The sequence below is a fragment of the Brasilonema octagenarum UFV-OR1 genome (genome assembly GCF_963888615.1).
In the GTDB taxonomy this organism is placed as follows: domain Bacteria; phylum Cyanobacteriota; class Cyanobacteriia; order Cyanobacteriales; family Nostocaceae; genus Brasilonema; species Brasilonema sennae.
The window spans coordinates 1-44,606 of sequence record NZ_CAWPKW010000269.1; the positions used below are offsets into that span (position 1 = coordinate 1).

The window sequence follows — 44,606 nt, forward strand, 5'->3', positions numbered from 1 at the left end:
CGTCCGCCAAGAAATAAATTTCTTGGCTCAAAGTCCAAGTCCGTTAAAACGGACTAAAATAACTTACGCAGTCCGTTTTAACGGACGCGTGTTTATGAGCCACGAACTTGAGTTATGGGCGTACTCAGTCCGAGGTGCAAGATCTGAGTTAAGGGAGAAAGGGAAAGGAAAAATATAAAACCTTTAACCTTTAACCTTTGACCTTTACCCGACTTTTACAAGAAGTTTATTAAAGTTACTTTCATCATATTGGTGAATTGGTTGATTGCGATTTCTTAAAAAACCACCATTATGATTTTTGAGTACTGCTTGAATTTCTGCAATGATAGCGATCGCGATTTCTGCTGGTGTTTCTGCACCGATATCAATTCCTACAGGACTGTGCAATCTTTCTAATTGTTCAGTGGTACAAACTATTCCTTGTCCTTCTAAATCTTGCAGCAATTTTTCTGTACGATGCTTTGGCCCTAAAACGCCAATGTAGCGTGCAGGAGATGGTAGCAATGTTTTCATAATTTCCAAATCATCAAGGTAATTATGTGTCATGACCACAGTCACTGTCCCAGTATCTATAAATACCTGTTTTTCTAGAATCTCTCGGCGGCTAAGAATCACCTCACAAGTCATTGGAAATCGCGCTCTAGTTGCCTCGTTAGCCCGACAATCAACTACAGTAACTTGCCAACCCAATGCTTCCGCAAACTGTGCTACGGGTACAGCGTCATAACCTGCACCAAATATCACTAAGGGTGTAGGTGGTTGGATGACTTCAATAAAAACTTCTGCACTGCCAAAAGGTAACTGATAGTTGTTCACGCTGGACTTTTGATTGACAAGCGCTGCTTGGGCATCTGCAATTAAAGATTGAGTTAAATTTGCATCTTCAATGTCGGTGATAATTTTACTGTTTGGATACAGCAGTAAGCGTGAGCCTAGTTTTAGATCAACTGCACCTTCTGAAGCAAAGACTGTCGCTATAATACCGAGATGTTTGTTATTTAGACACTCTTTTATAAAAGCGATCGCATTCGGTGTGCTTTCGTTTTCCAGACGTTCGATCAGAACTTGCACTACACCGTTGCATCCCAAACCAAAGCCCCAGAGAATATCCTCAGAGGCGGTGTTATCGTAAGTAACAACAATCGGTTTGCCGTCTGCCATGCGTTGGCGGGTATACTCGAACACATCGTTTTCCAAACAACCAGCGCTAATTGTTCCCACTATCTGACCTGTACCTGTCATTAACATTTTGGCACCAGGTCGGCGGTAGGTTGAACCTTGAGTTTTAACTACAGTCGCCAGGAAACTAATATCACCACTTTTTTGACTAGACTCGAAGGCTGTTAAAATTGCTTGTAATTCGTTCATTTGTATTGCTTATTCTTTTAATACAGTAGGGTTAAGTAGATAATGTCTACCTACCTGCGCTTTTACCAATCGCTATAAGAACACTATTTCTGCGCTTTTTATCAAGGCATTAATTTGTCAAGGTAACATTCTTTCAGGTACTTGCTCGACCAGGGTTGAGCTACTTGGGGATTGATATCGGCGTGCTTAATCAAGCACAGAGTAAGTGGATCGATATTCAAGGCGATCGCTAATTCCTCCATTGCTGATTCTAGCGCGAACATTCCACAAGCTTCGCCAGGGGCACGCATAAAAGTTGGCGTGTTGTATCGGACGCTATCGCCCAATTCCTTAAAGCTCAACGGCAGCAATTAATCTCTGATGCAGTTATCCTTGCATTTGCTGATTGCTCGCACGCTCCAACTCCTGATCTTCCCAGGAAACTCGATCTTCTAAAGGTTCCAAGTGAGTTGTAATGTGGGTTAAAGGCAACACCCGAAGAATAGCAAGCTCAATAGCCTCGCACAAATCATGTCCTTGTTGCACTGTCCAAGATCCAGGCACAAGAACATGGAAGGAGACAAAGCTGCGGTTTCCAGCGGTGCGGGTTCGCAAGGCATGGAACTGGATGTGCTGGCGTTTGTACTCGTTAAGGATGCTTTCAATTGCGTCAATTTCTTCTTTAGGTAAAGCTGCATCCAGTAATGCGCTACTGGTTTCGCGTAGCAAACGAAATCCTGTCCACGTAATATTTGCTGCTACTATCAGTGCGACGATTGAATCAAGCACGAAAGCGCCTGTTACCTTGACGAGGAAGATTCCAACTACCACACCACCTGAAGTCACCACATCGGTAAATAAATGGTGAGCATCAGCTCTGAGTGTAATGGAACGCAAGCGTCGCCCTGCCCGTAGCAAGACAAAGGCAACAACGCCGTTGATTGCGGTTGCAAATAAAGAGAGTGCCAACCCCAAGCCTAGCTGTGTTAATGGTTCTGGATGCAACAAGCGTCCCCAAGCTTCAACAGCAATGCTGATGGCAGCTACTACAATCAACGCACCTTCAGCACCACTGGAGAAGTATTCGGCTTTAGAATGCCCAAAGGCGTGTTCGGCATCGGCTGGTTTAGCAGCATAGGTCAATGCCCACAGTGCTATCAATGCTGCCACGAGATTTACAATAGACTCAATAGCATCTGAAAGCAGCCCCACTGACCCCGTTAGCAGGTAAGCGCCAAACTTCAGGGCAATGGTGACGATCGCCGCTGCAATCGACAGGAAAGCGTAGGAGCGGGCTGTTCGACTACTCATCTCGGTCACGAATGTAACTACAGTGATTCCGAGCTAACAGTACCAAATTCTACTTCAGTCGTCATCAGCCCTGAGACTTCTACTGATTCTCAAAAGAAACTAAAGTATATCATTGCCGCGTATGAACTTTTTGCTCATACTGGTCATGTAGCGATCGCCGATGGTGTGATTGACCTTTCATCGTTTGTGCGATCATCGCATTTTCTATCTACAAAAGCTTGTCTAGTGTAATTGGCAAATCCCGGATGCGCTTGCCTGTTGCATGATAAACAGCATTGGCGATCGCCGCCGCAACTCCAGTTATCCCTATTTCACCAACTCCTTTGACTCCAAGCGGGTTGATATGAGGATCGTTTTCATCAACGAACAACACCTCAATAGGCGGAACGTCTGCATTCACTGGTACATGATACTCTGCTAAATCTGGATTTACAACACGTCCCCGATTAGGATCTGTGAGTGTGTGTTCCATCAGCGCCATCCCGATCCCATAAACAATCCCACCGATGAGCTGACTGTCGGCTGTTTTGGCATTGAGTATACGTCCAACGCCAAAGGCACCAACCCAGCGCGTCACCCTAATTTCACCTGAATCAGGGTTAACTCGCACTTCGGCAAACTGTGCCCCGAAAGAATGCATGGAATACTTCTGTTTTTCCTCTCCAGGTTTGGCATCTGCACGCGCTTCAATCATTTTCATCTTATGTCGTGCCAAAATTCCTGCATAAGTTTCACTTTTGGACGATTTATTTTTTAAAAACAAACTGCCATTTTCAGCAATAACATCCTCAGCATTTGCACCATACAGCGGTGATGCTTGATCGGCTAGTGCTAGTTGCAAAAGCTTACTGCGAGCTTCATTTCCCGCCAAATGCACCGCCGTTCCTACACTAGCAGCTGTTTGTGAGCCACCAGAAACGGGAGTTTCTGGCATATTCGTATCGCCCAGTTCAAAGCGGATTTTCTCAACTGGTAAACCAAGTGCTTGCGCCGCCACTTGAGTCATGACGGTATAGGTTCCCGTGCCAATATCCTGTGAACCACTGCGGACAAGGGCTGTACCGTCTGCCATAATTTGGGTGATCGCCGATGCTGGAGAACGATTCGTGGGATATGTCGCCGTTGCCATTCCCCAACCAATCAAATAATTACCGTCTCGCATCGAACGGGGCTTGGGATTACGCTTTTGCCAACCAAACCGTTGTGCACCTACTTTATAACATTCTCTCAGTGATTTGCTTGACCAAGGTAATTTATTGCTAGGATCAACCTCAGCATAGTTACGCAAACGCAATTCTATTGGATCAATGTTAAGTTTGTAAGCCAGTTCGTCTATTGCCGATTCTAAGGCGAACGAGCCTGAAGCTTCGCCAGGGGCACGCATGTAGGTTGGTGTTCCCTGATCAAGCTGAACTAGACGGTGGCTGGTTTCGATATTTGGGCAAGCATAGAGCATGCCTGCGCTTTTACCAACCGGTTCGATAAATTCATCGAAGGTTGAAGTTTGCGACGTTCCACTATGTCGCAGTGCGGTTAATTTTCCGTCACGGGTTGCGCCCAAAGAAACCTGTTGAATTGTCTCTGGTCGAAAGCCAACAGGACCATACATCTGTATCCGTCCCAGCACCAGCTTAACTGGGCGAGTCACCTGCCGTGCCGCCATTGCTGCTAGAGGTACGTGCGACCAAGCCGATCCTTTGCAACCGAAACCACCGCCGACATAGTAAGACATCAGGCGGATATTTCCTGGCTCAATTCCCGATGCTCCGGCAATTTTTTGTTGAGCCGAAAAGATTCCCTGAGTTGCATCATATACTAACAATTGATTGCCTTGCCAAACTGCTGTTGTGGCATGAGGTTCCATCGGATTGTGATTTTCCACCGGGGTGGTATAAGTTTCCTCAACGCGGACAGCCGCTGTCGTTAATGCTTGGGCAACATCGCCGTGAGATTTGTCGGGTGGCTCGTTTCTAGGAATTTTCCCTCCAGGTACATATGCCTTGTCAAGGTTATCCTTCATATGTATGGTCGGTTTTTCTTCCTGATAGCGGACTTTTACGAGCGAAGCGGCGTGCATTGCTCGTTCAAAAGTATCTGCAACCACGATACCAATATGCTGACCACTATAAAGCACAATGTTATCTTGCAGCAGTTGCAACTTGCGACCACCGCCTTTTTCGCCTGAAGCTTTCGGCGCGTTGAGGTGGGTAATCACTGCTAGCACACCTGGTACTTGCTCCGCAGCCTTTGTATCAATTTGGGTAATTTTACCTTTGGCGATCGTGCTTTGAATTGTCACCCCATAAGTCATTTTTGCTACCGGAAACTCAGCCGCATAGCGTGCGCCGCCAGTCACCTTGAGATGTCCATCGACTCGGTTAACCGGTTTGCCGATAACTCCATTTTTATCCCCAGTATTCACGCCATCCCTCCCACCGTGAAGAGCGCCCGAACAATTGTACGTTTAGTCAGTTCTACTTTAAAGCCGTTGTATTTTTGCGGTTTAGATCCAGCGACAGCTGCATTCGCCGCCGCTTGAAACGTTGCCTCGTTTGCTGGCTTGTTGACGAGCAATTTTTCTGCAGCGTAGGCACGCCAGGGCTTTGTTCCTACCCCACCGAGGGCAATGCGTGCTGAACGAATGATCCCATTTTGAATATCTAATGCAGTTGCAACCGATGCCATTGCAAAGGCGTAGGAAGCGCGATCGCGGACTTTCAAATAGTGCGATCGCCTCGCAAACGGTGAACCAGGCAAATCAACGGCAACAATTAACTCTCCGTGTTGCAGAACTGTCTCCCGTTCTGGTGTCTCGCCCGGTAAGAGGTGAAAATCAACCAGCGGAACACTGCGCTCTCCCTTTGAACCTCGTATCTGTACAACGGCATCAAGTGCTACCATTGCTACAGCCATATCAGAAGGATGAGTGGCAATACAGCGATCGCTGCCGCCGAGAATCGCGTGAATCCGATTATGGCCCTCAATTGCCGGACATCCAGAACCGGGAACGCGCTTATTACAGGGAAACGCAGTATCGCGGAAGTAGTAGCAGCGAGTACGTTGTAGCAAATTCCCGCCCACACTTGCCATGTTCCGCAGTTGCGGTGAAGCCCCAGACAGCAACGCTTCTGACAGCACAGGGTAACGCTCGCGAATCATCGCATCATAAGCAACATCGCTATTACGTGCCATTGCTCCAATCCGTACACCGTTGTTGTGCATTTCTATCTTGCTTAGGGGGAGTGGGTTAATGTCAACCAAGTGTTGTGGTGTCTGGACATTCAGCTTCATCAAATCGATTAGGCTAGTTCCCCCTGCCAGGTATGCGGCTTGCTCCTGTGGACTAACCAATGCTACAGCATTGTCCGCTCCTCCTGCTTTCTTATAGCTAAACGGCTGCATCTTTTTTTCCCTCTAAGACATCGCGCACAGCATTCACGATATTTGGATAAGCACCGCAACGGCAGATATTGCCACTCATCAGTTCCCGAATATCAGCATCAGATTTAGCGTGTTTTTCGTTCACCAAACCCACCGCCGAACAAATCTGTCCCGGTGTGCAGTAGCCGCACTGAAACGCATCGCGAGCAATAAACGCAGCTTGCATGGGATGTAGATTTTCTCCTTGTGCCAGTCCTTCGATAGTTGTGATTTTCGCGTCAGTGTGCATGATGGCAAAAGTCAGGCACGAGTTAACGCGCCGCCCATCAACTAATACCGTACAAGCACCGCACTGACCGTGATCGCAGCCCTTTTTCGACCCAGTCAGATTCAGACGTTCACGCAGCACATCAAGTAGTGTTACACGAGGTTCAATTTTTAGCGCGTGTTCTGTTCCATTTACACGCAGTTTGATGTCAACAAAACTACTCGGATCAGGGGATATCGCTGATGGAGGACGAGACTGAGGCTTTGATTGAGCCAGGGTCTTCGCTTTGAGACTCTCCACCATAGTTCCAAATGTGGTTGCGATCGCAAACTGACCAAACAATCGGCGTTTTAACCTCAGCCTCATATCTACATCTTTAAAGTTGTAAGTGTAGCTCGAATGGTAGAAAAAATGTACTAACACTCATATCTGTCTACAGGATGAAGTTCTTGCTAGCACGAAATCGGAGGTCTGTTGATTTGGCTCACTAGAAGGATTCTAAAATCGCTTCTAACTCGTTCTTTACGTACGCTTATCGTGTTGGATCATCACTGACCTTGACAATCAGCTTGCCAAAATTTTTTCCTTGTAATAAACCGATGAAGGCGTGGGGGGCTTTTTCTAGACCCTCTACAATGTCTTCTTTATACTTGAGCTTACCTTCGCGCAACCACTGAGAAACATCGTTTAAGAACTCTGCTTGACGGTCTTGGTAATCACCAACAAGAAAACCTTTGATTAAAGCACGTTTAATCAACAAGGGCATCAAATTAGGACCAGGGGGAGGATTTTCCGCGTTATATTGTGAAATTAAGCCAACTAATGGTATTCTTGCTCTAAGATTAATGTGTTGCAACACAGCTTCTAAAATTGCACCAGCCGTATTATCAAAGTAAACATCGATTCCGTTAGGACAAGCATCTTTGAGTGCTGAACTCAGTTCTTGAGTTTTGCGGTTTATGCAGGCATCAAAACCCAATTCTTTCACCGCGTAATCGCATTTTTCATCACTTCCGATTACCCCTACAGCCCGACAGCCTTTTATTTTGGCAATTTGACCAACTACAGAACCGACTGCACCAGAAGCAGCAGAAACAACAACCGTTTCACCAGCCTTAGGTTGCCCAACATCAAGCAGAGCAAAATATGCAGTCATTCCGGGCATCCCCGTTATGCCCAACGCATAAGAGATAGACGCTTGATGTGGGTCAAGCTTACGCAAAGTTTCCCCTTTCGATACGGCATAGGCTTGCCAGCCGTCATAACCCAGCACAAAATCTCCAGTTGAGAATTGGGGATGGTTAGATTTGATCACTTGGCTAACTGTGCCACCGACCATCACGGATGCCAACTCCACCGGGGCAACATAAGATTCGCGATCGCTCATTCGACCGCGCATATAGGGATCGAGGGACAGGTAGATCGTACGGTTAAGAACTTCGCCTTCCCCTGGTTCTGGTATTGGGGTTTCCACTAGGGCGAAATCACTCTCTTTTGGTTCTCCAACTGGGCGGGTTTTAAGTAAAATTTGTTGGTTAGTTGAACTAGTCATTCATTCTTCCTGCCTGTTTGCTTGATTTTCTTCTCTTGATAGCACAAGCTGCCGCCACTTCTTCTTCAATCTTTGCATCAATTGTTGATTTGCAAATAGCCTGGGGCGATAAGCGGGAGGACTTCGGCCTGAGCGCTCAGTCGTTAGCGCAGCGTGCGCTTTGCCCATACGCTTGACGCTACGCGTATCGACATTATTGCTACCTAATATCTGGACTTTAAAGGTACTGATCTGGGTGATAATCAAGAAGCAAGCATGAAAATTTTTACTGCTACTTTTCCTTTTTAAAGTTCAAGCAAGCAGAAGTATTGTAGACTTATTACTCCAACTTGCCCTCTCTGTCATAAATAATATAAGAGAACGCTTCACACTTCTTAAATATTTATTTTTTGGAACAATGGCAAGAGATTTACGGGGATTTATCAAACTTCTGGAAGAAAGAGGACAATTACGGCGAATTTCCGCCCTGGTTGACTCAGATTTAGAAATTGCTGAAATTTCTAACCGAATGCTGCAAAAAGGTGGCCCCGGACTCGTATTTGAAAATGTCAAAGGCGCTTCTTTCCCTGTGGCGGTAAATTTGCTGGGTACAGTGGAACGGATATGCTGGGCAATGAATATGCAGCATCCACAGGAGTTGGAAGAATTAGGGAAAAAGTTGGCAATGCTGCAACAACCAAAACCACCCAAGAAGATTTCTCAGGCGGTGGAGTTTGGTAAAGTGCTGTTCGATGTGCTGAAGGCGAAACCGGGACGAGATTTTTTCCCTGCTTGTCAGCAAGTGGTGATTCAAGGTGATGAGTTGGATTTTGAAAAGTTGCCTTTGATACGCCCTTATCCTGGTGATGCAGGCAAGATTATTACGCTGGGACTTGTAATTACCAGGGACTGTGAAACAGGGACACCAAATGTAGGTGTGTATCGCCTGCAACTACAATCAAAAAATACAATGACTGTTCATTGGTTATCGGTGCGGGGTGGGGCAAGACATTTACGCAAAGCGGCAGAACGTGGGAAAAAATTAGAGGTGGCGATCGCCCTCGGTGTAGATCCCCTGATTATCATGGCAGCTGCTACACCCATACCTGTAGACTTATCAGAATGGTTATTTGCTGGGCTTTATGGTGGTTCTGGCGTACAATTGGCAAAGTGTAAAACGGTAGATTTAGAAGTTCCAGCAGATTCTGAATTTGTGCTCGAAGGAACAATAACACCAGGGGAGATTTTGCCAGATGGTCCTTTTGGGGACCACATGGGTTATTATGGCGGCGTGGAAGATTCCCCTCTGATTCGCTTCCAATGTATGACGCATCGCAAAGACCCGATTTATTTAACCACATTTAGCGGACGTCCACCGAAAGAAGAAGCGATGATGGCGATCGCACTCAACCGCATCTACACCCCGATTTTGCGACAACAAGTTTCAGAAATTGTCGATTTCTTCTTACCAATGGAAGCTTTGAGTTACAAAGCGGCGATTATATCTATAGATAAATCATATCCAGGACAAGCGCGACGCGCAGCTCTTGCTTTTTGGAGTGCTTTGCCACAGTTCACCTACACTAAGTTTGTGATTGTCGTAGATAAAGATATTAATATCAGAGATCCGCGTCAGGTGGTGTGGGCAATTAGTTCCAAAGTTGACCCCACACGAGATGTGTTTATTTTGCCCAACACCCCATTTGATAGTTTGGATTTTGCCAGCGAGAAGATTGGTTTAGGAGGAAGAATGGGAATTGATGCAACAACCAAGATTCCCCCGGAAATCGAACATGAATGGGGTGCGCCTTTAGAGTCAGATCCAGAAGTGGCAGCAATGGTTGAGAGGCGTTGGGCGGAGTATGGTTTAGGTGATTTGCAGTTGGGAGAAGTCGATCCGAATTTGTTTGGTTACGACGTCAGGTAGTGCCTGCCTTACATCCCCACCCTGTGGAAGGATGGGGAATTACCGCAAAAGGTTAAAGCTTTGGTTTTCTACTGCAAACTAAGCCTTTATTAGCAGTTGTCGGACTCAAAAAAAGGCGTTGTTTCCTTGTAAACAGTGTGCCAGATATCACAAAACAATTCATGGTTCATCAATTGCAAGTCTTACTGAAAGCCCTGATGCAGAGAAGAAATTTCTACTTAGCACTGATGAAATAAAGTTTCCAGATAAACCCGTGCAGCACGGCGATCGCTATCTCCATTTTGAAGTAAAAACAAGGACAGTGCTGCTGTCAACACACGGTTTTGATCCCAGTCTGGATGTGTTTCCAAGTAGTTTTTCAGCGATTCATCAAGTGTTTCAGGGATTTCTGTAAAGATGCTAACTCTTGGATTCATAAGATTCGTCTCCTTTAAAGTTCTCTAATAGAGGTAACTTGCTTCTAGTAAGCCATAGTGCATTTTCTTGACAAAACGGGGGACTTCCTTGACAGTTTGGCGGGTTCTAATACGAAGATTATTGCGATTATTCTCAATCAATCGCCAAACTGGGCAAAGTTTACTCGTTAGACAAGTAGATTTTTTAATGGTTGTCCAGTTTTGTCGAGACTTTGCCCAACCCTGACCTTGTCCCATAATCTTTAGCAAAAGTTTAGGTAGATTTACACAGCAGTTTAACGGACTAAAAAAGCAAGTCGCATCATTTTGCGTTAAAAGGGGGTGGGTTTGTCAATGCTGCCAAATGTTACGCAGAAATTTTTCAGAAATAAATCTTTACGAAAAAACCAGGTTTGCCACTACTTTTCTTTACAGAATTTAATATTAACTCAGTAGTATTAGATGCTCACTTGCAACACAAAGAAATCCACAGTAAAAAACTAAAAGCTTGTTACATAACTAATCAACTGTGGAAAAGTCCGCAAGTAGCTGTGGAAAGTCTGTGGAATCAGTGAGGAAAATTCTACTCAATGATAAGAATTACAAAAAATCTGAATTTGAACTGTAATACAGAGGATGAAACGAAAAATCAATTTTAAAGATGTCAAATTAGTACATTTCTAGCGATTTTATGGCTAAGCGACAGGCTTTGTGTTACCAAAAGCTCAAGGTTTTTGGCAATTACTCATGATGTATTTTCTGCTCAACTAACTGTACTAGAGAGCGCGCCTTGAGTAAAACCTAGTTTTTTGCCCCTGCAACAGACCGCCAACCCCCTTGCTATCGGTTTTGTTTCAAGCTTAAAGTTAAGCGTGTTAGAGGGGTTGTAGAAATCATTTCCGGCGCTGTTGCAACTTCTGATAAACTGCCTTCAAATCAACTTTATGATGAGCTAATGCCACAAGAGTGTGGTACAGTAAATCAGCAACTTCAGAAGCAATACCATCTGGCTCATCATCCTTAAAAGCCATGACCACCTCAGCAGATTCCTCACCAATTTTCTTCAAAATCTTGTTATCGCCGCCTGCAAGTAACTTACAGGTGTAAGAGTCTTGTTGTGGATTATCGCGGCGCTCGCAAATCACAGCAAACAATTGCGACAATGTATCTCCGGGTGCCGGCACAATACTTCCATCCACTTTGTGAAAACAACTGCGCTCACCCGTGTGGCAGGCTATATCTCCTATCTGCTCTACCCCCACCAAAATCGCATCACTATCGCAGTCGTAACGCATAGTTTTCACTTTCTGGATATGGCCTGAAGTTGCTCCCTTGTGCCATAACTCCTGCCGGGAACGACTCCAAAACCAAGTTTCACCTGTTTCCAAAGTCTTTTGTAGCGACTGTTGATTCATCCAGGCCATCATCAAGATAGTGCCATCCAGATAATCTTGGACAATTGCTGGCACTAAACCCTTTTCATCGTAACGAATTCTTTCAACCGGGATGGTGTCGTGTGTTAAATGCAAATCGGAAGAAAACATACCAGTCGCTTCGTTTTTTCAGAAATAGTTCATGGGTTCACGATACCATTCTAGAGATTGGATCTGGTATGTATTTTCTAACTCATTACCGAACTTCCAGCTTTTAAACAAAGTTTTTATACATCGCCGATTGCATTTTAACTGCACTCAACGCTACTTGGTGAGCTTTTGGTGCCTCACCGTACCAATGAATAGCCGAGTTAAAAGCAGCTCGGTACAAATCTTGGTATGCTTCCGAAAAACGAGTGCGGATGTCTAAAGGCAAGTCTTGGTTGGACTTGTATAACATATTGTTACTTTCTAGGTTCAGCTATTTAACTAGGTATTTTACTAGGATATGAATTTCAGACGACATTTACTCCTATCCTAGGATAGAGCTTTTTATTAACCACTCTAGGAGATTATCTTGGTAAATACAACTATTAAAACTACAAAATCACAAGAAATCTTTGCTGCTGCCCAAAATCTTATGCCAGGGGGAGTCAGTTCTCCCGTCCGAGCTTTCAAATCCGTGGGCGGACAACCGATTGTTTTTGATCGAGTTAATGGCGCATACATTTGGGATGTGGATGGTAACCAGTACATTGACTATGTGGGAACCTGGGGACCAGCTATTTGCGGTCATGCCCATCCTGAAGTGATTGCAGCACTGCATCAAGCCTTGGAAAAAGGAACGAGCTTTGGTGCGCCCAGCTTGCTAGAAAATGTACTAGCAGAAATGGTCATCGATGCCGTTCCTAGTATCGAAATGGTAAGATTTGTTAACTCCGGCACAGAAGCTTGTATGGCAGTGCTGCGTTTAATGCGGGCTTTCACAGGACGCGATAAACTCATTAAGTTCGAGGGCTGTTACCACGGTCACGCCGATATGTTCTTAGTAAAGGCTGGCTCTGGTGTCGCCACACTTGGTTTACCAGATTCTCCTGGCGTACCCAAATCGGCTACCAGCAATACCCTAAATGCTCCTTTCAATGACCTAGAAGCTGTCAAAGCCCTGTTTGAGGAAAACCGCGACCAAATTGCTGGTGTGATTCTAGAGCCAATCGTTGGCAATGCTGGGTTTATTCCCCCTGATGCGGGTTTCCTAGAAGGTCTACGAGAACTGACCCAAGAACATGGGGCATTGTTAGTGTTTGATGAGGTTATGACGGGTTTCCGAATTGCTTACGGCGGCGTACAGGAGAAGTTTGGCGTCACCCCTGATTTAACAACTTTAGGCAAAGTTATCGGCGGTGGTTTGCCAGTAGGAGCTTACGGCGGTCGTCGCGATATTATGTCAATGGTTGCTCCGAATGGTCCTGTGTATCAAGCTGGGACTCTTTCTGGTAACCCCTTAGCAATGACTGCTGGAATTAAAACACTCGAATTGCTGCAAAAACCAGGTACATACGATTATTTGGACAGTATTACGAAAAAGTTAGCCGATGGCTTGCTGCAAGTTGCCAAAGAAACAGGTCACCCAGCTTGTGGAGGTCAAATCAGTGGGATGTTTGGTCTATTCTTCACCAATGGACCAGTCCATAACTACGAGGACGCCAAAAAGTCTGATACAAGTAAATTCGGACGCTTCCACCGTGGAATGTTAGAACGAGGGATTTATCTGGCACCATCTCAATTTGAGGCAGGGTTTACTTCTATTGCCCATACCGAAGAAGATATTGAGCAGACTCTAAAAGTAGCACGAGATGTGATGTCAAACCTATAAATTGAATACTCAGCACTGAGGAGAAAAAATTGGGGACTAGGAATTGTCTTTCCTAGTCCCCAATCCTTAATTCTTAGTACTTTTTTAACAACCGCAGCCGCCATGACCGCAGCCTTTCATAGTCTTATGCCCTTCTGCACACGCTTCTGAGCAGTAGTATTGATCATCTTTTTTAACCGCATTCTCTAGTGAAACAATACACAGGCAAGGTTCACAAGCGCATTTCATCTGGGTTACGGTAGTCATAATTTTCTCCTAACTCGTTGTAAGTTGAATAATAGAACAGATGAATATATATTCAGGCTTTTTGATATTAAAACTTAACAAAATCCCTTTGGGTGGTCAAAAGGTTGCAACGATGGGATATACCGGAAAGCTTCCAGGAGCGGTTTTATACAAACAGGACTTACGCAAGGAAAACGTAGTTGTGTCATTGCGACGTAAGGAAGCAATCTCACAATTTTGTTTTTTCGTAACTCGTGTGTAATATCAAGTCCGGATAATTAGTTGTCATTGCGAGCGTAATGAAATGAAGTGTATGCGCAAAGCGCACGCCCAGAGGGCTTTAGACGTAAGGCGTGCGGTAGGCATACAAAGCAGCGCCCAAGGGGACACGCTGCGCGTTCGCTCTTAGCGTGCGCTTTGCGCTTACGCTCCATTCGCAATGACGAATTATAAGTAATTGAGCGAAAATAGTATACTTTGTAACACTAAAGACTTTTAAGCATTTTGTCTTGGACGTGGATTAATGGTCCATGATTGGATATCTAAGAAGAGGAGAGGTTTGAACTTCACTTACTTGTCTAAAAAATAAATATAATATTTGGCATTTTTGTCAACTAACAAAAGAGGAATCAATAATATACAAGCATAAGTAATGCTTTGGGATATCATCGACAATTCAAAATCTCCAAATACTCCCCTTTGTCTAGCTTCCTATGGTACATTTACTTATAAGTTTAAAGGACATTTTTTGATTCAGGCATAGACTCCTTTCAATAGTAACCATATGTCAAATCCTGCTAGGTGTAATACCACGCAGACCATAAACCGTATCCACCTTGGGAACCTGCGTGGTGATGTGTTTGGTGATCTAACTGCTGTAATTGTTTCCCTTCCTCTAGCACTGGTCTTTAGTCTTGCTTGTGGTGCTGAACCTGTGGCTGGACTTTATGGTGCAGTCTATGTTGGTTTTTTTGCTGCCTTTTTTTGAGGCATGCTAACGTCTGATTTCTGAGTTGACGAGACCGAAAACCGTAGTCATGACTAGGACCGTGATGAGTCTAACGGTGGCAGGGTATAGGTAAAGTGTATGTAAAAAGCAGCCTTTTATCTGTCCTCAATGCCTCAGAATAATAAAACTATTAATCATAAATAGTCTTTTTTCTGAACAGTAATTACGACTAACCCTTACCCAACAGGCAATTCCCGTGTTAGAAGCATGTGTATTAGCAACAATATTGTGTGGTTTTTTCGGCATCATCTTAAAAAAGAACCTGGTCATGAAAATCGTCTCTATGGATGTCATGAGCACAGGGGTTATCGCCTATTACGTGGTGATTGCATCGCGAGAGGGCTTGTTCACACCAATTATTTCAAGTGTCAAGAATGTGGCTTACGCCGATCCGGTTCCCCAGGCGGTCATATTGACAGGGATTGTGATCGGCTTTTCGATTCAGTCCTTAATGCTGGTTGGTGTTATGAAGCTGGCACGGGATAATCCGACATTGGAAAGCAACGAGATCGAGAAGAACAATATGCCATGAGTACCATTACGATCGCCTGGATTGCACTACCATTTTTTGTGGGGTTCACCATTTATCTGCTCCCCAAGCTTGACCGATATCTCGCACTCTTGCTGACTCTGATTTCGGCTGCATATGCGTTGCAGCTATTTGTCGAGCCATTGCCACTGACACTACAGTTACTGGATAATTTCGGTGTCACATTATTGGTCGATCAGTTAAGCGGCTACTTTATCTTGACCAATGCGCTGGTAACGGCTGCGGTCATCCTCTACTGTTGGCACAGCGGTAAGACGGCTTATTTCTATGCCCAGACCATCATATTGCATGGCAGCGTCAATGCCGCGTTCGTCTGTTCGGACTTTGTGAGTTTATACGTGGCGTTAGAAGTCAGCGGTATTGCTGCCTTTCTCCTGATTACCCATTCCCGATCCGACCGATCAATTTGGGTTGGTTTGCGCTATCTGTTTGTCAGCAACGTGGGAATGCTTTTTTATCTGGTGGGCGCAGTGCTGGTCTATCAGGCGCATCATTCATTTAGTTTTTCAGGTTTAGGTGTGGCACCTCCAGAAGCGCTTGCCCTGATCTTTTTGGGACTATTGACAAAAGGGGGGGTCTTTGTATCGGGATTGTGGTTACCGTTGACTCACTCTGAATCGGAGACGCCAGTGTCAGCATTGCTGTCGGGAATTGTGGTCAAAGCCGGTGTCTATCCGTTGGTGCGTTGTGCTCTGATTGTCGATCAGCTTGATCCGATCATTAGAATCTTCGGAGTTGGAACCGCGCTTCTGGGAGTGTTCTATGCAGTCTTTGAAAAGGATACCAAGCGAATGCTAGCGTTGAGCACGATTTCGCAGTTAGGCTGGATTCTCGCCGCACCGGGCGTGGGAGGCTTTTATGCGCTTGCGCACGGACTGGTCAAATCGGCGCTCTTTCTGATAGCGGGTGCCTTACCGAGCCGAAACCTCAATGAGCTGCAACACAAGCCGATCAATACCGCAATCTGGATTGCCCTGGTCATTACCAGCCTCTCGATTTCGGGTTTTCCCTTGTTCGTTGGCTTTGGGGCTAAGATGTTGACCCTGAAGAATCTCGTACCCGCTCAGGAGATCGTCATGAATGTTGCGGCGGTGGGAACGGCGATCGTCTATGCCAAATTTATATTTCTGCCGCTTGGGGGACAAGGGGATGTAAAGCCTGGTTTCTGGACAGCGGTGATTTTCTTGATCGGTGGGCTGATTGCGGCAAATGTTGTGTATTACGAGGCGTATACCGTTGCGAATATCGTGAAATCCCTGGCAATCATCGGCGTTGGATGGTTGGGGTATTTTTTGATTTTTCGACGCTCAGTACTTAAGCTGCCGCGTGTACTTGAGCAATTTGACCATCTGATCGGTGTGATGAGTCTAATGTTGCTCCTGCTCTTCTGGATGGTAATGGCATGATTGGATATCTGAATCTGATATTACGATTGGCTATCTGGTTTCTGCTCACCGCCAATCTGAGTGTAGCAAATATCATCATTGGCGTCAGCATCGCACTTCTATTGCCGGGACGCCCCAAAACGCCAGGAGCGTTAAAGGATTGGTTGCGGGCGCTGGGTGAGGTCATCGTGGCGATTGTGCAGGCGTATGTTGAGGCATTGGAAATAATCATCCGTCCGCATAACCACGAAGATGTCGTTATGGAACGAGTCAAACCACAACGGACGCCCGGACTCATATTCCTGGATATATTCCTGATCACCTTTACGCCCAAGACTATTGTCTTGAAATACCACGAAGATGGCTGGTACGAAGTACATCGGGTGCGACGGAGGAATGACTAGAGGAAAAAGGTATGAACCTGATACTAATTGCAATGATTCTGGCTCTACTCATACCCTTCTACGAGGCTTGGAAGGATGATGATATCTGGCAGACGATGTTGGCATTTTCAAGTATCGCGAGCAAGACATCAATCATGATTTTGGTTGTATCCGTCTTGCGGGATGATTGGATGATCGGTGTTACAGGGGTAATCATCCTGAGCGTAGGTAATGCCGGATTAATGTTGTTGGCACAAGTCCTTAAACGAATCAATGAAGTATGATTAACGTGCTTAGTTATATCTGTATAGGTGTCGGAATCTTCTTCTGGTTTTGGGGAACCTTTCCCTTACTCGGCAAGCGATCGGTATTATTTAAGCTGCATAGTCTTTCAGTTGCAGATACTCTTGGATCGATGAGTATCATCATCGGGCTGCTCCTGAAGAGACCGAACGAATGGCCGCTGCTTATCCTCGGCCTCATCTCCTTGGCAATCTGGAATACAGTCCTGGGGTATGTATTGGCATACTGTTCTAGTAGTGGGGGTAACTATGAATGATAACGATATCTATGTCATAACCGCCCTGCTGCCGTTGTCTGCGTTGATGGTGGTACTTCAGGTCAATCCATACCATGCCCTAGTCATCCAGGGAATACTGGGAGCGGTGGCGACATTGATATATGCGGTTTTGGGGGCGGCGGATGTTGCTTTGACCCAAGCATTGATGGGTACCCTGCTGGCGATTACGCTGTATGCGATCGCCGTGCGTTCATCCCTAGTCATGCGTCTTGGAGTGCTAAAAAATACAGCAACAGATTCTGTACAAGACGACAAAGCCAAACGCCGTTTTGGGCAACTCATAGATGACTTACGAACAATTTTCGGCAAACGCTATATGCGTCTTGAGCTAGTCCCGTACACGAATACACAAACCTTACATCGAGCGCTGATGGACAAAGAAGTCCATGCGACCTGTGCCCCCCGCTCGCCATCAGAACACGATAACCCAGACGACGCAGCGTATGAGACCGACAAGGAACCATTACATACCGCGATCAGAGTCCGACGCATTTATGACATCATGCGAACCGAACTTTCGTCACCAGGGATAATCCTGACCTATGTAAATGTACCAGACTCAGGGGAGGAACATAAATGAAATGGGTTTACCTTGCAGCGGGGATAGCGCTGTTCGTCAAAATGCTGCTCGTACCCAATCCGGAAGGGGATTCATCGCATATTTCTTCTATCGTCGAAGCGGTTGTACAAGATAGTGGGGTACCCAATGCGGTTACGGCTATAATTCTTAGGAATCGGCTGTTTGACACTATCTTTGAAGTGGTGGTATTCACGATTGCGGTAATGGGTGCCCATTTTCTGCTGGCGAATGAAAGACCGTTCTGCGCGATTTATCAGTTCACCGATCAACCCTCCATTGTGATGGCGCGTCTGGGAGCGACTATTGCGGCGTTGGTAGGTATTGAGCTGGCGATTCGGGGACATCTGAGTCCGGGCGGTGGTTTTGCGGCTGGGGTGGCTGGTGGAACGGCGATCGGACTTGTTGCGATTACCTCATCAACGGAGTGGATGCAGGCGATCTACAAGCGCTGGAACGCCGCTACATGGGAGAAGGTTTCGGTTCTTGTTTTCATTGTCCTGTCGGTTGTAACGCTGGCTGGAGTGGAACTACCCCATGGAGAGTTAGGCGCACTTTTCAGCGGCGGGGTTATCCCCCTGCTCAACATCTTAGTCGCAGTAAAAGTCGCGTTGGGATCGTGGGCGGTTATTTTGGTTTTTATTCATTATCGGGGATTGTTGTGAGAGATGGGAGGTGAGCGCTTTGGTGATCACACTTCAGCAGAACTCGCAACTTGGGTTAGTTTGGTGGGTGGAGCGATCGCTCCACTCACCAAACAACAAATAATTAATAAAAAAAATGAATGTATAGCTTCTAATAGAAGCTAGGGAACGCTTAACAGGGAATGCTTAACAGCGAAGAAATGCTTAACTCGTCAAAAAGTTTGAAAGTCTCGTAATCTCCATATTTTTTCATGAGTTCATGTCTTAATCTACCTGGCAACCGCTATAATTTAATCACAGATTTTCGTAGGATCAGGGCAAAAGACAGCCTCAAGCCCGTTGTCTATCTACCTCAAAAGCGTTGTATTAAACCGATTAAAAAAAACTGAGTTTCTCAAATCGTTATTATTGCGGACTGTAACGTTGTACAATCGGCGCTCCTGCAAGTTCTTCCAAGTCAACAGCTTTAAACAAGCTCGTCCAATCTTTAGCTAACGTATCAGTGTCCGAACGAGTGCGGCGGAGTTCTGCTAAATTTGTAATCGTGTCGTACCAAAGATTATTAGCAGCATAGATCTTATACTCCTCTGATTTTGCACTCTTTAATTGCTGCTGAAGCTGGGGAGTTAGCGCCACTCGTTCCAGCCATGCGTCCACAAAAAAGTACTCAGGTTTTTTTTGCGGATCACCACAATAAACTCGGAAGAACCAGTGATATTTTAAGTTTTGCTTGAGAGCATATTGTGAATTTGGCGGTAAGCTAACACCTATAATGCCTGCTTTTGGTGGCAATGTTAGAGGAGTTCGATAAATATCATGACCTTGTTCATCCTGAAGGACAAACTCCCCAGAACTCAAGTTTGTGGGTAATTCAGGCAGATAAACCCAAAATGTTGGATACTCAGCAACTGTTGTTCCCAAGAACGATTTGTTATTTTTTTCTTCACCAGGTACTATAGCAGTCACAGGTTTTTTCAAGCTTGGACATCCATCACGACGACTTGTCCCTCCTCGCCGACGACCTTTGGGGTCACCGTTATCAGGAAATTTCTGGGCAAAAAGGTTTGGTGTGTGAGTGATTTTATTCTGGAATGATTGTTCTGGGTTTGCTTGCACTTGTAGTGGGTTATTCATAAGCCCAAGACTTAGCAAAAGGATACTACAAGCTAGTTGATAGTGTCTTTGAAGTAACTGATTTTTGCTCATATTCGAGAGTTCCAACGTTTTTTGCTGTTGCTAGCATGAGTGGACGCTAGTATCTTCAACACAACCGCACAAGACACTAATGCTAATGTTGAGGGGACGAGTGGAATCCACCCCGCTTGAGTAAATATACCAAAGCAGATACCAAAAAGTATCAACAGCGCTATGGCGATCGCTAATCCTATATGAAGTGGCTGTAAAATTCGCCAAGATATAATACCACCCACCAATGACCAACCCCATACCCACAAGGCTTCCAACCATTGCGACCACCACCACATCAGAGGTCTACCATCCAAAACAGCACTGAGAATATGGCTGACCATGTGCGCTTGTAAAAATACGCCTGAGGTTTGCTTTTCTTCATCTGGGGCGTTAGCAGTGTATGGAGTTTCCCAATCATCAGGAGAACTGGAGGCGATGACGCCAATCAGAACGATGCGATTCTTCACTGACTTGTGCAATAACTCAGGAACAATCTCCTCATTCAGAAGTTCTTTGAGAGAGATTTTTTCCGCAATGTTAAGCAGAGAGGGTAAAGAACGATAATTGAGCAGGATTTGATATCCTGATGCATCCACTCCTTGGTAGCCGCTTGTATGCGATTGTAAGCGCCGAAAAACAGTGCTTCCTATTTGCAAATTTTTCTCGGGATTAATATCCCATTTCATACCTTGTGCATTTAAGTAGTGCTGTGCTAGCTGAAAGCTCAAAGCATATTGTGCTGCACAAGGAGATTTTAAAGGAGGGGTTAATTGGACAAGTTGGCGACGAAGAACTCCATCTGTGTCAGCCACAAAATCACTAAAACTAATGCGTTCTTTTGAGACTTTAGGAGAAGCAGGAGTCCCATCAGGTGCACCATCATTAGGAGCAGAAACTTTGCACACTGTAAATATGCGCTTGTCTTGCTGCAAGACTTCGCTTAATTGTGGATAATTAGGATCAACGGGGAAATCACGATAAATATCTATACCAATAGTTGCTGGTTGATATTGCTTCAGTTTTTGCAAGAGTTGACTGAGTGCTTGGTCTGATAATGACCAACGCATATTCATTTTTTTGTTGATTTGATACTGAATATCCGCTTCATCAATAGTAACTATTAATAAACGCGGGTCTGGCTTTTCATTAGGCGATCGCAGATGCATTAAATAGTCATAAGAATGTAGTTCCCAAGGTTGTAGCATCCCCAAATGACGCACCCCCATAATACTGCTGGCTACTAGAACACTTGCTAGCAGAAGGGTAGAGAGACGCTTGGCTGCAAGAATTAAGCGATGTCTATCTAAGAGATTCTGCTTTATTGTTCTGGAAAAAGAATAGGTTTTATCGGATGCAGAACCTTGTTTAGTTTCTGAAATCGCTACTGAAGAGCCTACCCCTCGATTCCAAACCATCGGCGGTTCAGCAGGATTTTGGCAAATCACGGGTAACCAAGTGGCGCAGGGATATTCTCCTTCTAATCCTTGGAGTCTTTCTCGTGCAGAACGTACCGCAGTATACAAAGACTCTCCCTGTGAAAATTCAGTAAGAAAATACTTTAAAAATTCTTGAGCGATGACGTTCGGTACTGGCTCACGCATGACAATAACTTGAGGAATATGTAATTCCTGTAGCTGCTGTGCCAACCCCAAACCATCACAAGAGTTAAAAATCGCCAAATATAATCCACGACTGATAGCTTGCTTCAAACCATACTTTAATTGGTCAAGAGTAATTATGTCTTTATGATTGAGTTGTAGGGAACCTTTTTCTTGAGTGCAAGAACTATGGCCCGCAAAAAAAAGAATATCCCAATTTTGTTGCCATAGCTGGTTATTAAACTCGTCTAACGTTGGCTCTACTAAAAATTTAATTTCTGCACCCGTTAGTAAAATCTCTAAAAAAATTCTATCCTGACTAATATCAATTTCTTGAGTGTTACCAAATATTGCTAGTATTCTAATTGTAGACTTTAGATTTATTTGACTTTTTTGTCGCTTTTGATACTCGGACGCACTTAAGGCAACTTCTGCAAGAGGGTAATCGTCAAAGAAATTCCACAGATGCCAGGGTAATCGTCGCAATACACTGTCATTTGTTTCTACAATGAAGCGAATCTCCTCAGATGGTTGGAAATGTGTGCGTAATTGTTGTTCAATTTTGCGAAATTCTACCGAATTGAGCCATCGGTTTAAACAGTTGTAGACTTGCTTGCATAATTCGTGAATCTCTACTTCAGAAATGTTAGTAACGCTATCTTCTTCAATTTCAAATGTATCGTCAATGTCGTCAATTTCCTCGACACCAAGACGTAAAAACGGACGGTAATAAAAAGCAGAATAAAGTGATTTCCAATTGCGATAAAGTTCAGGAATTTCTGGTGCTGCGGGCAAGCTAGCACTAAATTTCATTCGATAGATATTCTCTTCTTCCCCAATATATGCTGTGACAACGGGAAAACCTTCATATAAATTTCCTTGACCCAAATTTAAAACTACCAACCTATTCATAGGTGTCTGAGACATTCGAGCAAAAAAGTGTAAACTTTTACAGCTATTAACATTGATTCGTTAAACTTCATTTAAATTTTCTAATATATACTCAGCCAAAAATGCTACTACTTTATTCCTGTAGCTTTATGTGTATAAAAAAGCATATACGGATTAACTTTCTGGCTTTTTTACCTTACGGATTACCCAGTTGCTATAGTCTATGAAACCCGAGTCGAGCACTGGCTCACTTTTGGCGCTCCCTAAACAATACTAATTATGTGTCAGTGCTCTTATATTTTGCATTCATCCGTACAAACTGTGAACAATTTAAAATTCGCGCCAGAAAATTACGTCCTTTGTTTTTACTTTACTCGAAATCTCACGAATGGCAGCCCTGACTCTTAGTCATCTAATTGACATGTTAATTTGGTAGATACAAAATGTCAGTCATGAGGATGCCAGCAAATATCAAGCTAATTACTATCAAACTTCACAACTCTTAAAAGATTCTACGTTAGTTCAATCTGAGAATATCATACAAGAGATTGAACAAGATGACAATTTGCTTATAGACTAGACAAGTAACGATTGATCTCATAACAACTGAATTTCTAAATCATGAAAAAAATTATTCTCTACTACAGTAGGAGAACTTACGATTGCGAAATGAAATAGATTGATTCATAATTCTTATCTTTAATGTGAAGATAGGAAAAAAAACTGATTGAGTGTGTAGCAAAGAGCATAGCCGCAAATAAAAAACAGAAGTCTTCTCCATGAGTAAATCAGTTGTTATTAACTTAGGAAGCGGTGATTTAAACAACGGATTCCCAAATGTTACTGCTCGATTATGGTCATCAGGAAAATCCCTTGGACAGCAATTTATTGGTAGCTTACCCCCAACACCATTTTTAGTACAATTATTACATAATTGGCAGTCAAATTATAAAAATATCTGTGGTCGCCAACAGTTGCGTTCTTCATTGATTGAAGAAGATGACGAACTGGAAATTGACGAAGACGGCCTCACAAATGTTTCCGTTGTCAGTTTTGACGATGTGTGCCAAAAATTACAGGAAAAGATTAACGAGTGGCTCAAGTCTAGTGGATTTCTGAATATAGAACGGCAACTGCGATCGCAACTACAACCCACAGAAGAAATTCGCGTCATTATTGAAACCGATGATAACTTAATACGGCGATTACCTTGGCATCGTTGGGACTTCTTTAATGATTATCCCAGAGCAGAAATGGCGCTTTCCCAAACAGAGTATAAATCTCGGGAATTATCAAAATTAAAATTACATAGAAAGAAAGTTAGAATTTTAGCAATTTTAGGTAATAGCCAAGGTATCGATTTAGACAAAGAAATCAAGTTTCTTAATAGTTTAGAAGATGCAGAAATAATTTTTATTGTCAACCCCTCTCGTCAAGAATTTAACAATCTTCTTTGGCAAAATGATGGCTGGGACATCCTTTTTTTTGCGGGTCATAGTCAAACAGAAGGTGCAACAGGCAAAATTTATATTAATGATAATAAAACTAATAACAGCTTAACAATTGAACAGTTAGAAGAAGCTCTCAAAGCTGCGATTGATAATGGGTTACAACTAGCACTATTCAACTCCTGTGATGGGTTAGGATTGGCTAATGCGCTGGAAAAATTGAGTATTCCGACAGTGATTGTCATGCGGGAGCCAGTGCCAAATCTAGTAGCACAGGAATTTTTTAAGTATTTTTTAGAATCTTTTGCAATTCAACGACTGTCTTTATATTTAGCAGTTCAACAAGCACGCAGAAAGTTGCAAGGTTTGGAAGATGATTTTCCGGGTGCTTCTTGGTTACCTGTGATTTGTCAAAATCCAGCCGTGGAACCGCCGAGTTGGCTAAATTTAGGCGGAGTTCCTCCGTGTCCTTATCGTGGGTTATTTGCTTTTCGCGAGGAAGATGCTCACCTGTTTTTTGGGCGGGAACATTTTACACACAACTTGGTGACGGCGAGCAAAAGAAAGCCGTTGGTGGCGGTGGTAGGTCCGAGTGGAAGTGGTAAGTCGAGTGTGGTGTTTGCTGGGTTGGTTGCTCAGTTACGCCAGGACTCATATACTGACTGGCAGATTGTCTCATTTCGTCCAGGTCATAATCCTTTTGACGCCTTAGCAGGAGCATTGACTTCTAGCGTTGGCGAGGCTTTATTGCTTCAGTGTCTTCAAAAAGGTAATTTAAATAACAATCTATATCCTAAATTAACTGGTCGTCGCCTGATTGAATTAGAACTAGAAATAGCACTGCAACAAGATCACAAAGTTTTATACAAAATTATTGAAGGTTTTGTCCGGCAAAACCCGAAAACTCGTCTGGTTATAATAGCAGACCAATTTGAAGAACTCTACACTCTTTGCTCACAAGAAGAACGCCAAGGTTTCTTAGATGCATTACTCCATGCAGTTCGGTTAGCTCCAGCATTTACTTTAGTTATGACCTTAAGGGCTGATTTTTACGGATATGCCCTTTCTTACAGACCTTTTAGTGATGCATTGCAAGGAGCAGTCCTCAATCTTGGTCCAATGAACCGTGAAGAATTGCGATCGGCGATTGAACAGCCAGCGGCACAAATGCAGGTGAGACTAGAAAAGGAGTTGACAAAAAAACTAATTAATGATGTTGGGGAGCAGTCAGGACGTTTACCATTGCTGGAGTTTGCTTTAACACAACTGTGGTCAAAACAGACAGATGGGTGGTTGACTCATGCAGGCTACGAGGAGATTGGCGGTGTCGAGGAGGCTTTGGCTATCCACGCCGAAGCAGTGTATGCTCAGCTTGATGAAGCAGACCGAAGTCGGGCGCAGCAAGTGTTCATGCAGTTAGTGGGTTTGGGGGAAGGAATCGAGGCTACGCGGAGATTGGCAACTCGTGATGAGGTGAAGTCAGAAAACTGGGATTTGGTGAGGCGCTTAGCTGATGCACGTCTTGTGGTAACCAACCGCAACGAGTTATCGGGTGAAGAAACGGTGGAAATCGTGCATGAGGCGCTGATTAGAAGCTGGGGACGCCTAGAGGGGTGGATACAAGTTGATGGTGAATTTCGCTATTGGCAAGAGCAGTTGCGATCGGCAATTCGTCAATGGGAAAGTAGCGGTAGAGATGAAGGAGCACTACTGCGTGGAAAGCCACTCTCCGATGCAGAATACTGGCAGAGCAAACGCATAGACGAACTGAGTACAGGGGAGAGACATTTCATACAGCTTTCTTTAGCATTGCGGGATAACGAGCTAAATAAGCAAAAGCGTAGACGCCAACTTACTATCTTAGGACTCACAGGTGGCTTAGTGGGAGCTTTAATGCTGGCTGGGGTAGCGTGGTGGCAATCCCATAAAGCAAGCGTCAGCGAGATCCAAGCTGTGACCAAATCTTCTGAAGCATTGTTTGCCTCGAATAACAGATTGGATGCGCTTATACAAGCAATTACAGCGAAGGAGAAATTAAAAACAATAGGTACGGTAGATGCAAATATCCAGGATCGGCTTGAATCAGCTCTAAAACAGGCAACTTATACGGTGGTTGAACATAACCGCCTGATAGGGCATGGCGATAAAGTTAACGCAGTCGCCTTCAGCCCCAATGGTCAGCTCATAGCCACAGCAAGTAGTGACAAAACAGTCAAACTCTGGAAGCAAGATGGTACTTTGCTTAACACTCTCGTTGGACATAGTGATAAAGTTTATGGAGTTGCGTTCAGTCCTCAAAGTAATATCATTGCCACAACAAGTGGGGATAAGACAGTCAAACTCTGGAAAGCCAGCGATGGTACTTTGGTTACTACTCTCAAAGGACATAGTGATAGAGTTTACGGAGTTGCGTTCAGTCCTCAAGGTAATATCATTGCCACAGCAAGTGTGGATAAGACAGTCAAACTCTGGAAAACTAGCGATGGTAATTTGCTGACTACTCTCAAGGGGCATGGTGCTACAGTTTACGGAGTCGCTTTTAGTCCTGTTCGCGTAGCGTCCCCGCAGGGGTTTGGTCAAGTGATTGCCTCAGCAAGTTGGGACAATACAGTCAAACTGTGGAAGCTTGATGGTACTTTGGTTAACACTCTCATTGGACATAGCGATAAAGTGAATGCAGTCGCGTTCAGCCCAGATGGTCAACTGATTGCTACAGCAAGTTGGGACAAAACAGTCAAACTCTGGAAACGGGATGGCACTTTACTGACTACCCTTTCAGGACATAGCGATAGAGTTTACGGAGTTGCGTTCAGTCCTGATAGTGATACAATCGCCTCGGCTGGTTGGGACAAGACAGTCAAACTGTGGAAACGGGATGGCACTTTGCTGACTACCCTTTCTGGAAATAGCGATACTATTTGGGGGGTAGCGTTCAGCCCAGATGGTAAGACAATTGCTTCGGCAACTAGCGACAAAATAGTCAAACTCTGGAAGCGCGATAATATCTTGCTGACCAAGCTGAATGGTCATAGTGGTGGGGTTTATGGAGTCGCGTTCAGCCCCAAGGGTGAGATAATTGCCACAGCAGGTGACGACAACACGGTGAAACTCTGGAGAGCTAGCGACGGCACTCTGCTGACGACTTTAAAGGGACATAAGGCTGGAGTTTGGGCAGTAACGTTCAGTCCTGACGGTCAAACAATTGCCTCGGCAAGTAGCGACAAGACAATCAAACTCTGGAAGCGAGACGGCACTTTGTTGACTACCCTTAAGAATCATAGTGATGCGGTTAACGCAGTTGCGTTTAGCCCGGATGGTAAGATCATTGCCTCAGCAAGTGACGACAAAACGGTAAAACTACAGAAGCTAGATGGTGAGTCAGCGCTACAGGAGGGTATCCCTCGTACCGGCTCTGGCGAACCCCGTTCGCGTAGCGTGCCCTTTGGGCATAGGGGCACTTTGCTAACTACCTTGAGACATGATGATGAAGTTTGGGGAGTAACGTTTAGCCCAGATGGTCAGACAATTGCCTCAGCAAGTCGAGATAAAACGGTAAAGCTTTGGAAGCCAGATGGTACCTTGCTGACCACCCTTCCTACGGAACGCTACGCTAACAAAGGTCACAATAGCGGAGTTTTCGGAGTAGCGTTCAGTCCGGACAGTCAGACAATTGCTACGGGGAGTGAAGATAAAACGGTGAAACTGTGGAAGCGAGATGGCACTTTGCTGACTACCCTTCCTACGGAACGCTACGCTAACAAAGGTCACAATAGCGGAGTTCGGGGAGTAGCGTTCAGCCCCGACGGCAAAATGATTGCTTCAGCTAGTGACGACACAACGGTAAAATTCTGGAAACGAGATGGTACTTTGCTGACTACCCTCAACGCTCATAGGGCGATGGTTTGGAGAGTGGCGTTCAGTCCTGACGGTAAGACACTTGCTTCAACGAGTGACGACAAGACAGTGATTCTGTGGAATTTGGATCGTGTTCTAGATACAGATAAAGTCGTGAGCTACGCTTGCGATTGGGTCAAGGATTATCTGAGAACGAATGTACAGGTGCACCAGAACGTTAGCACGGCTCCTTTACAGGAGGCTCGCCGTTTCTGTAGTGGGGTTAAACCTCAATAGCTTCAAGCAACATGATTACATTTTCCGCATTTTTCTCTCCTTAGTGCATAAGTTAATTCTGCTTACACCTAATAAAGAGTGTAGAGGCAAAGCTCTGTTAGCTAAACTAACCTTCAGCTTTTTTGATAGAGCTTCATTCTACATAATCAAACTTTCTTCAATGCGTAAATCCTACGCTATTGTTGCAGTTTTGATGATCTTTTTGTGTAACTTTTTTGGAGAAAAATATGACTTTACTAGTTGGTAATCTTCCTTCTGAAGTAACTGAGGCAAATTTAAGAGAGCTTTTGAGAAAATTTGGCAGAGTCGGAAACATTGACATTTTTCCTGAAGCCAGTTTTGCAACAGTAGCAATTGAAGGCGAAGTAAATGAGGAGTCTGCTGTTGAAGAACTCAATGGCGTGGAAAACTTTGGGCAGATACTTAAATTTTTCAAATCAGATTTACCCGACCAAGTGGTAGGTGGAAGCCGCGATCCAAAGGGACCAGGAGGCTGAAGCAATCCCAAGTCAACCCCCACATTTCATGACGACGGAGGGGTACCAGCGCTAAAGTACAATCCAAACAGAGCAGACCGAAAGATGAATTAGGGTTGGTATTTTAATTTGATTTTACTTGCAGCTCTATTCGCCTTTTCGCGAGCCTCTTGAATATCACTTCCTTTAGCCAAAGCGACTCCCATTCGGCGATAAGGATGGGCATTAGGTTTACCAAATAGCTTAATGTCCACATCTTTTTCTGATAGCGCTTCGGCTACACCTGTATAAGCAATAAAATCTGATTTTTCCGTAGCTAAAATAACAGCACTCGCTGAATAACCCAACTGTTCTATATGAGGAATTGGCAATCCTAAAATCGCTCTCAAGTGTAATTCAAATTCGTTAAGATTTTGCGAAATTAATGTCACCATTCCTGTATCATGAGGTCTAGGGGAAAGTTCCGAAAAAATGACTTCGTCCTTAGTGACAAAAAACTCAACACCAAAGATTCCTGCCCCTCCTAATGCATCGGTGACTTTTGTAGCGATTTCTTGGGCTTCAAGAATCATTTGTTCTGAAACTTCTGCTGGTTGCCAAGATTCTTGATAATCTCCTCTTTCTTGCCGATGTCCGATAGGAGAACAAAAAATTGTCGGTGCATTCCACTGCTTAATTGTTAGTAAAGTAATTTCTATCTCAAAATCAATGAATTCCTCGACAATCACCTTTTGACTGTCACCTCTGGAATTGGCGATCGCATAATTCCACGCCTTCTCAACCTCACTCTTTTCTTTAACTACAGATTGCCCTTTGCCAGAAGATGACATCACAGGTTTTACTACATTAGCAAACCCAATTTCATCAGAAACTGCAACCGACTCTTCTAAAGTTGTCGCATAACCATACTTAGCAGTGCGAATACCTAATTCTTTATGTGCTAGTTCTCTGATTCTGTCTCGGTTCATTGTATAGTTAGTCGCGGCTGCAGTTGGTATAACTGTAATTCCTCGGTGCTCAAATTCCAAAAGTTTTTCTGTTCTAATTGCTTCAATTTCTGGTATGATGAAATCAGGCTGATATTTGCTAACCACTGCTTCCAAATCATCAGCACTTAGCATAGAAATAACTTCCGAACAGTCAGCAACTTGCATAGCTGGAGCATTAGCATAGCGGTCAACAGCAATCACATAATTGCCAAACCGTTTAGCAGCAATAACAAACTCTTTGCCTAGTTCTCCAGAACCTAGCAACATTAATTTTTGGGGTAGTTTCATCGAATTATTCATTAATTTTTCCTATTTATTTACAATTTCAAAAACTTTCTTTACTTCTTTTATACCTTTGTACTTCGTTATTTTAATCATCTTCTTCCAAATACTTGAATATAGCACCGCGAAGCCGTAAATCTTGGCGCTGAATTTTTGTCAATCCAATTCCTTCTCCAAACTCACACTCTTCTATAAGAGCACTTAACCATATAGTTTCATTCAGAGTAGCACCGTTCAAATTAGCATTTCTCAAATCTGCGTTTGTAAAATTGGCAAATATGAGGTCTGCATTCACGAAAGTACTTCCTCGTAGGTTTGCACTTGATAAATTACCACGGATAAAGTTGACTTCATCTAAAATCAAGTAAGATAAGTCTGCTGCCATTAAATTAGGGAATTTCAGCTGACTGGGATTTTTCAAAAACCGCATGACACAGGCTATATTGGCTTCATTAAGGCACATCTTGGTTAAAAAATCATAGCGGGCTATTCCAAGTTGCTTAAGAATTTCTAGACGCTGTTGGGGATTTTGTTCTAAAAACTGAATAGCGCAACTACGCAAGTTTTGAGTAGGAGTATGGAGCATAATCATCAAAATTTTGTAATCTTATCGATTTTTCAAATCTTTCTTGGCTAGTTCTTTTGTGCAGCTACTGAAAAGCTTTGCTATCATCAGTAGTGTGTTAGTTATAGCTCTAACATATAGCAATCCTAAATGAGTTGTAAAAATTATTTTTTGAACGAACCGCCAAGTCGCCTTAGCGTAGCGTGCGCCTTAGCGCATAGGACGCCAAGAAAAGAGAAAAGAGAGAATTTTACGAATGATTTAGGATTGCTATATTAGCAGATATTTATGTCAATACAGTTGCTGTTAGTCGTATTTAAGATCCCCCAACAGAGTTAAAAAGGGGGCTTAGTTCCCTCCTTTTTAAGGAGGGGTAGGGAGGATCAACCCTTAAGTGAACTGTATTGATACTTATGTAAAAATTCATCCGGGTAAGAATCAGTATGATTCGTAAAGTTAGGTAATTACAGAGTTTGTTATTACAGTCACTATGAAAGGAATAATCAAACCGTATCAAATGAAAGGTCGTGTACTAATAATAGTAATCTTGTTTGGCATTATTTCACTATTCTGCTTCAGCTTTTTCGCTAAAGTTGTGAGAGTAAAATTTGTCGAAATTGATTTTGTACTAAAAAGATTAGAAATTCAAAAGGAAGCACAGGTAGAAATTCCTTATACTATTGCGAAAGTTGATGTACAAAGACGGTTAGGTTCTGATGTGAAGCCTGATCCGAGATGTTTATTTTGGGCGACAACTGAAGTAGGTAGAGGCTGGACTAATGATTCTGAGGATCGTGATTTTTTCATAGATTATTATATACCTTTAAATAAAAAAGCAATGATTTGTACAACACCAGCCCTAGCAGCTGCACTCATTGCTAAGCGTCACGAAAAACCGCTTTTGTATAAAGTTTATCCAACAGAAGATGGTTTTCATGTTCGCATTGTTGAAGGTCTTTCAGAAGTAAGAGAACCTTGTAAAAACTGGACAGGGAATGTTGATTGTGCAGATCCTATATTGTCGCGACAGGGAGTTGTAAGGTATAAGCCCTAGAAGATAACACATGCAGCTTTCTCTCTACTGTGCTGCATTGAAAGCCATCTGCCAAAAATCTTTCTCGAATGTTGCTACTCTTAAAAAAGCTTCTTGTGCTTGCTGGTGAATATTTTCTGAAGCTGTTTGCAACACCTCATCAGCTTGATGTTCTAAAAGTTTTACATATTCAGTAAAACCTGCATTTCCCCATCTGTCTGCAAACTCTGTGTATGGTTCAACCATGACTCCAGGCAATTGCCAACCTTGATTGTATGCTAATTCAATTGCCCAAAATGCAGTTGCTTGTACTGGATAAGGCATTGTAGCAAGAGTGTGCATATATTCACAATATTGTATGCAGGTTGGTTGTTTTGCTACGTCGAGATTAAGCTCTCGTTGGGCTGCTTTTTCTTTAAACCAATTGAGTTCATCTTTCAGTGCTGCGAGTCCTGCTAGTATAACATCAAAATGATCTGGGGGTGCGATCGCCAACACTCGTCCCACCATGCGTGTGAAATCGACAACGAACAGATAATCTTGTACAAGCCATGTGTTAAATTGCTGGGAGTGAATTGTTCCTAATTTACACTGCTCAAGAAAGGGATGCACAGTTGCTTCGTGCCAAGTTTGAGTATGGTTTTGTAAGAGTTGTTTGCAGGTCAGGTTCATTGTTAGTCTGTTTCTAAAATATACAATTAAGATTCAATCTCAGCTAATTCCATCCAACGTTCAGTCGCCTGATCAATTTCTTCCTTCAGGGTTTCCACCTGTTCATACAGTTTTTGTACTTGAGAGTAGTTACCAGGAGGAACATTCGCCATTGCTTTTTCTGCTTCTGCTTTTTCGACTTCCATCTTGGCAATTTTACCTTCCAACTGCTCAAATTCTCGCTTTTGCCAATTAGATAATCTACGCCGTTTTTTCGTTTCGGTTTCTTTGGCAGATGTTGTCTGTAACGTCTCTGTATTTTTTGGCTTTTCTTTAGTGTTACTTATCTGTTGCTGTTGTGCTTCTTCTGCTTGTTTATAATCTAGATAAACTGAATAATTTCCCGGATATTGTCGGATTTTTCCACCTTCTTCAAAGGCAAAAATCGTATCTACAGTGCGGTCTAGAAAATAGCGATCGTGGGAAACGACAATCACACAACCGGAAAATTCTTCTAAATATTCTTCCAGTACGGCTAATGTCTGTACATCTAAATCATTCGTGGGTTCATCTAATATTAAAACATTCGGCGCACTCATCAAAACCCGCAACAGAAATAAACGCCGTTTTTCACCACCAGATAGTTTATGAATTGGGGCATACTGTTGATTACCAGGAAACAGAAAACGCTCTAACATTTGGGAAGCAGTAATTCTTGTTCCATCGGCAATTTTGACAAATTCTCCTTCTTCTTTAATGTAATCAATCACTCGCTGATTCTCATTCAACGCTGATTGTAATTCTTCGGAATGCTGGTTAAAATAACCAATGTGAATTGTACCACCAATTTCTACACTTCCTGAATCTGGATGAACACGTTCTGTGATCATATCTAGTAACGTAGACTTACCAGCGCCATTAGAACCGATAATACCAATACGGTCTTCTGGACTAAACTCGTAGGTAAAATCCTTAATTAAACTACGTCCGTTATAAGCTTTAGATGTATTATTTAGCTCAATAACTTTTTTGCCAATGCGACGACTGGGTGTAGAAATATCAACTTTACCCTGAGCTTGTTTAAACTCAGTTTCCTGCATACCGTGAACCCGTTCAATTCTCGCTTTTTGTTTCGTACTGCGAGCTTTTGGTCCTCGTTTTAGCCATTCTAACTCACGCCGCAAAACACCTTGATGTTTGCGTTGACTACTAATAGCAGATTCTTCTGCTAATGCTTTCTTTTCTAAATAATATGAATAGTTACCTGTGTAGGTATAAATGTCTCCTCGGTCGATTTCGATAATACGATTGGTTACCTTATCCAAAAAGTAGCGGTCGTGAGTAATAAGAAAGAGTGCGCCACGATAGCGATTTAAATAACTTTGTAACCACTCAACAGAATTAGCATCGAGATGGTTTGTCGGTTCATCCATCAACAACAACTCTGGTTCTGACAGCAAGGCTGTAGCTAAAGCAATGCGCTTGCGATAACCACCAGATAAAGTCCCAACAACAGCATGAAAATCTGTAATTCCTAACTTTGAAAGAATGATTTTAGCATTTGTTTCCAGTTCCCATGCACCAACTGAGTCCATACGCTGCATTACAGAAGAAAAACGCGCCATCAGTTGTTTATCTTCTGGTGTATGAGCTAATTTATCAGAAATTTCCTCGTACTCACGCACCAATTCCATTTGTTCGCCGCTGTCAGCGAAAACCTGCTCTAAGACTGTGCGATGTTCATCTAAATCTGGCTGCTGAGGCAAGTATACAATTTTAGCTCCTGAATTTGCTAAAACTTGACCACTGTCAATCGGTTCTAATCCGGCAATCATTTTTAATAAAGTTGATTTCCCAGAACCGTTAGTACCAATTAAGCCAACCTTATCAGTAGCATCCAAGCTAAAGCTAGCATCTTTCAAGACTTCCTTGATACCAAAATCTTTTTTAACAGATTGTAGGGTGATAAGACTCATATCAATTTAAGTTTGAGATTTGAACTGCAGACAAACACTGATAAACGCAGATAATTATCTATTTTATCAGCGTCTCTATGCGTGTATCTTCAGTTACAATTATAGAGTGTGCTATGGTCAAAGGTGAGCAATGCCTATCCTAGTATTAAACAAATAAATCAAGGGGCAAATGCCCGTACATTTCGTTAATTCCACTTTGAGAGTAAGACTGGCAAGAAACTAATACACCCCGATGATGTCCTGAGTAAGAATCCAGATGGCATATACCATTTTTGCCGTTTAATTTAATGTAAACTGGACCTTCAATCTCAGGTAAATTGCTTGGTGGTTCATAACCAAAAGCATAGGAATATGTTTTCATCGCTAGTATTCCTTCCTCTGACGTTTCAGCACAAATACCTAATATTTGGTAATCAGAAATCTTAGCTAGCAAAACTAAAGCTTGACAAGTTAAGGTTTTTTCTGATGGCTTGAGGTTGGGAGGAATGTCTACACAGTTAAATTTATTGAGAATCTTTTTGGCGTCTTGAATAGTGAGATTACTCTGATTATTGCTTGACATAATTTTTTTATTATTCCTTGATGTTCTCTATCTGCTTCTTAAGTAGGGTACACACCCTGATTCAGGGTGAAAATTGTGATTAATCTTGCAAATTAGCGAAATTAAAGAGAAATGGTACACTATTTTTTGTATCACCACTCATAACGAGGACTTTTGGCATCTGAGCACCTCCACTCTTCCAAGATTCGATCGCTTCTTTTTGCAGAACCAACTGCCCACCTTGAGCTTTTAAAGTTTCAGCTAAAAGTCTTTGAGCTTCCGCTTTTCCCTTAGCACGGTTGATCTCTGCTTGAGCCTCTTGTTCAGCTTCTCGGGCTATATACACAGCTCTTTGTGCTCTTTGCTCTGCAATTTGTTTTTCTTCAACTGCTTTGGCAAATTCTGGGGAAAATGTTAAATCAACCACACTGGTATCTAACACAATTATTCCATATTTATCTAAGCGTTGCCCCAATGCAGCATCAAAGTCTTCTTTCAACTCATTTCTTTTTGTAATCGCCTCCTCAACTGTTCTTTTAGCAGCTGCAATTTTAAAAGATTCTTGGGTTTGAGGTGCAATAATTTTGTTGACAATATTTTCTAATGTTCCTTGTGTCCTTCTAATATCAACAACTTGTATAGGATTAATACGAAAGTTAATAGCAAATCTGGCAGATAGAGTTTGCAAATCCTTGGTTGAACTTTCTCCTGGAACCTCAAACTTTTGCACAGTCAAATCATATACATCTACTCTGGAAATGAAGGGCGGTATAACGTGAATACCCTCGATTAATGCTCCATCTGTGGCTTTCCCCAAGATACTAAGTACTCCTGCTTGCCCTGGATTTATAATAATAAAGGAATTAAAGCTAAAAATGACAAGTATTGCTGCCACAATTCCTGCGACTACAGTTTGCCAATTCCCGAATGACTGATTTTTCAACTCGTTATCTCCTTTGCATTTTCAGACAAATCTTGTTAATAGTGATACCTTACTCCCCACCTTTCGTGAGACACTTGGTAGTTAATTGTGGTAAAATTTTAGATTCACGCATCTACAAACAACTGTGGTTAAGGTATCCAAATCTCATCGGGCATCAAAAAGACAGACAAGCGCAGTAGGTGATCCTCAGATATCGTCTCCAAGTAACCCCTTCATGCGGCTGTTAAATTACGGACACCAGTATCGTAAACTAATCTGGCTGGCGACGATTTGTTCTATCTTGAATAAACTTTTTGATTTAGCACCACCTGCGTTAATTGGCGTCGCGGTGGATGTGGTGGTAAAGCAGCAAAATTCTATCATCGCTCAATGGGGAGTGAAAGATGTTTTTGGGCAATTTTTTATTATTTCGTTCCTGACTGTAATCATCTGGATACTAGAATCGGTTTTTGAATACGCTTACGAAAGGCTTTGGCGTAATTTGGCACAGGACATTCAGCATGATTTGCGTCTGGATGCTTATGAACATTTGCAAGAGTTAGAACTCGCATATTTTGAAGAACGCAGTACAGGTGGTTTGATGTCTATTCTCAGTGATGATATCAACCAATTGGAACGTTTTTTAAATGGTGGGGCAAATGATATTCTCCAAGTTGTTACAACAGTTGTCATTATAGGTGCTGCTTTCTTTATTTTGGCTCCTAGTGTTGCCTGGATGGCAGTATTGCCGATACCATTTATTCTTTGGGGTTCGTTTGCTTTTCAAAAATTACTCGCACCTCGCTATGCTGATGTCAGAGAAAAGGTTGGTCTTCTCAACTCGCGTCTTGTGAACAATTTGAGCGGTATTACTACTATTAAAAGTTTTACCTCCGAAGATTACGAAATTTCACGTTTAACAAAAGAAAGTGAGGCATATCGCCGCAGTAACGCTAAAGCAATTAAACTTTCAGCTGCATTTGTTCCCTTAATCCGGATGTTGATTTTGGTGAGTTTTACAGCATTATTGCTGTTTGGGGGAATTGCAGCAGCGAATGGCAAAATATCTGTCGGTACATACAGTGTACTATTATTTCTCGTCCAGCGGTTACTCTGGCCTTTAACAAGATTAGGTGATACTTTTGACCAATATCAAAGAGCAATGGCTTCCACAAATCGAGTGATGAATTTGTTGGATACTCCTTTGGCGATTCATACGGGAGACACACATTTACCGACTGATACAGTACGTGGTGAAGTGGAGTTCAAAAATGTCACTTTTGCTTATAAAGATAGGTTACCAGTTGTGACAAATCTATCTTTGCAGGTTCCAGCAGGCAAAACAATCGCTATTGTTGGTTCTACTGGTTCTGGGAAAAGCACTTTGGTAAAACTTCTATTGCGATTGTATGAAGTGCAATCAGGAACAATGACTCTTGATGGAATTGATATACAACAATTAGAACTACAGGATTTGCGCCGTTGTATTGGTTTGGTCAGTCAGGATGTTTTCTTATTTCACGGTAGTATAGCAGAAAATATTGCCTATGGCAGTTTTGATGCTTCAGATGATCAAATCATCACAGCCGCTAAAATCGCTGAAGCACACGAATTTATTCTGCAATTGCCTCAAGGATATGAGACCATAGTCGGCGAACGAGGACAAAAGTTATCTGGTGGACAACGACAGCGGATTGCTATTGCCCGCGCCATCTTAAAGAATCCACCAATTTTAATTTTAGATGAAGCGACATCAGCAGTCGATAATGAGACTGAGGCAGCAATTCAGCGATCGCTAGAACATATTACTGTCAATCGAACAACAATTGCGATCGCACACCGTCTTTCCACAATCCGCAATGCTTCACGTATCTATGTCATGGAATACGGACAATTTGTTGAATCAGGAACCCACCAAGAACTACTGGACAAAAGCGGAGTTTATGCGAGTCTGTGGCGCGTGCAGTCAGGTTTGAGGTAAACTTTTCAAAAATCCAAAAGATATCCAAAATATAAAGTTACTATGATGTTTGCTTCCACCCAATCTCAATCACCAAACGACGAGTGGCGTCGCCAGTTAAATAGATTCGTCAAAGAAAATCAACAGGAATTAGCAGCACTGTCTTGGGGTTTGTGGTTAGAAAATGGTGACGGCAAGGGTACGATTGGTATTGATTTGCAACCAACACCACACTTTGTTTATTGTCCCAAAGAAGCCATAGAACAATTCAATACCACAGTTGAGAACAGACTTCAGGAAATTTTAGGGATTGTGAAGCACCATAAACCAGAAGTAGAAGTTCTCATGCTCGCAATTGCTAAAGACCAAGTCAAGTTAATTTATTTTGAACCAGAACCTGCACCACCAAGTTGTTATGAACGAGTTGGTAAAGATGTAGATACTGTATTAGAACATTTGGAACAGGTTTTGAGCAAGCAGTTTAACGCTGAACAATCAGCCCAGTAATCAAATTACAACATTGGGAAAAATCAAGGTCAATCAATTTTGGATTTAGGATTTTAGATTTTGGATTAACTCCACCGGCTTTGGCTGCGCTCAGCCCAAGCTAAAAGTGCTCTGGTTGGAGCGGAGCGAAACCAAGCCTAGATTTTTAAATTTACGATTTTGGATTAATTCCGTCCTTCTTGGACGGGGCTTGTACCCTTCGGCAAAGCTCAGGGCAAGCCGAAAATCAACACCAAGTACCTCTGTCGGGAAACAAGGACTATGGCACAAAGTGCCACGTTGCGCGAACAGTATTGGCTCCCCAATCTAAAATTTCAAATCTAAAATCTAAAATTGTTTCGCTCAGAAAAAGGTTACTATATGGGAGAATTCCATCTAAAATCTGTAGTAACTGGAACCCAGTATCGATGGAGCACACATGAATCGGCTAATCGAGAGTGTCCACCAAGACCTACTTCCTCGGTTCCAAATTGAAAGCGTAGATCCCCACGACCCAGTCAAAGTCCGCCATGTGCCCAAACCCTGGCAACTTCTTGGGGCGGGGAACTACGCCGCAGTGGTTTATCACCCAGACTACCCTGAGTTTGTGATAAAAATTTATGCACCCGGACGCCCCGGTTTTTCTGAGGAGGTAGAGGTCTACCGCCGCCTGGGTTCCCATCCTGCTTTCTCTGAGTGTCTGTATGCCAATGATGGCTTTTTAATCCTGAAGCGGTTGCATGGAGTTACTCTCTACGACTGTATGCAGCGTGGTCTACGGATACCGAAGCAGGTGATACACGACATTGACCAAGCTTTAGATTATGCCCGTAAGCGCGGTCTCCACCCCCATGATGTCCACGGACGTAATGTGATGATGTACAAAGGTAGGGGACTAGTTGTGGACATCTCGGACTTTCTGCATGAGGAGGCTTGCTCAAAGTGGGATGACCTGAAAAAGGGATACTACTGGCTGTACCGCCCCTTCCTCTCCCCGCTTGGGATACGGATACCCTACTTTGTCTTGGATGTTGTTCGCAGGAGTTATCGTTTCTTGATCCGCTTAGTTTCACGCCTAAAGCAACTCAAAAGCAGACGCTTTTAGCAGCACTAGTAATTTGCCAACCGAAAAATGCGCTTGTGAGGACTGGGGAAAGGAGAAAGGTTAAAGGCAAAGGGATTAAAAAACCTTGCCGCTTCGCCCCTAATCCCCACCCGACCATCCCCTTTTGGGCTTATTCTTTACCCCGCAGGCGTTCCCTTGGGGAACTACTAAAAGCCAGGACTTACGCACGGACAACGTAGCCATAATTGCGACCGCAGGGAAGCAATCGCAACCCATTGTTTTTAGTGGCCTGTGCGTAAGTCCTAAAAGCAAAAGCAAGAGTAATTATAACTAGTAAAGTGTTATATATAAAACCCACATTTATAAAAGTGCGGTTATGATTAATGAGTTTTTACGGTAGCAAAAATTACTTTTTATCCCAAAGAAGTTATATGCAATTGCACGGGCGGTGGTGAGCGAAGAGCAATCGCTATTTATACAAAAGCAACAGTTGGCACTTGTGACCTACTAGCTACGTCAACTATCTTGCTGTGCTAAGTCTGCTTTGGTTTTTCTGATGCAGTGACTTTATGCGCCGCTTTTAACGAACGACTACCAATTCATGGATTTCTTTAAGAACCACAAAAACTTGTAGGCTGGATCATGAGTAGATTGTATCACAAAAGTTACCAGTGGTGTGAGGTAGCTAATGTATTCAAGTATATGAAATTGCGTTTGATTCCTCAAGCTTGGTGGCGAATGTACAGATTACAACGTCATAAAGGACGAGTCCTCAAACGTCTTTCCCCATTGTTTTTTTTGGTATCATTTGTGACGGTACTACTATTAAACAGCCTTACCCCTGCCATCGCCCAAGAAGCAGCTCCCTCTGAAAGCATCCCGCAGCCACCCCGTCAGGAAATTCGTGGGGTTTGGATGACTAATAACGATTTTGACACCCTCAAGAATCGTGCCAAGGTACAGGATGCAATGAATCAACTCAGACGGCTGAACTTCAACACGATTTATCCTGTGGTGTGGAATTCTGGATATGTGATGTATCCCAGCGCGATCGCAAAAGGTGCAGGTATTCAGCCCTTTGTCTTACGAGGCTCAGATGGACATGATATTCTTGCAGATCTGATTGCCCAAGCACATCGCCAAAACTTGCTCGCAATTCCTTGGTTTGAGTTTGGCTTCATGGCTCCCCCAACGTCAGAACTGGCGTTGAATCATCCGGATTGGCTCACACAAAAACGGGATGGTAGCGAAACTTCGATTAGTGCAGCTGGTGAAGTTGCGTGGCTTAATCCCTTCCATCCAAAAGTGCAGCAGTTTATTACCGATCTCGTGCTGGAAATTGTCACTCAATATGATGTTGATGGCATTCAGTTTGACGATCATATGAGTTTGCCGTACGAATTTGGCTACGATAAATACACTGTTGCATTGTATAGTCAGGAAACTAAAAACAATCCCCCAGCTAATGCACAAGATGCGGCATGGATGCGCTGGCGAGCAGATAAAATCACGGCGTTCATGGTACAACTCAATCAAGCTGTCAAAGCAAGAAAACCCAATGTGATTTTCTCTGTTTCCCCCAATTATTACGACTTTGCTTACAAGTTTCAACTACAAGATTGGCTCAGTTGGGTGCAGCAAAATATAGTCGATGAGCTGATTGTGCAAGTTTATCGTCCCAACCTTGCGAGTTTTACCACAACAATTTCTCGTCCAGAAATTCAACAAGTGCAGCAAATAATTCCAACTGGAATTGGTATTATGGCAGGATCCCAAAAAGGCTCAGTATCAATGCAGCAAATTTCATCCCAGGTACGGGCTGCTCAAGAACGTGGCTTGGGTGTGGCTTTCTTCTACTACCAAAGCCTCTGGAACTCTGCTCCAGAACCTGCCAAACATCGACAGGCTACATTTCAAACTCTTTTTTTGACTCCCGCACTCCGCGCTAGAGCCAGAATAGAATTACCTTTGAACACAACAAGTGCACAAGAACCGTAGCAATCCTAAATCATAAGCCGTTGCAGGCACGCTGCGCGCTCCGTGAACAACAAGATTCCCGACTCCTTTAAAAGTTGTTGGGAATCTCAACAGGCGCGATTTATGCGCAAAGCGCAGGGACTTTAACACAACTCAAATAGGACAGCTATTTTTCAAAAAAGGTGTAAAATTTAGAGATTAGCAACAGGTTAAAAAGCAATTTTGACTAGTAAAAGAAAATGTGTTAGGCGTTGACTTACAGTTACGCTTTTTACTCAAAACGATCATGAATACTCAACCTTTATTTTCTATCATTGTTCCTGTATATCAAACAGAACGCTTTCTGGAGCAATGCTTAAGATCTCTAAAAAATCAGTCTTTGAGAGATTTTGAGTGTATTGTAGTGAACGATGGCAGCAAAGGAACGAGAATAGAAGATTGGTACAGAGATCAGGATATTGATTGGAAATCGAAACTGAGTATAGTCAATATAGAAAATCAGTTTCAATGTAGGTATATCTTTAATCAGATTGTAGGTGATGACCTAAGATTTAAATATGTTGAACAATCTAACAAAGGTGTATCTGTAGCCCGCAACACTGCTATAAAATTAGCAACAGGTAAACATATTGTTTTTGTCGATTCAGATGACTGGATTTTACCCAATCATTTGGACAATATTGTTAATGTAATTGAAAAGCAAAAAAACCAGCCTAACTTCACTTTTAGTTTGATTACTAGAGCCTACAACACGGGACGCACAATTAAACGTCCGATTCCACGTAGTTTGAATTTAGCAAACCTAACTTATTCCCATTTCGCATGGTCTTGGAACAGCGTTTATAGCCTGGACTTTTTACAGAAGTACGGGTTGGTTTTTGACGAAAAGTTAGGTTATGGTGCTCAGAACTTTTCTGGGGCAGTATCGGTTAAAAAGGAGGATGTTCTTTTTAGCTATGATCATTTTTACGCTCTACATAGAGAGTATAACCTAAAACATGTAAGGTTTGTGGATTACTTACAGACATATATGTACAGGGATGTTGCTAAAGCTGAGAAAAAAGCTTTAGATGATATGCTAAATGGTGAGCAAGCCTTTCTAAGGTATCTGCACAATAAGTACGAAAATGAAGATATTCCTCGCTCAGCAAAAATTGCTCTAGCCTCTCAGTATCCTGGCTAACCAGAATACTGGGCAATGCAAGTTGTAGAAGACCTCAGCATAAGAAAATGTCTCAAAAGTTTTAAATAACTGATTTTAATAACGCAAGTTGCTTTAACATCAAACGAATTATTGCGACAAAAATAAAAGCCTCTGAAGTTTGCTGTAAAATTCCTGCTGCGCTGTCTCACCCTGGGCGGGTTTCCCGACTTGAGGCATGTGGCATGGGAAATAGAGGATTTTCCTTGTGGTACGAGGTCTTATATCAAGTTCGCTTAATCACTTATAAATCCCGAAATTACCCCACCCGCGCTTCGCGCACCCTCCCCTTAGCAAGGGGAGGGTTGGGGAGGGGTAACACGAGGACTCCAATGATAACTAATCATCCGAACTTGATATTACACCCCTGCCCCAGAGGAAAACTGGGTAAGACCCCCACCAAATCTACAATTTGGTGGTTCTTAATTGGTGTTGGATCCTGTGCCCGCACCAATGACTCCCCCTACACCCTTATACCCTTATCCCCCTACACCCCTAGTTTTTGACTTTTTGCCTTCCCGACTTTTGCAAAAGGTTTAATGAAATTTCTTTGTTGCGAAAGTGCCTAAAAACAAGGGTTAAAGATTATTATTAGCCAAAATTGAGAAAACAAATCTATAGAGATACTTCGTCAATCAATTGACATAAGGTCACACTACGCGATACATCATGATCCAAGGGTTACATGAGTTTCTCAAAATGCAAAGTTTTCTAAATTTTCGGTTGCATCACTACGAGGAGGGATAGACATGGATGCTAGTTTGATCGTATCCAACATTTTGAATCCGCCAGTTCTGTTTTTCTTTTTAGGGATGACTGCTGTTTTTGTCAAGTCGGATCTGGAAATTCCTCCCCCCGTGCCCAAACTTTTTTCGCTTTATCTGCTGTTTGCGATTGGGTTTAAGGGGGGAGTAGAACTGATGAAAAGTGGAATCACGACCGAAGTGCTTCTGACACTGCTCGCAGCAGTGTTGATGGCTTGTGCTGTCCCGATTTACACTTTCTTTATTTTAAAGGTGAAGCTGGATGTTTACGATGCAGCAGCGATCGCCGCAACCTACGGTTCTATCAGTGCTGTCACCTTCATCACCGCGAGTGCTTTTCTAACTGAACTTGGCATTGCTTATGATGGCTACATGGTGGCAGCTCTTGCTCTGATGGAATCTCCAGCGATCATTGTTGGTCTTATCTTAGTAAATTTATTTACCGTTGAGAAAGGCAAGGCGCGAGAGTTTTCTTGGCCAGAAGTTTTACGAGATGCGTTTCTGAACAGTTCAGTGTTTCTACTAGTCGGTAGTGTTCTGATTGGATTCTTGACAGGAGAACGTGGTGGGAAAGTGTTGGAACCCTTTACTCAAGGATTGTTCTATGGAGTTCTGACCTTCTTTTTACTGGATATGGGATTGGTGGCTGCTAGAAGAATTAAAGATTTGCAAAAAACAGGATTTTTCCTGATCTCATTTGCAATCCTGATTCCAATACTGAATGCAGCTATTGGGTTAGCGATCGCCAAATTCCTTGGTATGTCTCAAGGAGATGCACTGTTGTTCTCCGTACTATGTGCCAGCGCCTCTTACATCGCTGTTCCAGCAGCCATGCGGTTGACTGTTCCGGAAGCGAATCCCAGCTTGTACGTTTCTACGGCTCTGGCAGTAACATTCCCCTTCAATATTATTGTGGGAATTCCGGTGTATTTGTACGTAATTAACCTGTTTTGGAGCTAATAATATGCACCTAGTTAAAAGGATAGAAATTATTGCTAACTCCTTTGAGCTTGGCAAAATTTTAGATCGTTTAGATAAGGCAGGTGTAAACGGTCATATTGTAATCCGAAATGTTGCTGGCAAAGGATTACGAGGAAGAGCGGAAGATTTAGACATGACGATGCTCGATAATGTTTACATCCTCGCGTTCTGTGCGCCTGAGGAAATAAAGCCTGTTGTAGAAAACATCAAACCTCTGCTGAATAAGTTTGGAGGCACCTGTTATATCTCCGATGTCATGGAGATTAGCTCTGTAAAATGTGTTGCGTCAATGTGAGGCAATCATGAACCCAATCAAGTGTTTCATCACTTAAAAATAGCCGGCATTACAACCCATCCTTAAAGAATAGAGATACGATAAGCTACTGTTTGAAAAAAAAATTTACTAACCATTAGAAAATGGAGAGATTTTTATCAACTGTTCAACCGATACACCAATACGATTCAGTTAAGAGTTGATCCTCCCTAGCCCTCCTTAAAAAGGAGGGAACTGAGCAAGCTTTTTTAGCTACGGTGTACACACATCTCGTTTCAAACCTCACCCTCGCTTGAATCGGCGCTAAAATCTTTCCCTCTCCTTGCTAAGGAGAGGGATGCCCGACAGGGCAGGGTGAGGTTCCGAACGCGAGTGCGTCTCGTAGAAGCCTAGTACAGCACGGCGTAAATAAACCAAGTATTAGACAGCTAACACTTTACCCTT

Annotated in this window: 40 protein-coding genes and 1 pseudogene; 21 read left to right on the forward strand and 20 right to left on the reverse strand. The window is 43.1% G+C overall.

What is annotated here, in order from left to right; genetic code table 11:
- Positions 1-204 precede the first annotated feature (204 nt).
- From AC5590_RS22315 to curA, 7 genes are all read right to left on the reverse strand, one after another.
- On the reverse strand, positions 205-1,368 hold the full coding sequence (locus AC5590_RS22315) for an XdhC family protein (protein WP_169265600.1): 1,164 nt from the start codon (positions 1,366-1,368) through the stop codon (positions 205-207).
- A 101-nt stretch (positions 1,369-1,469) separates the two neighbouring features.
- Entirely contained in the window at positions 1,470-1,658 is a 189-nt protein-coding gene (locus tag AC5590_RS22320; RefSeq protein ID WP_169265601.1) for a molybdopterin-dependent oxidoreductase, read from the reverse strand.
- Between the two features lie 76 nt (positions 1,659-1,734).
- Entirely contained in the window at positions 1,735-2,658 is a 924-nt protein-coding gene (locus AC5590_RS22325; protein ID WP_169265602.1) for a cation diffusion facilitator family transporter, read from the reverse strand.
- Between the two features lie 208 nt (positions 2,659-2,866).
- On the reverse strand, positions 2,867-5,080 hold the full coding sequence (locus AC5590_RS22330) for a molybdopterin cofactor-binding domain-containing protein (protein ID WP_169265603.1): 2,214 nt from the start codon (positions 5,078-5,080) through the stop codon (positions 2,867-2,869).
- Positions 5,077-6,060 carry an FAD binding domain-containing protein gene (locus AC5590_RS22335; protein WP_169265604.1) on the reverse strand — a complete coding sequence of 328 codons (984 nt, stop codon included), beginning with the start codon at positions 6,058-6,060 and terminating at the stop codon, positions 5,077-5,079. Before AC5590_RS22335 ends, AC5590_RS22330 begins: the two co-directional genes overlap by 4 nt.
- Positions 6,047-6,673, reverse strand: a complete 627-nt coding sequence (locus AC5590_RS22340; protein ID WP_169265605.1) for a (2Fe-2S)-binding protein — start codon at positions 6,671-6,673, stop codon at positions 6,047-6,049. The genes AC5590_RS22335 and AC5590_RS22340 overlap by 14 nt, the downstream gene beginning before the upstream one ends.
- A gap of 166 nt (positions 6,674-6,839) precedes the next feature.
- Positions 6,840-7,859 carry an NADPH-dependent curcumin/dihydrocurcumin reductase gene (gene curA, locus AC5590_RS22345; protein WP_169265606.1) on the reverse strand — a complete coding sequence of 340 codons (1,020 nt, stop codon included), beginning with the start codon at positions 7,857-7,859 and terminating at the stop codon, positions 6,840-6,842.
- Between the two features lie 397 nt (positions 7,860-8,256).
- Between curA and AC5590_RS22350 the strand changes: the two genes are divergently transcribed.
- A complete protein-coding gene (locus AC5590_RS22350) occupies positions 8,257-9,765 on the forward strand; it encodes a UbiD family decarboxylase (RefSeq protein ID WP_169265607.1) in 1,509 nt (502 codons plus the stop codon).
- A gap of 218 nt (positions 9,766-9,983) precedes the next feature.
- Here AC5590_RS22350 and AC5590_RS22355 read toward each other — a convergent pair whose 3' ends face one another.
- The 4 genes from AC5590_RS22355 to AC5590_RS22370 all read right to left on the reverse strand — a co-directional run bounded on the left by AC5590_RS22355 (position 9,984) and on the right by AC5590_RS22370 (position 11,993).
- Entirely contained in the window at positions 9,984-10,181 is a 198-nt protein-coding gene (locus AC5590_RS22355) for a DUF2811 domain-containing protein (RefSeq protein WP_169265608.1), read from the reverse strand.
- A 24-nt stretch (positions 10,182-10,205) separates the two neighbouring features.
- Complete coding sequence (locus AC5590_RS22360) at positions 10,206-10,418, reverse strand: hypothetical protein (protein ID WP_169265609.1); 213 nt, start codon at positions 10,416-10,418, stop codon at positions 10,206-10,208.
- A gap of 635 nt (positions 10,419-11,053) precedes the next feature.
- Positions 11,054-11,704, reverse strand: coding sequence for a bifunctional phosphoribosyl-AMP cyclohydrolase/phosphoribosyl-ATP diphosphatase HisIE (gene hisIE / locus AC5590_RS22365; protein ID WP_169265610.1), 651 nt, complete (start codon positions 11,702-11,704; stop codon positions 11,054-11,056).
- Positions 11,705-11,807: 103 nt separating this feature from the next.
- Positions 11,808-11,993 (reverse strand): ChaB family protein, encoded by a 186-nt coding sequence (locus AC5590_RS22370; RefSeq protein WP_169265611.1) that lies wholly within the window; start codon positions 11,991-11,993, stop codon positions 11,808-11,810.
- 117 nt (positions 11,994-12,110) lie between these two features.
- Here AC5590_RS22370 and hemL point away from each other — a divergent pair, with 117 nt between their 5' ends.
- Positions 12,111-13,409, forward strand: a complete 1,299-nt coding sequence (gene hemL / locus AC5590_RS22375; RefSeq protein WP_169265612.1) for a glutamate-1-semialdehyde 2,1-aminomutase — start codon at positions 12,111-12,113, stop codon at positions 13,407-13,409.
- An 84-nt stretch (positions 13,410-13,493) separates the two neighbouring features.
- Here hemL and AC5590_RS22380 read toward each other — a convergent pair whose 3' ends face one another.
- The gene (locus tag AC5590_RS22380) at positions 13,494-13,655 is read right to left on the reverse strand and encodes a metallothionein (protein ID WP_169265613.1); all 162 of its coding nucleotides are present in this window, start codon (positions 13,653-13,655) and stop codon (positions 13,494-13,496) included.
- Between the two features lie 763 nt (positions 13,656-14,418).
- Here AC5590_RS22380 and AC5590_RS22385 point away from each other — a divergent pair.
- The 9 genes and pseudogenes from AC5590_RS22385 to AC5590_RS22425 form a co-directional block, all read left to right on the forward strand.
- Positions 14,419-14,704 (forward strand): annotated as a pseudogene (locus AC5590_RS22385) (SulP family inorganic anion transporter); the annotation flags it as partial.
- 135 nt (positions 14,705-14,839) lie between these two features.
- Positions 14,840-15,175, forward strand: coding sequence for a cation:proton antiporter subunit C (locus tag AC5590_RS22390; protein ID WP_169265614.1), 336 nt, complete (start codon positions 14,840-14,842; stop codon positions 15,173-15,175).
- Positions 15,172-16,599: a cation:proton antiporter gene (locus AC5590_RS22395; protein WP_169265615.1), complete on the forward strand. Its 1,428-nt coding sequence runs from the start codon at positions 15,172-15,174 to the stop codon at positions 16,597-16,599. Before AC5590_RS22390 ends, AC5590_RS22395 begins: the two co-directional genes overlap by 4 nt.
- A complete protein-coding gene (locus AC5590_RS22400; protein ID WP_169265616.1) occupies positions 16,596-16,982 on the forward strand; it encodes a Na+/H+ antiporter subunit E in 387 nt (128 codons plus the stop codon). Before AC5590_RS22395 ends, AC5590_RS22400 begins: the two co-directional genes overlap by 4 nt.
- Before the next feature lie 11 nt (positions 16,983-16,993).
- Positions 16,994-17,245, forward strand: coding sequence for a hypothetical protein (locus AC5590_RS22405; protein WP_169265617.1), 252 nt, complete (start codon positions 16,994-16,996; stop codon positions 17,243-17,245).
- Positions 17,242-17,520, forward strand: coding sequence for a monovalent cation/H(+) antiporter subunit G (locus tag AC5590_RS22410; RefSeq protein ID WP_169265618.1), 279 nt, complete (start codon positions 17,242-17,244; stop codon positions 17,518-17,520). Before AC5590_RS22405 ends, AC5590_RS22410 begins: the two co-directional genes overlap by 4 nt.
- Positions 17,513-18,121, forward strand: a complete 609-nt coding sequence (locus tag AC5590_RS22415) for a DUF4040 domain-containing protein (protein WP_169265637.1) — start codon at positions 17,513-17,515, stop codon at positions 18,119-18,121. The genes AC5590_RS22410 and AC5590_RS22415 overlap by 8 nt, the downstream gene beginning before the upstream one ends.
- Complete coding sequence (locus AC5590_RS22420) at positions 18,118-18,783, forward strand: Na(+)/H(+) antiporter subunit B (protein ID WP_169265619.1); 666 nt, start codon at positions 18,118-18,120, stop codon at positions 18,781-18,783. The genes AC5590_RS22415 and AC5590_RS22420 overlap by 4 nt, the downstream gene beginning before the upstream one ends.
- A 3-nt stretch (positions 18,784-18,786) precedes the next feature.
- On the forward strand, positions 18,787-18,927 hold the full coding sequence (locus AC5590_RS22425) for a hypothetical protein (RefSeq protein WP_169265620.1): 141 nt from the start codon (positions 18,787-18,789) through the stop codon (positions 18,925-18,927).
- Positions 18,928-19,167: 240 nt separating this feature from the next.
- Here AC5590_RS22425 and AC5590_RS22430 read toward each other — a convergent pair whose 3' ends face one another.
- Both AC5590_RS22430 and AC5590_RS22435 read right to left on the reverse strand, forming a co-directional pair.
- Positions 19,168-19,896: a DUF928 domain-containing protein gene (locus AC5590_RS22430; RefSeq protein ID WP_248277248.1), complete on the reverse strand. Its 729-nt coding sequence runs from the start codon at positions 19,894-19,896 to the stop codon at positions 19,168-19,170.
- Positions 19,897-19,964: 68 nt separating this feature from the next.
- On the reverse strand, positions 19,965-22,475 hold the full coding sequence (locus tag AC5590_RS22435; protein ID WP_248277249.1) for a CHASE2 domain-containing protein: 2,511 nt from the start codon (positions 22,473-22,475) through the stop codon (positions 19,965-19,967).
- Positions 22,476-23,218: 743 nt separating this feature from the next.
- Here AC5590_RS22435 and AC5590_RS22440 point away from each other — a divergent pair.
- Together AC5590_RS22440 and AC5590_RS22445 are read left to right on the forward strand one after the other, a co-directional pair.
- On the forward strand, positions 23,219-28,018 hold the full coding sequence (locus AC5590_RS22440; protein ID WP_169265622.1) for an nSTAND1 domain-containing NTPase: 4,800 nt from the start codon (positions 23,219-23,221) through the stop codon (positions 28,016-28,018).
- 227 nt (positions 28,019-28,245) lie between these two features.
- Positions 28,246-28,515, forward strand: a complete 270-nt coding sequence (locus tag AC5590_RS22445) for an RNA-binding protein (protein ID WP_169265623.1) — start codon at positions 28,246-28,248, stop codon at positions 28,513-28,515.
- An 89-nt stretch (positions 28,516-28,604) separates the two neighbouring features.
- Here AC5590_RS22445 and purT read toward each other — a convergent pair whose 3' ends face one another.
- Together purT and AC5590_RS22455 are read right to left on the reverse strand one after the other, a co-directional pair.
- Positions 28,605-29,783, reverse strand: coding sequence for a formate-dependent phosphoribosylglycinamide formyltransferase (gene purT / locus AC5590_RS22450; protein WP_169265624.1), 1,179 nt, complete (start codon positions 29,781-29,783; stop codon positions 28,605-28,607).
- Positions 29,784-29,853: 70 nt separating this feature from the next.
- Positions 29,854-30,351: a pentapeptide repeat-containing protein gene (locus AC5590_RS22455; RefSeq protein WP_171976570.1), complete on the reverse strand. Its 498-nt coding sequence runs from the start codon at positions 30,349-30,351 to the stop codon at positions 29,854-29,856.
- A 469-nt stretch (positions 30,352-30,820) separates the two neighbouring features.
- On the opposite strand from AC5590_RS22455, the gene AC5590_RS22460 reads away from it, so the two are divergent.
- Positions 30,821-31,384 (forward strand): hypothetical protein, encoded by a 564-nt coding sequence (locus AC5590_RS22460; protein WP_169265625.1) that lies wholly within the window; start codon positions 30,821-30,823, stop codon positions 31,382-31,384.
- A 24-nt stretch (positions 31,385-31,408) separates the two neighbouring features.
- Here AC5590_RS22460 and AC5590_RS22465 read toward each other — a convergent pair whose 3' ends face one another.
- The 4 genes from AC5590_RS22465 to AC5590_RS22480 form a co-directional block, all read right to left on the reverse strand.
- On the reverse strand, positions 31,409-32,035 hold the full coding sequence (locus AC5590_RS22465) for a TenA family protein (RefSeq protein WP_169265626.1): 627 nt from the start codon (positions 32,033-32,035) through the stop codon (positions 31,409-31,411).
- 26 nt (positions 32,036-32,061) lie between these two features.
- Positions 32,062-33,990: an ABC-F family ATP-binding cassette domain-containing protein gene (locus AC5590_RS22470; RefSeq protein WP_169265627.1), complete on the reverse strand. Its 1,929-nt coding sequence runs from the start codon at positions 33,988-33,990 to the stop codon at positions 32,062-32,064.
- Positions 33,991-34,135: 145 nt separating this feature from the next.
- Positions 34,136-34,552, reverse strand: coding sequence for a DUF1824 family protein (locus AC5590_RS22475; protein WP_169265628.1), 417 nt, complete (start codon positions 34,550-34,552; stop codon positions 34,136-34,138).
- Between the two features lie 79 nt (positions 34,553-34,631).
- Positions 34,632-35,474, reverse strand: coding sequence for a prohibitin family protein (locus AC5590_RS22480; RefSeq protein ID WP_169265629.1), 843 nt, complete (start codon positions 35,472-35,474; stop codon positions 34,632-34,634).
- Between the two features lie 214 nt (positions 35,475-35,688).
- Here AC5590_RS22480 and AC5590_RS22485 point away from each other — a divergent pair, with 214 nt between their 5' ends.
- The 7 genes from AC5590_RS22485 (at position 35,689) to AC5590_RS22515 (ending at position 44,183) form a co-directional block, all read left to right on the forward strand.
- Complete coding sequence (locus AC5590_RS22485) at positions 35,689-37,434, forward strand: ABC transporter ATP-binding protein (RefSeq protein WP_211178480.1); 1,746 nt, start codon at positions 35,689-35,691, stop codon at positions 37,432-37,434.
- 42 nt (positions 37,435-37,476) lie between these two features.
- Positions 37,477-37,920 carry a beta-carboxysome assembly chaperone CcmS gene (gene ccmS / locus AC5590_RS22490; RefSeq protein WP_169265631.1) on the forward strand — a complete coding sequence of 148 codons (444 nt, stop codon included), beginning with the start codon at positions 37,477-37,479 and terminating at the stop codon, positions 37,918-37,920.
- Positions 37,921-38,338: 418 nt separating this feature from the next.
- Positions 38,339-39,004, forward strand: a complete 666-nt coding sequence (locus tag AC5590_RS22495; RefSeq protein ID WP_169265632.1) for a serine/threonine-protein kinase — start codon at positions 38,339-38,341, stop codon at positions 39,002-39,004.
- A gap of 663 nt (positions 39,005-39,667) precedes the next feature.
- Positions 39,668-40,963: a glycoside hydrolase family 10-like protein gene (locus tag AC5590_RS22500; protein ID WP_211178481.1), complete on the forward strand. Its 1,296-nt coding sequence runs from the start codon at positions 39,668-39,670 to the stop codon at positions 40,961-40,963.
- Positions 40,964-41,228: 265 nt separating this feature from the next.
- Positions 41,229-42,125: a glycosyltransferase family 2 protein gene (locus AC5590_RS22505; RefSeq protein ID WP_169265634.1), complete on the forward strand. Its 897-nt coding sequence runs from the start codon at positions 41,229-41,231 to the stop codon at positions 42,123-42,125.
- Positions 42,126-42,892: 767 nt separating this feature from the next.
- On the forward strand, positions 42,893-43,867 hold the full coding sequence (locus AC5590_RS22510) for a sodium-dependent bicarbonate transport family permease (RefSeq protein WP_169265635.1): 975 nt from the start codon (positions 42,893-42,895) through the stop codon (positions 43,865-43,867).
- 4 nt (positions 43,868-43,871) lie between these two features.
- A complete protein-coding gene (locus AC5590_RS22515; RefSeq protein WP_169265636.1) occupies positions 43,872-44,183 on the forward strand; it encodes a P-II family nitrogen regulator in 312 nt (103 codons plus the stop codon).
- The last annotated feature ends 423 nt before the right edge of the window (positions 44,184-44,606 follow it).

What these genes read in the sequence shown, in the direction of transcription:
- AC5590_RS22505 (WP_169265634.1), top strand. Translation starts at nt 41,229, where the DNA reads ATGAATACTCAACCTTTATTTTCTATCATTGTTCCTGTATATCAAACA.
- AC5590_RS22455 (WP_171976570.1), bottom strand. Translation starts at nt 30,351, where the DNA reads ATGCTCCATACTCCTACTCAAAACTTGCGTAGTTGCGCTATTCAGTTT.
- AC5590_RS22370 (WP_169265611.1), bottom strand. Translation starts at nt 11,993, where the DNA reads ATGTTATACAAGTCCAACCAAGACTTGCCTTTAGACATCCGCACTCGT.
- AC5590_RS22410 (WP_169265618.1), top strand. Translation starts at nt 17,242, where the DNA reads ATGATTAACGTGCTTAGTTATATCTGTATAGGTGTCGGAATCTTCTTC.
- AC5590_RS22465 (WP_169265626.1), bottom strand. Translation starts at nt 32,035, where the DNA reads ATGAACCTGACCTGCAAACAACTCTTACAAAACCATACTCAAACTTGG.
- AC5590_RS22420 (WP_169265619.1), top strand. Translation starts at nt 18,118, where the DNA reads ATGAAATGGGTTTACCTTGCAGCGGGGATAGCGCTGTTCGTCAAAATG.
- AC5590_RS22475 (WP_169265628.1), bottom strand. Translation starts at nt 34,552, where the DNA reads ATGTCAAGCAATAATCAGAGTAATCTCACTATTCAAGACGCCAAAAAG.
- hisIE (WP_169265610.1), bottom strand. Translation starts at nt 11,704, where the DNA reads ATGTTTTCTTCCGATTTGCATTTAACACACGACACCATCCCGGTTGAA.
- purT (WP_169265624.1), bottom strand. Translation starts at nt 29,783, where the DNA reads ATGAATAATTCGATGAAACTACCCCAAAAATTAATGTTGCTAGGTTCT.
- AC5590_RS22400 (WP_169265616.1), top strand. Translation starts at nt 16,596, where the DNA reads ATGATTGGATATCTGAATCTGATATTACGATTGGCTATCTGGTTTCTG.
- AC5590_RS22460 (WP_169265625.1), top strand. Translation starts at nt 30,821, where the DNA reads ATGAAAGGAATAATCAAACCGTATCAAATGAAAGGTCGTGTACTAATA.
- AC5590_RS22355 (WP_169265608.1), bottom strand. Translation starts at nt 10,181, where the DNA reads ATGAATCCAAGAGTTAGCATCTTTACAGAAATCCCTGAAACACTTGAT.
- AC5590_RS22425 (WP_169265620.1), top strand. Translation starts at nt 18,787, where the DNA reads ATGGGAGGTGAGCGCTTTGGTGATCACACTTCAGCAGAACTCGCAACT.
- AC5590_RS22415 (WP_169265637.1), top strand. Translation starts at nt 17,513, where the DNA reads ATGAATGATAACGATATCTATGTCATAACCGCCCTGCTGCCGTTGTCT.
- AC5590_RS22445 (WP_169265623.1), top strand. Translation starts at nt 28,246, where the DNA reads ATGACTTTACTAGTTGGTAATCTTCCTTCTGAAGTAACTGAGGCAAAT.
- AC5590_RS22380 (WP_169265613.1), bottom strand. Translation starts at nt 13,655, where the DNA reads ATGACTACCGTAACCCAGATGAAATGCGCTTGTGAACCTTGCCTGTGT.
- AC5590_RS22350 (WP_169265607.1), top strand. Translation starts at nt 8,257, where the DNA reads ATGGCAAGAGATTTACGGGGATTTATCAAACTTCTGGAAGAAAGAGGA.
- AC5590_RS22320 (WP_169265601.1), bottom strand. Translation starts at nt 1,658, where the DNA reads ATGCGTGCCCCTGGCGAAGCTTGTGGAATGTTCGCGCTAGAATCAGCA.
- AC5590_RS22315 (WP_169265600.1), bottom strand. Translation starts at nt 1,368, where the DNA reads ATGAACGAATTACAAGCAATTTTAACAGCCTTCGAGTCTAGTCAAAAA.
- AC5590_RS22340 (WP_169265605.1), bottom strand. Translation starts at nt 6,673, where the DNA reads ATGAGGCTGAGGTTAAAACGCCGATTGTTTGGTCAGTTTGCGATCGCA.
- AC5590_RS22510 (WP_169265635.1), top strand. Translation starts at nt 42,893, where the DNA reads ATGGATGCTAGTTTGATCGTATCCAACATTTTGAATCCGCCAGTTCTG.
- AC5590_RS22485 (WP_211178480.1), top strand. Translation starts at nt 35,689, where the DNA reads ATGCGGCTGTTAAATTACGGACACCAGTATCGTAAACTAATCTGGCTG.
- AC5590_RS22335 (WP_169265604.1), bottom strand. Translation starts at nt 6,060, where the DNA reads ATGCAGCCGTTTAGCTATAAGAAAGCAGGAGGAGCGGACAATGCTGTA.
- AC5590_RS22440 (WP_169265622.1), top strand. Translation starts at nt 23,219, where the DNA reads ATGAGTAAATCAGTTGTTATTAACTTAGGAAGCGGTGATTTAAACAAC.
- AC5590_RS22395 (WP_169265615.1), top strand. Translation starts at nt 15,172, where the DNA reads ATGAGTACCATTACGATCGCCTGGATTGCACTACCATTTTTTGTGGGG.
- AC5590_RS22360 (WP_169265609.1), bottom strand. Translation starts at nt 10,418, where the DNA reads ATGGGACAAGGTCAGGGTTGGGCAAAGTCTCGACAAAACTGGACAACC.
- AC5590_RS22495 (WP_169265632.1), top strand. Translation starts at nt 38,339, where the DNA reads ATGAATCGGCTAATCGAGAGTGTCCACCAAGACCTACTTCCTCGGTTC.
- curA (WP_169265606.1), bottom strand. Translation starts at nt 7,859, where the DNA reads ATGACTAGTTCAACTAACCAACAAATTTTACTTAAAACCCGCCCAGTT.
- AC5590_RS22325 (WP_169265602.1), bottom strand. Translation starts at nt 2,658, where the DNA reads ATGAGTAGTCGAACAGCCCGCTCCTACGCTTTCCTGTCGATTGCAGCG.
- AC5590_RS22430 (WP_248277248.1), bottom strand. Translation starts at nt 19,896, where the DNA reads ATGAATAACCCACTACAAGTGCAAGCAAACCCAGAACAATCATTCCAG.
- AC5590_RS22435 (WP_248277249.1), bottom strand. Translation starts at nt 22,475, where the DNA reads ATGTCTCAGACACCTATGAATAGGTTGGTAGTTTTAAATTTGGGTCAA.
- AC5590_RS22515 (WP_169265636.1), top strand. Translation starts at nt 43,872, where the DNA reads ATGCACCTAGTTAAAAGGATAGAAATTATTGCTAACTCCTTTGAGCTT.
- ccmS (WP_169265631.1), top strand. Translation starts at nt 37,477, where the DNA reads ATGATGTTTGCTTCCACCCAATCTCAATCACCAAACGACGAGTGGCGT.
- AC5590_RS22470 (WP_169265627.1), bottom strand. Translation starts at nt 33,990, where the DNA reads ATGAGTCTTATCACCCTACAATCTGTTAAAAAAGATTTTGGTATCAAG.
- AC5590_RS22500 (WP_211178481.1), top strand. Translation starts at nt 39,668, where the DNA reads ATGAAATTGCGTTTGATTCCTCAAGCTTGGTGGCGAATGTACAGATTA.
- AC5590_RS22405 (WP_169265617.1), top strand. Translation starts at nt 16,994, where the DNA reads ATGAACCTGATACTAATTGCAATGATTCTGGCTCTACTCATACCCTTC.